At 34.4% G+C, this 44,625-nt stretch carries 34 protein-coding genes and 1 rRNA gene; 10 read left to right on the top strand and 25 right to left on the bottom strand.

Annotated elements, in window-relative coordinates:
* From ACP5O9_RS04030 to ACP5O9_RS04020, 3 genes are all read left to right on the top strand, one after another.
* Nucleotides 1-390, top strand: a 23S ribosomal RNA gene (locus ACP5O9_RS04030); the annotation flags it as partial.
* A gap of 146 nt (nucleotides 391-536) precedes the next feature.
* Entirely contained in the window at nucleotides 537-1,976 is a 1,440-nt protein-coding gene (locus ACP5O9_RS04025; RefSeq protein ID WP_428723474.1) for a sigma-70 family RNA polymerase sigma factor, read from the top strand.
* Entirely contained in the window at nucleotides 1,973-3,811 is a 1,839-nt protein-coding gene (locus tag ACP5O9_RS04020) for a transketolase (protein ID WP_428723473.1), read from the top strand. Before ACP5O9_RS04025 ends, ACP5O9_RS04020 begins: the two co-directional genes overlap by 4 nt.
* A gap of 19 nt (nucleotides 3,812-3,830) precedes the next feature.
* Here the strand turns inward: ACP5O9_RS04020 and ACP5O9_RS04015 are convergent, their stop codons facing one another.
* From ACP5O9_RS04015 to mfd, 7 genes are read right to left on the bottom strand one after another with little or no spacing between them, the layout of a single operon-like run.
* Nucleotides 3,831-5,174: a sigma-54-dependent transcriptional regulator gene (locus ACP5O9_RS04015; RefSeq protein ID WP_428723472.1), complete on the bottom strand. Its 1,344-nt coding sequence runs from the start codon at nucleotides 5,172-5,174 to the stop codon at nucleotides 3,831-3,833.
* 3 nt (nucleotides 5,175-5,177) lie between these two features.
* Nucleotides 5,178-6,785: an ATP-binding protein gene (locus ACP5O9_RS04010; RefSeq protein WP_428723471.1), complete on the bottom strand. Its 1,608-nt coding sequence runs from the start codon at nucleotides 6,783-6,785 to the stop codon at nucleotides 5,178-5,180.
* The gene (phnD, locus tag ACP5O9_RS04005; RefSeq protein WP_353685390.1) at nucleotides 6,745-8,379 is read right to left on the bottom strand and encodes a phosphate/phosphite/phosphonate ABC transporter substrate-binding protein; all 1,635 of its coding nucleotides are present in this window, start codon (nucleotides 8,377-8,379) and stop codon (nucleotides 6,745-6,747) included. Before phnD ends, ACP5O9_RS04010 begins: the two co-directional genes overlap by 41 nt.
* The gene (locus tag ACP5O9_RS04000) at nucleotides 8,366-8,995 is read right to left on the bottom strand and encodes an MBL fold metallo-hydrolase (protein ID WP_353685389.1); all 630 of its coding nucleotides are present in this window, start codon (nucleotides 8,993-8,995) and stop codon (nucleotides 8,366-8,368) included. Before ACP5O9_RS04000 ends, phnD begins: the two co-directional genes overlap by 14 nt.
* On the bottom strand, nucleotides 8,992-10,548 hold the full coding sequence (gene murJ, locus ACP5O9_RS03995; protein ID WP_428723470.1) for a murein biosynthesis integral membrane protein MurJ: 1,557 nt from the start codon (nucleotides 10,546-10,548) through the stop codon (nucleotides 8,992-8,994). Before murJ ends, ACP5O9_RS04000 begins: the two co-directional genes overlap by 4 nt.
* A 1-nt stretch (nucleotide 10,549) precedes the next feature.
* Nucleotides 10,550-11,257 carry a tetratricopeptide repeat protein gene (locus ACP5O9_RS03990; protein WP_428723469.1) on the bottom strand — a complete coding sequence of 236 codons (708 nt, stop codon included), beginning with the start codon at nucleotides 11,255-11,257 and terminating at the stop codon, nucleotides 10,550-10,552.
* A 14-nt stretch (nucleotides 11,258-11,271) separates the two neighbouring features.
* On the bottom strand, nucleotides 11,272-14,391 hold the full coding sequence (gene mfd / locus ACP5O9_RS03985; RefSeq protein WP_428723468.1) for a transcription-repair coupling factor: 3,120 nt from the start codon (nucleotides 14,389-14,391) through the stop codon (nucleotides 11,272-11,274).
* Between the two features lie 414 nt (nucleotides 14,392-14,805).
* Here mfd and ACP5O9_RS03980 point away from each other — a divergent pair, with 414 nt between their 5' ends.
* Nucleotides 14,806-15,720 carry a branched-chain amino acid transaminase gene (locus ACP5O9_RS03980; protein WP_428723467.1) on the top strand — a complete coding sequence of 305 codons (915 nt, stop codon included), beginning with the start codon at nucleotides 14,806-14,808 and terminating at the stop codon, nucleotides 15,718-15,720.
* A gap of 2 nt (nucleotides 15,721-15,722) precedes the next feature.
* Here the strand turns inward: ACP5O9_RS03980 and ACP5O9_RS03975 are convergent, their stop codons facing one another.
* The 9 genes from ACP5O9_RS03975 to tpiA are packed head-to-tail and all read right to left on the bottom strand — an operon-like array spanning nucleotide 15,723 to nucleotide 24,278.
* On the bottom strand, nucleotides 15,723-15,923 hold the full coding sequence (locus ACP5O9_RS03975; RefSeq protein ID WP_353685384.1) for a hypothetical protein: 201 nt from the start codon (nucleotides 15,921-15,923) through the stop codon (nucleotides 15,723-15,725).
* A 40-nt stretch (nucleotides 15,924-15,963) separates the two neighbouring features.
* Nucleotides 15,964-17,394 (bottom strand): Asp-tRNA(Asn)/Glu-tRNA(Gln) amidotransferase subunit GatB, encoded by a 1,431-nt coding sequence (gene gatB / locus ACP5O9_RS03970; RefSeq protein ID WP_353685383.1) that lies wholly within the window; start codon nucleotides 17,392-17,394, stop codon nucleotides 15,964-15,966.
* A 10-nt stretch (nucleotides 17,395-17,404) separates the two neighbouring features.
* Nucleotides 17,405-18,859: an Asp-tRNA(Asn)/Glu-tRNA(Gln) amidotransferase subunit GatA gene (gene gatA / locus ACP5O9_RS03965; protein ID WP_353685382.1), complete on the bottom strand. Its 1,455-nt coding sequence runs from the start codon at nucleotides 18,857-18,859 to the stop codon at nucleotides 17,405-17,407.
* Between the two features lie 47 nt (nucleotides 18,860-18,906).
* Entirely contained in the window at nucleotides 18,907-20,007 is a 1,101-nt protein-coding gene (locus ACP5O9_RS03960; RefSeq protein WP_353685381.1) for an NADH:flavin oxidoreductase, read from the bottom strand.
* Complete coding sequence (gene pdxA / locus ACP5O9_RS03955) at nucleotides 20,004-20,957, bottom strand: 4-hydroxythreonine-4-phosphate dehydrogenase PdxA (RefSeq protein ID WP_424905189.1); 954 nt, start codon at nucleotides 20,955-20,957, stop codon at nucleotides 20,004-20,006. Before pdxA ends, ACP5O9_RS03960 begins: the two co-directional genes overlap by 4 nt.
* A gap of 27 nt (nucleotides 20,958-20,984) precedes the next feature.
* Nucleotides 20,985-21,611 carry a LolA family protein gene (locus ACP5O9_RS03950; protein ID WP_353685379.1) on the bottom strand — a complete coding sequence of 209 codons (627 nt, stop codon included), beginning with the start codon at nucleotides 21,609-21,611 and terminating at the stop codon, nucleotides 20,985-20,987.
* A gap of 4 nt (nucleotides 21,612-21,615) precedes the next feature.
* Nucleotides 21,616-23,205, bottom strand: coding sequence for a peptide-binding protein (locus ACP5O9_RS03945; protein WP_428723466.1), 1,590 nt, complete (start codon nucleotides 23,203-23,205; stop codon nucleotides 21,616-21,618).
* The gene (gene secG, locus ACP5O9_RS03940) at nucleotides 23,206-23,520 is read right to left on the bottom strand and encodes a preprotein translocase subunit SecG (protein ID WP_353685377.1); all 315 of its coding nucleotides are present in this window, start codon (nucleotides 23,518-23,520) and stop codon (nucleotides 23,206-23,208) included.
* Nucleotides 23,517-24,278: a triose-phosphate isomerase gene (gene tpiA, locus ACP5O9_RS03935; RefSeq protein ID WP_353685376.1), complete on the bottom strand. Its 762-nt coding sequence runs from the start codon at nucleotides 24,276-24,278 to the stop codon at nucleotides 23,517-23,519. The genes secG and tpiA overlap by 4 nt, the downstream gene beginning before the upstream one ends.
* A gap of 375 nt (nucleotides 24,279-24,653) precedes the next feature.
* On the opposite strand from tpiA, the gene aspS reads away from it, so the two are divergent.
* From aspS to ACP5O9_RS03915, 4 genes are read left to right on the top strand one after another with little or no spacing between them, the layout of a single operon-like run.
* Nucleotides 24,654-26,438 (top strand): aspartate--tRNA ligase, encoded by a 1,785-nt coding sequence (gene aspS, locus ACP5O9_RS03930; protein WP_353685375.1) that lies wholly within the window; start codon nucleotides 24,654-24,656, stop codon nucleotides 26,436-26,438.
* Between the two features lie 16 nt (nucleotides 26,439-26,454).
* The gene (locus ACP5O9_RS03925) at nucleotides 26,455-26,745 is read left to right on the top strand and encodes a hypothetical protein (RefSeq protein ID WP_353685374.1); all 291 of its coding nucleotides are present in this window, start codon (nucleotides 26,455-26,457) and stop codon (nucleotides 26,743-26,745) included.
* Complete coding sequence (locus ACP5O9_RS03920) at nucleotides 26,742-27,578, top strand: HDOD domain-containing protein (protein WP_424905192.1); 837 nt, start codon at nucleotides 26,742-26,744, stop codon at nucleotides 27,576-27,578. The genes ACP5O9_RS03925 and ACP5O9_RS03920 overlap by 4 nt, the downstream gene beginning before the upstream one ends.
* Nucleotides 27,571-28,497 (top strand): diguanylate cyclase, encoded by a 927-nt coding sequence (locus tag ACP5O9_RS03915; protein ID WP_428723465.1) that lies wholly within the window; start codon nucleotides 27,571-27,573, stop codon nucleotides 28,495-28,497. Before ACP5O9_RS03920 ends, ACP5O9_RS03915 begins: the two co-directional genes overlap by 8 nt.
* On the opposite strand, the gene ACP5O9_RS03910 is transcribed toward ACP5O9_RS03915, so the two are convergent.
* Genes ACP5O9_RS03910 through aroC form a run of 4 tightly spaced genes read right to left on the bottom strand, consistent with a single transcriptional unit; the run spans nucleotide 28,494 to nucleotide 32,044 of the window.
* Complete coding sequence (locus tag ACP5O9_RS03910) at nucleotides 28,494-28,769, bottom strand: cell division protein ZapA (protein WP_353685371.1); 276 nt, start codon at nucleotides 28,767-28,769, stop codon at nucleotides 28,494-28,496. The genes ACP5O9_RS03915 and ACP5O9_RS03910 overlap by 4 nt on opposite strands.
* Nucleotides 28,762-28,968: a cell division protein ZapB gene (gene zapB, locus ACP5O9_RS03905; RefSeq protein ID WP_353685370.1), complete on the bottom strand. Its 207-nt coding sequence runs from the start codon at nucleotides 28,966-28,968 to the stop codon at nucleotides 28,762-28,764. The genes ACP5O9_RS03910 and zapB overlap by 8 nt, the downstream gene beginning before the upstream one ends.
* Nucleotides 28,965-30,872, bottom strand: a complete 1,908-nt coding sequence (locus tag ACP5O9_RS03900; RefSeq protein WP_353685369.1) for a transglycosylase SLT domain-containing protein — start codon at nucleotides 30,870-30,872, stop codon at nucleotides 28,965-28,967. The genes zapB and ACP5O9_RS03900 overlap by 4 nt, the downstream gene beginning before the upstream one ends.
* Nucleotides 30,869-32,044 carry a chorismate synthase gene (aroC, locus tag ACP5O9_RS03895; RefSeq protein ID WP_353685368.1) on the bottom strand — a complete coding sequence of 392 codons (1,176 nt, stop codon included), beginning with the start codon at nucleotides 32,042-32,044 and terminating at the stop codon, nucleotides 30,869-30,871. Before aroC ends, ACP5O9_RS03900 begins: the two co-directional genes overlap by 4 nt.
* Nucleotides 32,045-32,136: 92 nt before the next feature.
* On the opposite strand from aroC, the gene ftsH reads away from it, so the two are divergent.
* Nucleotides 32,137-33,951 (top strand): ATP-dependent zinc metalloprotease FtsH, encoded by a 1,815-nt coding sequence (gene ftsH / locus ACP5O9_RS03890; RefSeq protein ID WP_353685367.1) that lies wholly within the window; start codon nucleotides 32,137-32,139, stop codon nucleotides 33,949-33,951.
* Nucleotides 33,932-34,768 carry a dihydropteroate synthase gene (gene folP / locus ACP5O9_RS03885; protein WP_353685366.1) on the top strand — a complete coding sequence of 279 codons (837 nt, stop codon included), beginning with the start codon at nucleotides 33,932-33,934 and terminating at the stop codon, nucleotides 34,766-34,768. The genes ftsH and folP overlap by 20 nt, the downstream gene beginning before the upstream one ends.
* 2 nt (nucleotides 34,769-34,770) lie before the next feature.
* On the opposite strand, the gene argS is transcribed toward folP, so the two are convergent.
* From argS to ppsA, 5 genes are all read right to left on the bottom strand, one after another.
* Nucleotides 34,771-36,411: an arginine--tRNA ligase gene (argS, locus tag ACP5O9_RS03880; RefSeq protein WP_428723464.1), complete on the bottom strand. Its 1,641-nt coding sequence runs from the start codon at nucleotides 36,409-36,411 to the stop codon at nucleotides 34,771-34,773.
* A complete protein-coding gene (gene purL / locus ACP5O9_RS03875) occupies nucleotides 36,380-40,309 on the bottom strand; it encodes a phosphoribosylformylglycinamidine synthase (RefSeq protein ID WP_428723463.1) in 3,930 nt (1,309 codons plus the stop codon). The genes argS and purL overlap by 32 nt, the downstream gene beginning before the upstream one ends.
* A complete protein-coding gene (locus ACP5O9_RS03870; protein WP_353685363.1) occupies nucleotides 40,306-40,704 on the bottom strand; it encodes a PaaI family thioesterase in 399 nt (132 codons plus the stop codon). Before ACP5O9_RS03870 ends, purL begins: the two co-directional genes overlap by 4 nt.
* Nucleotides 40,701-41,951, bottom strand: a complete 1,251-nt coding sequence (gene rho, locus ACP5O9_RS03865; RefSeq protein ID WP_428723475.1) for a transcription termination factor Rho — start codon at nucleotides 41,949-41,951, stop codon at nucleotides 40,701-40,703. Before rho ends, ACP5O9_RS03870 begins: the two co-directional genes overlap by 4 nt.
* Nucleotides 41,952-42,084: 133 nt before the next feature.
* Nucleotides 42,085-44,502, bottom strand: a complete 2,418-nt coding sequence (gene ppsA / locus ACP5O9_RS03860) for a phosphoenolpyruvate synthase (RefSeq protein ID WP_428723462.1) — start codon at nucleotides 44,500-44,502, stop codon at nucleotides 42,085-42,087.
* Nucleotides 44,503-44,625: the final 123 nt, after the last annotated feature.

The following is a 44,625-nucleotide window of genomic DNA, read 5'->3' as shown; positions in this document are numbered from 1 at the left end:
CCTGGGGCTGAAGTAGGTCCCAAGGGTTGGGCTGTTCGCCCATTAAAGCGGTACGTGAGTTGGGTTCAGAACGTCGTGAGACAGTTCGGTCCCTATCTGCTGTGGGCGTAGGAGACTTGAGGGAGGCTGCCCCTAGTACGAGAGGACCGGGGTGGGCGGACCTCTGGTGTTCCAGTTGTCGCACCAGCGGCAATGCTGGGTAGCTATGTCCGCAAGGGATAACCGCTGAAGGCATCTAAGCGGGAAGCCCGTCCCAAGATTAGGTCTCCCGTTCCTGGGGAAACTCAGGACCTAAAGACCCCTGGTAGACTACCAGGTTGATAGGCTGGAGGTGTAAGCACCGTGAGGTGTTTAGCCTACCAGTACTAATAGGTCGTGCGTCTTGACTTACTCTTTTATTTCTTCTTGTCAAAAAATATTTTTATAAAAAAGAGGAAGGGTTAATCCCTTTCTCTTTTTTATTTTATTTTTTAAGAGTTGAAAATTTTTTAAAAATTGATAAGATTTAAATATAAACTACTTTGTAGAGGATTAATATGAAGGAAAGAGATATTTTTGAAGAAATTGTAAATCTCGGGAAAAAAAGAGGAAAACTTACATATGATGAAATCAATGAAGCTCTTCCATCAGAATATTATTCTCCGGAAGAACTAGAGGATCTTATTGATGTTTTGAGTGATATGGGAGTGAGAGTTGTTGATGAAGATGAGGAGGAAGTATTTTTAGAAGAAGAGGAAGAACTTGAAGAAGAGGAGCATGTAGAGGACCTCGTTCAGGCTTATTTTAATTCAATGGGTGATATTCCAATACTTACCAAGGAAGAGGAAGTTGAACTTGCTAAAAAACTTCAGGAAGGAAAGAGCATAATTAAAGAGACAGTAATGGGATTAACTCTTTATCAAAAAATTTTAGATGAGATAAATAAAGAAGAAGATGTTGAAACTTTAACTGAAGAAGACAAAGCAGAAGAGGCACTAAGTAGAACTATTATTCGCATGGAAAATTTAATTAATGACATTGAAAAAATTGAAGAAAAAATTAAAGAATATGGTTCTATCAAAGAATTACGGAAACTTATAAATGAAAAAAAGAAATCCGGTGAAAATACAAAACAATTGGAGAATCTTTATAAAGAAGTTCATACAGAAATTAAAAAGATTGAAAACGAATCAGGGCTTAAGATAGATGAATTGAAAAATATCTGGCAAAAGATATATAAAGCAAAATGTCTTGTTGAAGAAACAAAAAATGAATTAATTACCAGAAATTTAAGACTTGTGGTTAACATTGCAAAAAACTATGTAGGCAGAGGGCTTCCTCTTCTTGATTTAATAGAAGAAGGCAATATTGGTTTAATGAAAGCCGTTGATAAATTTAAATATGAAAAAGGATTCAAATTTTCAACTTATGCAACATGGTGGATCAGGCAGGCGATCACAAGGGCTTTAATTGATCAAACAAAAACAATAAGAGTCCCGGTTCATATGATGGAGTTTTATAATAGGGTTACAAAAGCATCTCGTGAACTTACACAGCAACTTGGAAGAGAACCAAGTAATGAAGAAATTGCTGAAAAACTCGGCGTTCCTGTAAGGAAAGTTGAGGAAGTTTTCAGAGCTATACAGGATCCAATAGGACTCCAAACGCCAATTGGAGATGAAGATACAGAGCTTGAAGACTTTATTGGAGATAAGACTTCTCCTTCTCCTGTTGCAGAAGCTGAAAGAACAGAACTGAGTGAACATATTCAGAGAATTTTAAAAACTCTTACACCAAAGGAAGAAAAAGTTATCAAAATGAGATTCGGAATAGGGGAAGATAGAGACCATACCCTGGAAGAAGTTGGAAGATATCTTTCGATCACAAGGGAAAGAGTGCGTCAGATTGAGACTAAAGCTTTAAGAAAGCTTAAACATCCAAGCAGGATGAAACTTTTAAAAATGCTTATAAGTGAAACTCCAGAAAATAAAAAGTGAAGGAATTAGCAGAATTATCAAAGCTTTTAAGATATTACATTCTTCTTTCAACAACTAATGCAGGATCAGGTCATCCTACATCATGCCTTTCTTCAGTGGAATTAATGGCAAGCCTCCTTTTTGGAGGCTTTTTTCATTTTGATGCAGATAATCCTGATAATCCAAACAACGATAGATTAATATTTTCAAAAGGTCATGCAGCTCCACTTCTTTATTCCTTATGGACAGTAGCAGGAAAATTAACAGAACAAGAGCTTTTAACATTAAGAAAATTTGGTTCTCTACTTGAAGGTCATCCTGTAAGAGCATTTCCATATGCTGAGGCAGCAACAGGTTCTCTTGGTCAGGGTCTTTCAATAGGAGCTGGAATAGCAATAAATGGAAAATATATTGATAGACTCCCTTATCGTGTTTTTGTTTTGCTTGGCGACAGTGAAATGGCTGAAGGCTCAGTATGGGAAGCTATACAACTTGCTTCATATTACAAACTTGACAATCTCATCGGAATACTTGATGTTAATAGACTTGGTCAACGTGGTGAGACAATGTATGGATGGGATTTGTCTGCCTATGAAAAAAGAATTTCTTCTTTTGGATGGAAAACTATATGCATTGATGGTCACAACTTTGATGAGATTTTTAAAGCTTATGATGAAGCTTTAAAAAGCAAGTTACCAACAATGATAATTGCAAAAACAGTGAAAGGTAAAGGAGTCTCTTTTCTTGAAGACAGAGAAGGTAGACATGGAGTAGCTCTCTCAGAGGCTGAATTTAAAGAGGCTTTGAAAGAACTTGGAGAGATAAAAAGACTTACGATTTCAATAAAAAAGCCTGATAGTCTTAAGCCTAAACAGCAAGCTTTGGAGATAAAAGAGTTTACAAACAGATATAACATTGGTGAGATGGTTGCCACAAGGCGTGCCTATGGTGAGGCATTGGTAAAAATATTTCCAGAATTTCCAGATATTGTTGTGCTTGACGCAGAGGTTTCTAACTCTACATACGCAGAGATATTTAAAAAGCATTATCCAGAAAGATTTTTTGAATGCTTTGTTGCAGAACAAAATATGGTTGGAATGGCTGTAGGACTTTCACTTAGAGGAAAGATTCCTTTTGTATCAACCTTTGCAGCTTTTTTAACACGTGCTTTTGACCATATAAGAATGGCTCAATACAGTGAAGTAAACATAAAATTGGTTGGCTCTCATGCTGGGGTTTCTATTGGGCAGGATGGTCCAAGTCAGATGGGACTTGAAGACATTGCAATGATGCGAAGTATTTTAAACAGTGTGATACTTTATCCCAGTGATGCGGTCTCTACAGAAAAGCTTGTAAGAGAGGCAGCAAAATACAAAGGAATTGTTTATATAAGAACAACTCGCTCTACTACCCCTGTTATTTATAGCTATGATGAGGAGTTTCCGATTGGTGGTTTAAAGGTAATCAGAAAGTCTGATAAAGATTTATTCACAGTTATTGGAGCAGGAATAACTCTCCATGAAGCACTGAAAGCATATGAAGAACTTAAAAACAGAGGAATCTTTATCAGAGTTATAGATTTATACAGTTTAAAGCCCCTTGATGTAGAAACTCTAAAGGAGGCTCTTTCAGAGACAGAAGCAATTATTACAGTTGAAGACCATTATCCGGCTGGAGGCATTGCAGAGGCAGTGAAATCTGAAGTGGGGGCTGAAAGAGTTTATAGTCTTGCCTGCAGAAAAACTCCAAAAAGTGGTGCACCTGAAGAACTTTTAGATTATGAGGAGATTTCTGCAAAAGCAATAGTTGACTGTGTTAATAAATTAAATAAGTTATTCAGGAAATATAAGATTTAATGTTGACTATGACAATTTTTTATTCTTCTTCGGAGTCTGGTAAAAGACCGTGATTTTTCATTTTAGTGCGAAGTTGTTTCCTTGAAATCCCTAAAATCTGGGCAGTTTTTGTTTGATTCCATCCAGTTGAGTTTAACGCTTTAAGAATTAATGATTTTTCAACTTCTAAGAGATTTAAACTGTTTTCTTTTAAAGATGTCCATCCTGATTGTTCCTGAATTCTTCTGGGTAAATGTTTCATTGAAATTATTCCGGAAGGTGAAAGTACAACAGCTCTTTCTATGACATTTGCAAGCTCTCGAACATTTCCGTGCCAGTCATAGTTCATCAGGGCATTCATAATTTCAGGATCAAGCTGAGGAATGGGCTTATTGTTTTCTCTTGAGTACTTATTTAAAAAATGATTAACAAGCAGGGGTATGTCTTCTTTTCGTTCCCTCAATGGAGGAAGGTTAATTCTTACAACATTGAGCCTCCAATAAAGGTCTTCTCTAAATGTGCCTTCTTTTACCAGTTTTTCAAGATTCCGATTTGTAGCAGATATTATTCTTACATCAACTTTTATTCTTGTGTTACTGCCGATTCTTTGAATTTCCTTTTCCTGTAAAAACCTTAAAAGTTTTTTCTGTAAAGACATGGATAATTCTCCAATTTCATCAAGAAATACTGTGCCTTCATTGGCAATTTCAAATAGTCCGATTTTTCTATCTAAAGCACCTGTGAATGCTCCTTTTTCGTGTCCAAAAAGCTCACTTTCAAGAAGAGCCTCAGGTATTGTTGTGCAATCTATGATAATAAAAGGTTTTGTATTTCTTGGTGATTTTTTATGAATTGCTCTTGCCACAAGCTCTTTACCTGTGCCTGATTCGCCTGTAATCAATACATTTGCATTGCTTTCCGATACCATTTGCATTATATAGAAAACTTCCTGCATTGCTTTGCTTTTTCCTATAATTTCAGGGAAGGGACTGACTGATTTTTCAGTTTCTTTAAAATACATAGATGTTTTTTCAACTGCTTCCTTCAGGATATTTATTAAAAGTTCTGTATCAACAGGTTTAATTAAATAATGATAGGCACCCAATTTCATGGCTTCAACTGCCTTTTCTATGGTACCATAGGCAGTAAGCATTACTGTTGGTATATTGATTCCATTCAGTTTAAGCCATTTAAGCAGTTCTATTCCGTCCATCTGAGGAAGACGATAGTCAAGTAAAAGGCAGTCAACAGGATTTTCTTTAAGTATGGCAATTCCTTCTTCAGCTGTAGTTGCGGTAAGAACATTGAAATCTGCTTTTTTTAAGATAGCTGATATTGCTTTTAAGGCACTGATTTCATCGTCTATATAAAGTATCTTTGCCATTTTTTATAATTTTAATGGTAATTCTATTATAAATTCTGTTCCACCATTTTTTTTACTGTTAACAGTTATACTTCCATCATGATTCTTTATAATTCTTTCAACGCAAGCAAGTCCAAGTCCTGAACCTGTTGTTTTTGTAGTAAAAAAAGGTTCAAATATTTTATTTAAAAGCTCTTCAGGGATTCCCATACCAGTGTCAGATATTGTTATTAATACTTTGCTGTCTTTTTTTAATGTTTTCACTGTAATACTGTCTCCCTTCTTTGTTGCATCCATAGCATTAACCAGCAGATTCAGTATTGCCTGTTTTAACTGGTGATTGTCAAAGTAAAATTCAGGTATGGAATTGTCAAATTCTATATTTAATATTTTACCTTCTTCTTTAACTTCTGTTTCAATAAGTTTTATCACATCTGCAATTGCTTTGTTTAGATCAGCTTTTTCATATTTTAAAGGAAGTGGTCTGGCATAGGAAAGAAAACCTGTTATTAATTCATTGAGTCTTTCTGTCTCTCTATCAATTATAGATAGAAACTCTCTTAATACTTCGCCTTCAAAGTTAGATTTTATATAAGAGGTGGATGCTTTTATAGCATTTAAAGGATTTTTAATCTCATGGGCAACTGTCATTGCCATTTCTGCCATTGCAGATGATTTTTCAAGCTTTAATTTTTCTTTTGTAGCTTTGTCAAGCTCTTCAAAGGAGTGTTTGAGTTTTATTATCATTTCATTAAATGTTTCAATCAAATATCCAATTTCATCACCGCAGGAGACTTTATAAACATAACAGTCCTGACAATCAATATTGTGGCAGACTTTACAGTTTTCCTTTGCCTCTTTAATTAACCAGCATCTTTCTTTCCCATAGGCTGGGCAGTCAGTTTTTGTGCATGAAAGTATGTCTTTGCAAAGGACAATATATGGATTTTGACAGAGTTCAAGCTTGTCTGCCTGGATATGGAACATTTTTTCTTTAAGCCTTTGAAGGGGTTTTATAAGAGTTTTTGATAGCATAAAGGACATAAGAATAGTCACTCCAAGGGCTAAAAAGTTGAGAATAAAAATATAGTTTTTCAAGTCTTTTGTACCATCACTGACATATTGATTTATTTTATTTTCTGAAATTCCCGCCCTTAAAATTCCAATAAATGTGTCTCCAGCCATAATTGGAATATTTAAATGTCTTATTTCTTCATTGTCAACATACTGCCATTTTTTTAAAGTTTCTTTCTCAATATCTATAAAATTTCCAAGTTCCTTTTTGTTGCTATGACCGATAATTCTACCATTTTTATCGGCAATCATTATGTAATCAATGCCTGGAGTATTCATAATAAGTGTGATTTTTTCATCAATTGCCAGGGGATCAAAAAAAACAATATGGTCTATAGCATCCTTTGACAGATTTTCCAGCAGTAGTGTGATGTTTTTATTAATCTGGCTTTTGAGAGAATTCTTTTGGTAATTAAGAATAAGCAGATTAACAGCAAGGATGAGTATTATAAAAAGAATTAAAAATGAGACAAAAATTTTTTTGACAATACTCATTCTTTGAAATTTATCTAAAACTTTATTTATTGCTAAGTTTTTCAAGTGTTGCGATATCTGCATCAGTAGCCTCTTTAAAACCTTTAATTCTGGCTTTTTTTAATATTGTAGAATCTAAATTCAGAAGAGAGTTTTTAACTTTTTCTATTAGTTCGTGGTTTTTGTTTTTAACCACTGCAAAGGGCCAGTTTGGAAGGTATTCTCCGTAATCAAGAATTTTTATTTTAGAAATATCCACTTCCTCTGCCCATACACTTAATGCTGCCTCTCTTATAAAGCCTCCATCTGCCTCACCTTTATAAACGCCTATGATAACTTTTTCTTGCCTTTTAGCATCAATAAGTTTAAAATCTCTTGTTAGATTAAATCCCTTTTTCTCAAGATACAGCTTTTGCGATAAAAATCCTCCTGCAGAAGTTGGAGAAACAATCATTATTCTTTTACCTTTGAGGTCTTCTATTTTATTTATATTGCTATCTTTTTTGGTAATAATTATTCCCCTAAACCGTTCGTCTCCGCAAATACCATCATCCTGGGTACAGTCTTCTCCGATTGTGATAGCAAGAGCTTTAACTGGATATTTTTTTGATACAATGGAAAAAACATAGGGATTTTGATAAGAAAAATCCACTTTCCCTTCGCTGACAAGTTGAATAAATTCTTCAAAATTTTTAGGAATTACAAGCTTAAATTCATAACCTGTTTTTTCAGATAAATATCTCATTAAAGGGTCATATCTTTTATAAATAGTTAAAGGGCTATAAAGAGGCAGAATTGCAACTTTTATTGTTTTAGGAGTATATTCAATATAATTTTTCCCTTTTATGTTTCTTATTAATACTCTTATATAATCAAAATCTCTGTCTTCAGCATGAGAGAATTTTTCAATGCTCAGGGATCTAAGTATTTCTATATTTGATTGAGTAAGGATAGAGTTTTTAATTTTTTTCAGCTCTTCAGGTGGGAAATTGTTAACATAGGCAATTAAAAATCTTGGAGTTGATTCAGAGTATCTCACAATTTTAAGTCCATCATGCAAATATTTTTTAGCAGTCAGTTCACTCATCGCTCCAATATCATGATCGCCAATAAGAACTGAAAGTGCAATTCTTTGTTCCTTTTGTAGCATATCCACTGATTTAAAATCCTTGAGTGAAATATCAACATCCTTTAACATTGAAAGCGGTATTAAGTAGCTGAATGATGATTTTTCATCTCCAAGAGCAAGTTTTTTACCAAGAGAATCAAAAATTTTATCTATGTTTTTCCCATATTTTGTTACAAAAACACTTCTTGTTTCAGCAGTTCCTCCTTCAGGTTTTACAAGAGGATAGATTTTATTTTTCATGGACCATTTAAGCTCACAATATATGGTAGGGTCAACTATGAGAAGGTTAAGTTTATTCTGTTTTATTTTATTTTCAAGATCTGCGTAGTCTTTTGCAATGTCGATTGATGCAGGTTTTTTTAGGATGGTTTCTATGAATTTTTTAAGAGAATAAAACTTTTCATATATGGTTTTAGGGGACTCTTCAGAGAGAATTCCAATAGTGATTGGTTGCCCTTGAAGTTTTTCCTGCTCAGTTTTTTCTTTATTCGTGTTGCTGCAGGAAATGATTAGAATAAGTAGTAAAATTAATAGTTTAAACAATTTCATGATAAAAGGGATTTGTTTTTATTTCGTAGCCAATTTTTGTTTTCGGACCATGACCAGGCATTACAACAGTTTCTTCAGGCAGAGAAGCTAATTTTTTAAGAGAATTTAATAAATCCTTCATACTTCCTCCAGCCAGGTCTGTTCTTCCAACTGAACCTGCAAAGAGAGTGTCTCCAGTAAAAATATAACCATCAATGTATATGGACATACTTCCAGGTGAATGTCCTGGAGTGTGAATAAATTTTAATTGACTTTTGCCTATTGTTATAGTTTTTCCATCCTCAATCAGTTCATCAGGTTCAGGCTGAGGTTCTATTTCTATACCAAAAAATTGCTCTGCCACCTGAGGTGAATTTCTATAAATTTCGGTATCTTTTTCATGGAGAAGCACTTTTGCACCTGTGTCATCTTTGATTTCTTTTACTGCTCCAATGTGATCAAAATGTCCATGAGTACAGATAATGTATTTTACAGTTAATCCTTCTTCTTTAATGAAATCAAGAATTAAATCTGGTTCATCTCCAGGGTCTATAATAACTGCCTCTTTTGTATCTTCATCGTATAAAATATAGCAATTTACAAAAAGTGGGCCAATCTCAAATTTTTTTATTTTCATTGCTGCCTCCTAAGCTTTTTTAAAATATAACTTAGTTCTTCATGTTTCATCAAATAGCAAAAGACAAAATATAGAACTATGGCTACAGCAATTGCAGACCCAAGCCAGAGGAATTTTAAAAGCATTTTTCCACTATAAAGCCAGAAGTGGGGATTAATGTCACAAATTAATTTAGCAATTCCTATGCTAAGGAAAGAAGCAATAGTGCTTTTTATAAAAGATGTAACAATAGATGAAAAGGCAATCTCCGGTATTTTTCTTTTTATGAAGCTTGCAAGCATTAAAAATTGCACAATTGCAGCCACAGAATAAGCAAGAGCTAATCCATTGTGTTTCATGGATTTCATCAGGATAAGAGAAATGCCAATATTTGTTAACATTCCTGTGATTGCACATATCACAGGAGTCTTTGTATCCTGAAGAGAATAAAATGTAGCTGTTATTGTTCTTGAACCAACTGTTCCAAGAATTCCAAGACTGTAAAAGAATAAGGCACTGGCAGTATTAATTGTGGCATTTAAATCAAAGGCACCTCTTTGAAAGAGAGTGTTTACAATAGGTTTTTTAAGTATAATAAGTCCGATTGTTGACGGTATAGTTAGAAAAAAAAGAAATTTTAAAGCAAAAATAAAATCCTTCGTAAGTAGATCTCTTCTGCCCTCTGCAATATGTCCTGAAAGTGTTGGTAAAACTGCCATACCTACAGCAACTCCAAAAATTCCAATAGGTAGCTGTATAAGTCTCATGGAGTAATAAAGATATGTAACGCTTCCTTCTGGAAGAAAACTTGCTATTATGGTGCTTACAAAGATATTTATTTGATTTACTGTCATTGATAAGGTGGTAGGAATTACAAGAATAGCGATTTTTTTTAAAGCAGGATGATAGGGAGCTATACCAAATCTAAAGCCATTTTTGTAAAAAGAAGGAATCTGAATGAGCCACTGGACAATTCCTCCAAGAGTAACGCCTACTGCAACAGAGATTATTGGATTAAAGAAAAATGAGCTAAAGCCTACTACAACTATGATAATCATGATATTTAAAAAACAAGGAGCAAGGGCTGGAATAAAAAATACATTATTCGTATTAAGAGTTCCCATTGTGAGTGCGGCAAGACTTATAAAAAGTAAAAAGGGAAACATTATTCTTGTAAGTAAAACAGTTAAGTTGAATTTTTCCGGATTGGTGGTAAATCCTGGAGCAATGATTTTTACAATAAATGGACTAAATACAATGCCTGTAAGGACTATTATGCCTACAACAATGAGTATAAAAGTAAAAAGACTCTTTACAATTTTTTTTGTTTCTTCTTCTCCATTTTTTATCTGAGATTCTTTTAAAACAGGAATTACTGCAGATGACATGGAGCCTTCAGCAAAGAGTTCTCTAAGTAAATTAGGTATTCTAAAGGCTACAAAAAAAACATCGCTCAGTCCTGTTGCACCAAAATACTTAGCAAGAATCATGTCTTTTATGTATCCAAGAACTCTACTAAAGGAAGTTGCTAAGGAAATAGCTCCTGCTGCTTTAACTATTTTACCTTTTGCCATTTTAGTATTTTAATATTTCAAGAAGATCAAGGATGTCTTCTTTTGACATAGTTGAATGGCCTGTTTTTAATTCCTCTTCAAGAGTTTTGGCAAACTTATCTACATCACCCTTAAAAGACGAATCTAATCTTATAGCATTTTTTAAAGTTTTAACTGCTTCTGAGTACTGATTAAGTTTTTGATAGGTAAGCGCCATGTAAAAATGTGCTGGAATAAGAAGAAAATTTCTTTTTATTGCTTTATCGAAAGCATCCCTGGCTTCTTTATACTGTCCAGTTCTATAATAGGATAGTCCCTGTCCAAAAAAGGCTTTATCCTGAGTTATAAATAAAGGATTATCTAAGGCTTTCTGGAAAGCTTCTATTGCCTGCTTATGCATGTTTAATCTTTGATAACAAATTCCAAAATTAAACCAAGCATCGGCATAATCAGGAGCCATTGAGAGAATTTTTAGAAATAAGTCCTTTGCTGTTTCATATTCCTGAAATTCCATATGAACAAGGGCTAATCCATGAAGTGCGTTTTTATTATTAGGGTCAATTTCCAGAGCCTTATGAAATTCCACAAAGGCAAGTTGATAATTTTTTTCAATATAATAGACATATCCCATTGCAGTATAAAAATATGACTCATTTGTTTGCCTTATTCTTTCTTCTGATGCGCAAGCAATAATAAGAAGAAAAATCAATAAGCTTAAAATTATCCTCATAGTTTTATAGTATATCATTTTTTCACAACAAGCTTTCCAATTAATCGTTTAAGAAAGAAAATCAGCTCATCCAGTCCTTTCATTTGTGCTTCAAAACCATCCGGAAAAAATTTTAAATGTTTTACTATGCCCTTATTTTTAAATCCTGTTAATACATCTATAAGTTTCGTTACAAAATCTGTTTCAAGATTTTCTTCCATTGTAAATCTAAATTTATCTTTATTTTGTTTCATCTGAGAAATTTTAATTTTTGATGCAATAATTCTTATTTGTGCTGTTTTAAAAAGATTTTCTACCTCTTGAGGCAGTTTTCCAAATCTGTCGTAAAGTTCATTTTTGAGTTTCTGTATTTCATCTTCTTCCAGAATTTGGCTCAGTTTTCTATAAATTCTTATTCTCATAGAAGTTTCTTTTATGTATTCCTCCGGGATAAAGGCAGGTAAAGACAATTTAATTTCAGGTAACTTTAAACTTGGTAAAACTTCACCTTTTAATTCTTTCACTGCATCATTAAGCATTTCTATATATAAATCAAATCCCAATCTATTTATACCTGATTGCTCAACTCCAAGAAGCTCTCCAGCACCTCTTATTTCAAGATCTTTCAGGGCAACGTGAAAGCCTGCTCCAAGATAACTCATTTCCTGAATAGCCTTTATTCTTTTTTTAGCATTTTCACTGAGACCGTCTGAAGGAACTATTAAATAAGCACTGGCTTGCATGGATGCTCTACCAACTCTTCCCCTTATTTGATAAAGATCACTTAATCCAAAGGTGTGAGCCTGGTCAATTATTATTGTGTTTACATTTGGGATATCAAGTCCTGAGGCTATAATGGAAGTACAGAGTAAAATATCTATTTTTCCATCAAGAAAATCAATCATGACTTTATCAAGCATTTTTTCTTTCATTCTTCCATGAGCAACTGCTATTTTTGCAAAAGGAACAAGTGTTTGAAGCTTTGATTTAACCAGTTCAATATCATGAATTCTATTATGAAGAAAATAAATTTGTCCCCCTCTCTGAATTTCTTTTTCAATTGCTTCTTTAATTATTGAATCATTTTCATGGATAACAAATGTTTTAACTGCAAGTCTTTCCTTTGGAGGAGTTTGTATTATAAATATATCCCACAATCCGCTCAGTCCTATCTGTAAAGTTCGGGGTATGGGAGTAGCTGTTATAGTGAGAAGGTCAACTTTTGGATATTTTTCCTTTATTTTCTCTTTATGAATTACACCAAATTTTTGCTCTTCGTCAATGATCAAAAGACCGAGATCAAAAAATTCTACTTCTTTCAAAATAAGCATATGAGTTCCGATTAAAATATCAACCTTTCCGGATTTTACATTTTCAATAACTTCTTTAATTTCTTTTGCTGAACGAAATCTACTTAGATATTCAATGGTTACAGGAAAGGCTTCAAATCTTTTTCTGAAAGTTCTATAATGTTGTTCACAAAGAAGAGTTGTTGGAACAAGAACTGCAACCTGTTTACCATCATAAACTGCCCTGAAAGCTGCTCTCATTGCTACTTCTGTTTTTCCATATCCTGCATCTCCACATAGAAGGACTTCCATTGGCAGAGTTTCTCTCATTTTTCTTAAAATAGCATCTATGGCTGCTTGCTGGTCTTCGGTTTCTTCATAAGGAAAAAATTCATCAAAATTTTTATGAATTTCTGTATCCTCAGAGTAAATAAAGCCTCGCGGAGTTTTTCTTTGAGCATAAAGTTTTAAAAGTTTATCGGCAATCTCCTGTATTTTTTTTCTCTCTATTTCTTTTGCTTTCTGCCAGCGATTACTTCCAAGTTTATCAAGAGGTGGAATAAAGCCCTCTCGAGCAGAATATCTATAAATTTTTCCTATGTTCCATGTGGGCACATAAAGAATGTCTCCGTCTTTGTATTCAATTACAAGCACATCTTCTTCAGTACCTTCATATTTTTGCCTTTTTATACCACGAAATATTCCAATTCCATGATCTTTATGAACTACATAGTCACCTTCATTTATTTCCTCTCCATCAACAGGAATTTTCTGTAAACTCAGCTTTTTCTTTTTGATTGCTTTTTCTCTAAACAGTTCAAAATCTGTAATAATCATCAAGTTTTCTCTATAAAATCCTTCCTGAAGATCAGAGATGGTAATGGCAAATTTACCAGAATAATTCCCAATCTCAGCTTTGTTAATCAATGGTGCAATAATACCATGATTAAAGAGAATTTCTTTTACTGTTTCAGCTTTTCCGCGAGAGCTTAAAGAAAAAATTATAGGAATTCCAAGTTGCTTTAGATTTTTCGGAAAATCAAAAAGAGATTTTCTATCATTTGGTAAAATACCAAGTCCATAAAATGTTTTGTCTTCTCCATCAATTGACTGAGAAGAAAATTTAAAAGGTAAATGGGAGATTTTAATTATTCTATCCTCAGCCTCAATGTTTAAATCTTCAACTTTGTTAAAAACTGTAAAAATCTTATCAAATTCAAATAAATCAAGTAATTCCGTTGTAACATTATTCTCTGTTGCTGGTATTATCCATATTTCGTTTTTATCTTTAAATGTGAGTTGTGTATCAGGATTAAAAATTTTTATTTCCTCTATTTCATCACCAAAAAATTCAACTCTAACTGGATATTCTTCTCCAATTCCCCATATATCAAAAACCCATCCATGTTGTGAGAATTCTCCCTCTTGCGTCACTAATTCAGCTTGAGTATATCCTGATGCAATAAGATTTTGTCTTAACACTTCTCTTTCAATACTGATTCCTTTTTTCAGGTGAATAGTTTCAATCTGAGATGGAATTTTTCCAGATTCAACTGTTGTGATTATTTTTTTATTTTTTTCGTAGAGAATTTTAAATATTGCTACCAATCTTTCACTGCCCTGAGATGGCAAGAAAACAACTTCATTATGATTATTAAAAAATTCAGAGAAAGTTTTTATAGTTGAATAAAGTTTATAAGCCTGCTCTTCATTTTCTTCAAAAACTATGTAGTTTTCATAAAAACAAAGAAAAAGTGCAAAAGAGGTTATTGAAAGATTGTAAATTTCATTGTTTTTTTGAATTATCGAAGATATTTGTTCTATCTCTTTTGTTAAAGCTTTGTGAATGGATTCAGTATGGTTCATTAATTATTTTATCATATACTTTTTAAAGGAGGGGGCACCCCTTAGGGGGCAGGCTAAGGGGTGCGGGGCATGTATGGGAGCCTAAAAAAGAAAAGCCATGAAGTTCAAAGGGTTCATCCCTTTACCTTCATGGCTTTAATTTTGTGAATCCAACTTCTGTTGGATATATAAATTTTATCTAAAAAAATTTTTTATGTCAAGACCACGAATTGCCTCATTAAAAATCTATACGAAATTCTATTCGTTGCCTCATATAAAAATCTACTCAAAATGGGATATCTTTACAATAGCTCATATGCTTGCTTTCTTCTAAGAAAAAAGCTTCTGAAATTACCTCTCTTTAAAAAATTTTCCTCTAAACTCCTTTTTAAAGCTACTTGACTTAGAAATTATAAATAGTGTTTAATATATGTCATGGTTCCTAAGACAGAAAAGATATGGATGGATGGTAAATTTGTAGATTGGGATGATGCGAAGGTTCATGTTCTCACTCATTCCCTTCATTATGGCTTAGCAGTATTTGAAGGAATAAGGTGTTACAATACTGAGAAAGGACCGGCAGTATTTAGATTAAAAGATCATGTGGAAAGACTTTTTAAGTCTGCTCATATATTTACTTTAAGAATTCCCTTTACAGAAGAACAAATTTTTGAAGCAATAAAAGAAACTATAAGAGTTAATAAAATTAGTTCTTGCTACATAAGACCAATAGTTTTTGTAGGTTATAGCAATATGGGTGTTTATCCTAAAAACAATCCAATTCAGGTTGCAATTGCAGTTTGGAGTTGGGGTGCCTATCTTGGAGAAGAAGGACTTCATAAAGGGATAAGAGTTAAAACATCATCTTTTATTAGAAATCATGTTAATTCCAATATGTCAAGAGGAAAAGTTGCCGGATACTATGTTAACAGTCAACTGGCAAAAATTGAAGCAATTTCCTGCGGATATGATGAAGCTGTTTTGCTTGATACAGAAGGATATGTTTCTGAAGGAAGCGGAGAAAATATTTTTATAGTCCGCAAAGGAGTTCTTAAAACAACACCTTTGACTTCAATTCTTGAAGGAATAACAAGAGATACTGTTATCACCATTGCAAAGGATCTGGGGATTGAGGTAAAAGAAGAGAGATTTACCCGTGATGAGCTTTATATTTCTGATGAGGCTTTCTTTACAGGCACAGCAGCTGAGATAACTCCCATAAGAGAAGTTGATGGCAGAACAATTGGCACAGGTAGTCGTGGTCCGGTTACTGAGAAGATACAGGAACTGTTTTTTGATATAGTTAATGGAAGAGTTCCAAAATATCAACACTGGCTTGACTTTGTTTGATTTTATCTTAATTTCATCTGCTCTGCTGCTTCATTAATATCTTTGTCAGTTAAATGTTGATGCAATTTTGCTTTTTGTCCTTTTCTTAATTTGTCAAAGAGTTCCTGTTTAGTTTTTACTTGTCGTTCTTGAAATATTTTATTAAGAGATTTATCATCTTTATGGCATTTATCACATTTTAATGCAAAGACATTACCAGACATAATGAAAAAAGATATTAAAATTACAGTTATGATACGCATATTATTCTTCTTTCAAGATTTTTAAAATAAGTTCATTTACTAACTTTGGATTAGCTTTGCCTTTGGTAAGCTTCATTACCTGACCCACGAAGAATCCAATAAGTTTTTCTTCTCCAGCACGAAATCTTTCCACTTCTTTTGGATTTTTTGCCATAACTTCACGAATTGTTTCAATTATAACAGAACTGTCAGAAATCTGTGTAAGTCCCTTTTCCTTAACTATTGTTTCTGCTGATTTTCCAGTTTTATAAATTTCTTCAAATACATCTTTGGCTGTGTTTCTGTTTATTATTCCTTTTTCAATTAATGCGAGAAGTTCTACCAGTTTAGAAGGAGTTAAACTGCATTCTGTAATATCTTTCCCGTCTTCATTTAACAATCTTAAAAGTTCTACCATAATCCAGTTTGCTACTTCCTTTGGGTTTCCTCCTGAGTTTACAGCTTCTTCAAACCATTCTGCCAGAGCTTTCTCTTCTGTTAAGATTTCTGCATCATACTGAGGTAAACCATATTCTTTTACAAATCTTTCAAATTTTTGATCTGGTAGTTCAGGCATCTGTTTTTTAATAGCTTCAATCCATTCTTCTGAAACAATTAAAGGAACAAGGTCTGGCTCAGGAAAATATCTGTAGTCATGGGCTTCTTCTTTTGAACGCATTGACTGGGTTGTCCCGGTTTGTGCATCCCAGAGTCTTGTCTCTTGAATAATTTTTTCACCCATTGACAGCAGTTTTATCTGTCTTTTTATTTCATACTCAAGAGCTTTTTCAACAAATTTAAATGAATTTATATTTTTTATCTCTGTCTTCACTCCAAATTCAGAAGAGCCTGAGGGTCTTACAGAAACATTGGCATCACAGCGAAGTGAGCCCTGTTCAAGGTTGCCATCGCAGACACCAAGATATCTTAGAATTGCTCTTAATTTTTTCATATACAAAGCAGCCTCTTTTGGTGATCTTATGTCAGGTTCTGAAACAATCTCCATAAGAGGAACTCCAGTTCTATTAAAGTCAACAAAGCTGTATCCTGAAGGGTCATGGATGTTTTTACCTGCATCTTCTTCAAGATGAATTCTTTTTATTCGGATTTTTCTTTTTTCACCATCAACTATTATCTCAAGATATCCATCTTCACATAAAGGAAGCTCATATTGACTTATTTGATATCCCTTTGGAAGGTCTGGATAGAAGTAATTTTTTCTTGCAAATCTACTGTATGAAGCAATCCTGCAGTTCATGGCAAGCCCTGTTTTAATTGTATATTCAACAGCTTTTTTATTAAGTACAGGAAGCACACCAGGCATTCCAAGACAAACAGGACAGACTTGTGTATTAGGTTCTGCTCCAAACTTAGTGGAGCAACCACAGAATATTTTACTTTCAGTTAAAAGCTGAGCATGAACTTCTAACCCTATTACTGCTTCGTATTGCATTTTCACTCCTTTATAAAATTGGTTTCATTTTATGCCATGGAGTTGATTGTTCATATGCATAGGCAAGTTGAAGTATTCCTGCTTCATCAAAAGGTTTACCAATAATCTGAAGTCCTACAGGAAGTCCGTTTATGCTGAATCCACAGGGTATTGAAATTGCAGGAAGTCCTGCAAGATTAACAGAAATTGTAAAAATATCAGACAGATACATCTGAAGAGGATCATCTATTTTCTCTCCGATTTTAAACGCAGGCGTTGGTGCAGTGGGTGTGATAATAAAATCAACTTTTTCAAAGGCTTTTTCAAAGTCTTGTTTTATAAGGGTTCTTACCTGCAAGGCTTTTTTATAATATGCTTCATAGTATCCAGCTGAAAGAGAGTATGTTCCAAGCATTATTCTTCTTTTTACTTCAGAACCAAATCCTCTTGATCTTGTCTTCATGTACATGTCAAGTAAATCACTGCCTTCCACTCTCAAGCCGTATTTTACACCATCATATCTTGCAAGATTTGAAGAAGCCTCTGAAGTAGCAATCAAATAATAGGTGGCAACAGTGTATTCAGTATTGGGAAGAGAAATCTCAACAGGAATACAACCAAGAGATTCAAGATGTTTTATTGCATCCATTACTCTTTCTTCAACTTCTTTGTCCATTCCTTCTATGAAATATTCCTTAGGAATGCCTATTTTAAATCCTTTAATGTCCTTATTGAGGTATTCTGTGAAATTTGGTGTTTCAATTGGAACAGAGGTGGAATCCATAGCATCATATCCTGATATAACATTCATAAGTATTGCAGCATCGGCAACACATTTTGTAATGGGACCTATTTGATCTAATGAAGAAGCAAAGGCAACGAGTCCAAAACGAGACACTCTTCCATAAGTAGGTTTTAATCCAACAACTCCGCAGAATGAGGCTGGTTGTCTGATACTTCCACCTGTGTCAGAACCCAGTGCTGCAATACATTCATCAGCAGCAACTGCTGCAGCACTTCCACCAGAGCTTCCACCAGGAACTCTTTCCAGATCCCATGGATTTTTTGTTATGTGAAAGCCTGAGTTTTCAGTAGATGAGCCCATTGCAAACTCATCCATATTAGTTTTACCAACAAGTATATATCTTTGCTGAAGAAGTCTTGAGGTTACTGTACTTTCATAGGGTGGATGAAAGTTATAAAGAATTTTTGAAGCACAGGTTGTAAGAATTCCCTTTGTGCAGATGTTGTCTTTGACTGCTATGGGAATGCCTGTTAAAATGTTCCTTTTTCCTGAAAATATAGCATCTTCAGCATCTTTTGCCATGTTATAGGCTTTCTCAACAGTTAATGTAATAAATGCCTTAACTTTTCCTTCAACCTCCTGAATTCGTTTAAAAACATCTATTAAAATCTCGTGGGGCCTTACTTCTCCGCGATTAATCATTTCTGCAAGCTCAGCAACTGTTAATTTATGAAGCTCCAAACCAAACCTCCTTTTAAAAAAATTTTTATCAATTAAATTAAAGCAAATTACCTCTTTTTTTCAAGTTGAGTGCATTTAACATAATCAAGTTTTATAAATCTCATGCATCCGTTACAGGAGATACAATCAGATGTTTCTTTTCCTTCCATCCATTTTTTAGGTAGATCAGGCTCTCGGATCAAAGGCCTTGAAAGACTGATAAGGTCTGCTTCTTTTTTCTGTAAAATTTCTTCTGCTACTGAGCGAGAGCGAATTCCGCCCACAAGCATTATTGGAACTTTGAGCTCTTTTTTGAATTCTCTTGAGAATTCTCTGAAATAGGCTTCTTTCTGAGGGGAGTCAATTCCTGTTCTAACAGGTCTTTCCTCGGGTTTTGACTGTACAATTCCACCACTAATTTCTATTGCATCAATTCCAATATTTTCAAGTTTTTTTGCTACTCTGAGACTTTCCTCTACAGTTAGTCCTCCTTCTACAAAATCGCAGGCATTGAGTTTTATCAGCACTGGCCAATCATATCCTACATTGTCTCTTATACTCAGGTAAACTTCTTCAAGAAAATGAAATCTTCTTTCTTCATCTCCACCCCAGTAGTCAGTTCTTCTATTTGTATAGGGAGAGAGGAACTGATTTACAAGATATCCATGAGCACCATGAATCTGCACACCATCAAATCCTGCTTCCTTGGCTCTGCAAGCTGCTTTACCAAAGGAGTCTATTATTTCCCATATTTCTTCCTGAGTAAGCTGTCTTGGCATTACTTTATAAACTGGCTCATAAACTTCTGATGGTGCTACTGGCTGAGCTCCTCCAAGAAAAAGCGGAGCACACTGCCTTCCTCCATGATTAAGTTGAATTACAACTCTTCCGCCTGCTTCATGAACAGCTGTGGTTAACTTTTTTAATCCGTCAATGTAAAAGTCATTGTGAATACAAAGCATTTTCGGAGCACTTCTTCCAGAGAAATGGACCAGAGCATTTCCAGTAATTATTAGCCCAGCACCACCTTTAGCAAGCGTTACGTATAAATTTATCAATTGTTCTGTAACAAACCCGTCCTCATCTGCCATTTTTTCATATGTTGCAGAACGAACAATCCTGTTGGGCATTTTAATTGTTTTAATTTCAAATGGACTGAAGAGTTTCACTTTATCACCATCCTTGTAGCCAATTTAATAGCCTCAATGAGGCTTGTAGGCGTAGCTTTTCCCTGCCATGCTATATCATAGGCTGTTCCATGGTCAGGAGAGGTTCTTATAAATGGAAGCCCTACTGTAAAGTTCACTCCTTTGTCAAAAGCAATGAGTTTAAATGGTGCTAATGCCTGATCATGATACATGGCAACAACTATGTCAAATTCGCCATTGTATGCCCGCCAGAAAACAGAGTCTGCTGGATAAGGACCAAAAACATTTATTTCCAGAGCTTTTGCTTCTTTTATTGCAGGAGTAATTTCATCAATTTCTTCTCTTCCCATAATTCCTTCTTCTCCTGCATGAGGATTAAGTCCACATACTGCAATACGAGGATTCTCTATTTGAAGCATATCGCAGGCTTTTTTTGCAAAAAATATTGTTTTTATTACTCTTTCTTTTTTTATTAAGTGTGGAACATCTTTCAGCGGAACATGTATTGTTGTAAGGATTACTTTCAGGGATTCACTGTAAAAAGCCATTGCATAATCTTCTGTTTCAGTAAGCTCTGCAAGCATGTCTGTGTGTCCAAGCCATGGCAGCCCAGCCATTCGCAGGGCTATCTTTGTAATCGGGCATGTAACAATTGCATCAATTATTCCGAGCCTGTAAAGCTCAACAGCTTTCCGTATGTAAGAGAATGAGGCTCTGCCAGATTCCTGAGAAGGTGCTCCTTTTATAAGTTTTTTTGGATTTTGTATTTCATTGAGATTTAATATTTCTATATTGTCAGGATCGAAATCCATTCCAATGACTTTGATTACCTCTTTTATAATGCTTCTGTCTCCTATAACAAGAGGATTACAAATTTTATAAATGTCTTCTTGAGCAAATGCTTTTACAATAATCTCTGGACCCACTCCAGCTGGATCTCCCATTGTTATAGCAACTCTTTTTTTTGCCATTTTATGCCTCCTGATGAATAGGACTTTTTAATATTTTAAAACTGTATCATCTTTATTTGGTCTAAATTTGAATAGAGAGTTTTTGAGAGAGGTATTTATTTTAACATCGCTGAAATCAATTTTTACTGTATTAGACAGCATATCTATTAGTTTCATTGATTTTATCGGAAAATCGCCCTCTGCAATTGTTATCTCAATGCTTTTTATGTTGCCCATTTTGCTTTTTGGGATGAGTATCACAGTGGTTTCTGATTTTTCGTTAACTTCAAAATCTTTCTTTAAGTTTGCCATTCTGCTAAGAAGTGCCAGTGGAAGTTGACCATATTTTTCTTCGCTAAACTCACTCATTATTGCCTGTTTTCTTTTTTTGTCATAGATAATGAGAGTTTTGTTATTGAGATAGATAGTTTGTGAGAAATCTCCAGTATATTGCCATCTTACTTTATCTCCCTTTATAAAAAATTTGCCTCTGAATTGCTGGGTTTTATTCAGTTCTTTGATATGGCTTGTTTGAGTGAAATTTCCTCTTGCATCATTTATATTTTTATAGGCATTTTCAAGCTTTGTTAGAGCATTTTGAGCATTTGATATATAGGGAATTAAGAGTAAAGCTAAAAAAATTATAACTGAAACTGTCATTTTAAAAAGTTTCATAATTTTAATTATACCAATCCATGCGATTTTTTGGCACATACCAGAAAATATAATTATGCCATATTCCTGCAGGAGCTGGCTCAATTCCTTTTATTCTTTTGTTTACTGCAATTATCGTATCAGGTACATAGAGAAATGTATAAGGTTGATCATCTGTGATTAATTCATGAATTCTCCAGTAAAGTTTTTTTCTTTCTTGTCTGTCCAGAGTTTCTCTTGCTTTCTCAATAAGGTGATCTACTTCTTTATTGCTATAACTTACGAAATTAAATTCTCCTGGTTTTGTTTTGGAGGAGTGAAAAATATCATATAAATCAGGGTCTCGGGAAAGAGACCAGCCAAGCAGAACTGCCTGAAACTGTCTTTTTGTAACAAGTTCAAGAAAACTCTGCCATTCAAGCACTCTTATGTTTAGCTCAATTCCTATTTTTTTAAGTTGTTCCTTTAGTATTTGAGCAGTCTTAAGCCTGGCTTCATTGCCCTGATTTACGAGTAAAACAAAGGAGAACCTTTTTCCATCTTTTATTAAAATTCCATCACTGCCTGTTCGCCAGCCAATTTCATAAAGAATTTTTCTTGCTTTTTCAGGATTGTATTCAAAATCCTTTACATTTGGATTGAATGCCCAGGATGAGGGTGGAAAAGGTCCTGTACAAGGCGTGCCAAATCCCAGCAGAACTCCTTCAATTATTTCTTTTTTATTTATTGCATAGGCAATTGCCTGTCGCACTCCTTTATTTGAAAATAAAGGATCTTTTAGATTGTAGCCTATGTAAGTATACCCAAAAGATGGATATCTGTATACATTGAAATATTTTTTAAAATAGGAGGTTTCTCCATAATATTTATACTGAGCAGGATTAAGTCCCATAAAATCTATGCCACCAAATCTTAATTCAAGAAACATTGTGGAAGGATCTGGGATTATTCTTGTGATAAATTTTTCAAAGAAAGGTTTGCCTTCATAATAACTGTTGTTTCTTTCAAGAACTACTATTTGTCCTGTTATCCATTCTTTCATTTTGTATGGTCCTGTTCCAATAGGCATTCTGTTTAATGGTGAATTAAATAAGTTTTTGCCTTCAAGTAAATGTTTTGGCAGTATTCCCATTCCCCAGGATTCCAGTGCAGGTGCAAATGGTTTTTCATAAACTACTTTTACAGTATATTTATCAAGAGCTTTAACTTCTTTTACAGGACCGTAAGTGCTGCTGTAAGGTGTAGGATTTTTGGGGTCAGTGATAGCTTTGTATGTAAAAACAACATCATCTGCTGAAAATTCTACTCCATCATGCCATTTAATTCCTTTTCGTAAATGGAAAATTATTTCTTTACCATCCTTTGATATTGTCCAGCTTTCAGCAAGGTCTCCAACTATGTTTAAATTTTTATCATACTTTGTAAGTCCATTAAAAATCTTTCCACTTATGTCAGCGCTTGCAGAATCTGAGGCAAAAAGAGGAAGAAGTCTTTTTGCATCTGCTGATGAAGCAGAGGTTAATGAAAAGGGTTCTTTTATATTAGGAGCTTTTTCACAAGAAAAAATAAAAAGCAATATTATAAAGACAACAACGTTACAATATTTTTTTATCATTTATTTTTGTTGAGGTTGTTCTCCTGAAGGCGGTTGTGCTGGCTGAGTTTGAACTGGAACCTTTACATCCGACACAATAGACTTTGATTTTGTAGTAATATAAGTCAGAAAGAATGATGAAAGCATAAACAACACAGCTACAATTGTTGCTATTTTATTGAGAAATGTAGTTGCACCTCTTGGTCCAAAAAGCGTTTGAGATGAACCTCCTCCAAAAGCAGGTCCTAGTTCTGCCCCTTTGCCTCTGTGAAGCAATACAACAGCAATCATAACAATACACAATATTATATGAAAAGTTAAAAGTAGTGTTTTCATTCATTCCTCCTTTGTTCTTCATATCTTACAATTCTGGCAAATTTTACAGGATCAAGGCTTGCTCCACCAACTAAAACACCATCAACATTTTCTGTATTCATTATAGAGTAAATATTCTCAGGAGTCACACTTCCACCATAAAGTATTCTAATCATATCAGCCTTTTCATAATAAAGTTCCTTTAATTGAGAGCGAATAAATGCATGGGCTTCTTCAATCTGAGCCTGAGAAGCTACCATACCTGTGCCAATTGCCCATACAGGCTCATAGGCTAAAACCAGAGCATCAGGATTGTTAATATTTTCAAGACCTTTTTCTATCTGTCTTTTTAAAACATCAAAGGTTTTATTTGATTGTCTTTCTTCAATTGTTTCACCAATACAGAAAATTACATTTAATTTTTCATCAATGCAAGCTTTAATTTTACGATTTATTATTTCATCTGTTTCATAAAAATACTTTCTTCTTTCAGAGTGACCAATAATAACATATTCAACATTTAAATCCTTAAGCATAATTGGAGAAATCTCGCCTGTATAAGCTCCTTTTTTTTCATAAAAGACATTTTGTGCACAGAGCTTTATATTTGTATCTTTTAATGCATTTCCAATACTTTCAAGGCATACAAATGTAGGAGCAATGCCGATTTCTCTATCATTTATTTCATCAACTAATGGAATAAAATCTTGAAGAAATGCCAATGCTTCCTTAACAGTTTTATGCATTTTCCAGTTGGCAACGCAAAATTTCGTTCGCATAATTTAAAAGTATAATTAAATTAGTTCATTTTAGTCAAATACTCGAATTGCCTCATATAAAAATCTATTCAAAATGGGATATCTTAGTAACCGCTCATATGCGTGCTTTCTCCTAAACAGATTCCTTTTCGCACCCACAAGGGATGCAAGGACAACACGGTGTCAAGAAAAAGGTAAAAACTCCTTTTGAGAGAGTTCTTGAACGAAAGGCGGATGTGCACACTTAGCTTCGTTAAGAACTGTTACTAAAAAACGCTGCAGTCGCTCAAGACAGTAATTTTCAAATGGCAATTTTAAATAGCAGTATCCGATTTTTATTGGATATATTTGTTTTGCTATAATAAAAATTTATGAAATCAATTCCGAGGAGGAGAAATGTTTCGCGATAAATACTGTGCTGAAGTTAAAGAAGAAGAAATTGGCAGTGAATTGAGACTATGCGGATGGGTTTTTCGGAGAAGAGATCACGGTGGATTAATTTTTATTGATCTTCGTGATAGAACAGGAATCATCCAAGTAGTGTTCAGTCCTGAAATTTCCCCGCAAACACATAAAAAAGCTCATAATTTAAGAACTGAGTATGTTATCTCTGTAAAAGGTATTCTGAGAAGAAGACCAGAAGGAACTGAAAATCCAGATCTTATTACAGGCAATGTGGAGCTCTGGGCTTCAGAGTTTGAGATTTTATCTACTTCAAAGCCTTTACCATTTCAGCTTGATGAGGCATCGGAGACAACAGAACTTCTAAGATTAAAATATCGTTATCTTGACCTTCGCAGAGCAGAAATGCAGAGAAACTTTTTTATAAGACACAAAGTAACAATGTCAATAAGAAATTTTCTTGATGCTCAGGGATTTCTTGAGATAGAAACACCAATGCTTACAAAGTCTACACCAGAGGGGGCAAGAGATTTTCTTGTTCCAAGCAGACTTAATCCAGGAACATTTTATGCTCTTCCTCAATCACCTCAGCTTTTTAAACAGATTCTTATGATGTCAGGATTTGACAGATACTTTCAAATTGTCCGTTGCTTTAGAGATGAAGACTTGAGAGCAGACCGTCAGCCAGAATTTACTCAGATTGACCTTGAGATGTCTTTTGTTGAGATCGAGGATATTTTAAATATCGTTGAAGAAATGCTTTTTAAATGTTTTAAAGAAGTTCTATCTGTTGAAATTGAAATACCTTTCAGAAGACTTACTTATGAAGAAGCAATGAATAGATATGGCACAGATAAACCGGACTTAAGATTTGGTATGGAAATTTACGATGTAAAGGAGCTTGTAAAAGACTGTCAATTTAAAGTCTTTCTTGATGCAGCTTTAAAAGGTGGAGCTGTAAAGGCGATATGTGCAAAGGGATTTGCGTCAGCCTCTCGTAGTGAAATAGATAAACTCGTAGCTTTGGCTCAGTCTTTTGGTGCAAAAGGACTTGCATGGATTAAGGTTAAACAGGGATTTGAATCTCCAATTGTCAAATTTTTCTCCGAGGAAACTCTTAAAGAAATTGCTAAAAAAGTAGGTGCAGACCAGGGAGACCTGATGCTTTTTGTCGCTGATACAAATTCAGTAGCTAATGAGGTCTTAGGAAGACTCAGGCTTGAAATTGCTGATAAAGCTCAAATAAAAAGAGAAGGATTTTGCTTTGCGTGGATAGTTGATTTTCCTTTGTTTGAATGGAGTGAGGAGGAAAAAAGATTTGTAAGCATGCATCATCCCTTTACATCTCCTAAGGATGAAGATATTGAAAAACTTTTAAAAATGTCTTATGAGGCTTTTTGTGACCCCCGGAGTTCTGTAAAAGATATAAAAGCAAAAGCCTATGATATTGTTCTTAATGGCTATGAGCTTGGTGGTGGAAGTATTAGAATTCATAAATCAGAGCTTCAGCAGCACATATTCAAGATACTTGGTATCTCAGATGAAGAAGTTAAAAAGAGATTTGGATTTTTTGTAGAAGCTTTACGATATGGAGCACCTCCACACGGAGGAATAGCTTTAGGGCTTGATAGACTTGTTATGCTTATGACAGGAGCGAGTTCTTTGAGAGATGTTATAGCTTTTCCAAAAACTCAGAAAGCTTTCTGTCCACTGAGTGAAGCACCTTCAGAGGTTGATATAAGGCAATTGAAGGAATTACACATAAAGCTGGATATTTAAGTTATAATTAAACACAATGATAAAAATTTCTATTAATAAAGCAAAGCCAGGGATGAAAATTTTAAAAGACATAGTTAATGAAGCAGGTATGGTTGTAGTGCCTGCTGGTAAAGAGTTAACTGAGGCTCTCATAGATAGGCTCTTTATGATGAATATAGATTTTTTATATGTTGAAGGCAAAAAAGAAATGCCACCTAAAGAAGAAGTTTTTAAAGAAATTGAAGAAAGATTTAAAAAGGCGACTGATTCGTATACTCTGTTGATAAAAACAATTCTGAAGAGTCACATTGAGGAACTTTATAAATGAATACTCAAGATGTAATTGCAAAAATTGAAAAAATAGAAAGCCTTCCCACAATCCCTCCAATTTTGAAAAAGATTTTATCAGTTATAGAAGACCCAAGAGTATCACTGCAAAAAATAACTGATTTTGTTTCTTCTGATCCAACTCTAACTGCAAGAGTTCTTAAGATGGTTAATTCTCCAGTTTATGGGTTTCCTGGAAGAATATCTTCCGTAAGTCATGCAATGGTAATTCTTGGATTGAATGCTGTAAAAGGGCTTCTTCTTGGAGTTTCAGTCTTTGAGATAATGCAAAAAAACATGATAGGACTATGGGAACACTCCCTTTCAACAGCCATATTTGCAAGAATTATCGCAATGAAAAGACAATTACAAGCTCCAGAGGAAATCTCAATAGGAGCACTTTTGCACGACATTGGCAAGGTTATATTTATAATGGCATTTAAAGATGAATACATGAAAATAATTAATTCTGCTCAGGAAAAAGCGAGTTTTTTATACGAAATTGAAAGACAATACTTTGGCTTAACTCATGCAGAAGTTGGAGGAATTATTGCTAAAAAATGGAAATTTCCCCAAAAATTGATAGAACCAATAATGTATCATCACAGACCTCAACTGGCTGAAAAGTTTCAGATGGAAACTGCTATTGTTCATATATCAAACATACTTGCTCTGGCAAGAGGAGTGGGATATTCAGGAGAAATTTTTGTGCCTTCTGTTCATCCTTTTGCATGGGAAATTTTAAATTTTAAATCAGATGAAATTTTAGAAATATTTAAAGAAGCTGAGGAGCCTATTACTACTTCAGGAGAAATTTTCCTTTCTGATGAGTAGAAAAATCATTGTTATTTTAAAAAATAAGGAAATCAAAAAAGTTGTAGAAAAAATCCTTTTTCCTTTACCAGATGAAATTTATTACTTTCAAGATATAAACGAGGCTCTTCAGATAATATATGATGAAATTCCTGATCTGGTTGTTATAGAAGCAGTTAATGACCCAAAAATAGAAATTTCAATAATAAATAATTTAAAGGATGATCCTATTTTTGTATCAATGAATGTGATAGCAATAGTTCCACCTGATTTTTACATTGAAGACTGGCAAAATTTTCTTGTAGATGACTATATAAGAGTTGACAACCTAAAAATAGATTTAATCATGAGAATTAAACTTTGTTTTGAAAGAATAGAAAAAGTTATAGCTACAAATCCTCTGACAAAGCTTCCAGGTAATCTTGTTATACAAAAGGAGATTCAAAAGAGGCTTAATAGAGGAGATGTTTTTGCTCTCGCCTATGCAGATTTAGACAATTTCAAGCCTTTCAATGATAAATACGGTTTCTCAAGGGGTGATGAAGTAATAAAACTTCTTGGAAGACTTATTCTTAATATTGTTAGAGCTGAACAACCAAATGGAAGTTTTGTTGGACATATAGGAGGTGATGATTTTATTTATATAATGGATCCTGAAAAAATTGAAGAAACAACACAAAAAATAATAGAAATCTTTGACAGCGTTGTTAAAAACTTTTATGATGAAGAAGACCTTAAAAAAGGTTATATTGAATCAGTTGACAGAGAAGGGAAAACACGATTTTATCCTATTATGACAATTTCTGTTGGGATAACTTCTAATAAATACAGAAACTTCAGGCATTTCAGTGAGATGGCTGAAGTTGCCTCCACAATGAAATCTATTGCAAAAAAACAAAAAGAAAAAAGATATGCAATTGATCGAAGAAGAAGCATTTAGCCAAGAAGAAGAAGTAATTCATTGGTTTTTTCCTCAAGTTTTTTTAGCTGTTGTTTTGTTTCCTCACATTGTTTTTTTGTTTCATAAAGTTCATCAGCAATATAAAGACAGGCAAGGATGGCTGCCCTCAAAGGAGGCATGTTAGAGTTTTGCTCATAAACTTTTCTCAATTTTTCATCAACATACTTAGCCAGTGTTTGAATATATTCAGGCGGTTTTTCTCCTTTTATTGTATATTTCTGTCCCAGTATATAAACTTCTGTTTTATGCATCTGCTTCTAAGTCAAGCTCTTTAAGAAGCTCTTCTATTTGTTTTTTTATTGCTTCTCTTTCTGAAAGTAAATTTTCAATTTCCTGATTTTTTGTTTTTAAAACTTCTTCCAATGTGTTTACTTTTTTCTGCAAATCTTCTTTTTCCTGTTTAAGAATTCTAATTTTTTCAAGGGCTGATACAATCTTTTCTTCAATCATGGAGTGCCTCCTTTTATTTTTATTATTTTTAAAACACTTTCTTGTGTCAAAGCCTTGTTAATTCTAAGATATTCAAAATATGAAACAACAACTCTCTGAACATAAGCTTTTGTTTCAGCATATGGGATATCTTCTAAGAATTCATCAATATCCTTATAAGAGTTATCTTTTAGCCATGCCTGCACAGCATTCTCTCCTGCATTGTATGCAGCAATAGCCAGCACTGGATTTTTAAATTCTTCAATTAGATTTTTAAAATAAAAGCTACCGATTAATATGTTTTTTTCAGGTTCAAATAGTTCAGAATCTTTTTTTAGCATGATACCTATTTTTTTACCATGTTTTTTTGCAGTCTCTGGCATAAGTTGCATCAATCCAAGAGCTCCAGCAGGCGAGTGAGCAAAACTGTCAAAACGTGATTCTTCTCTCATTATTGCAAATATCAAATAAGGATTAATATCCAATCTCTCTGTAACTTTTAAAACAATATCTTTGTAAGCCTGCGGATATAAAAGTTCAGGAAAATTAAATTTGTCTGAAATCTTTGAGATAAGCCTTACTGATGTGGAATAATCTCCTAATTCATAAAGAATTTTACAGAACAAAGGAATGTTTTCAATATCTCTGTTGTTCTTTAATAGCGCTTTAACTTCTTTTAAGGCTTCATCTTTAAATCCTGCTTTAAGCAATAGGTCAACTCTTTTTGGAAGGATTAATTGATAATTAACTGATTTAGATTCAGAGATGGAGGATACTTTCCCTTTCATATAAAAAAAATATGAATAAATATCTCCAGGCTGAAAGGGCACAACATAATGTTTTACAGGTACAGTCCCATTTATTTCATTTATTTTTTCAAGCCAGTAAATATACTTGAGCTTACCATAAGAAGAGCAAAGTTGCTGAAGAATTTTTTTTGCTTTATCATATTCTTCCATAAGATAGTAATTCCAGGCTAAAAACCACATGGCATTTTCTTTTTGAGCAGGATATTTGTTAATAGCCATATTGAGAATTTTTATTGCTTTATCATATTCACCAGCTCTTCTTTTAATGTTTGCATAATTTATAAGAACATCTACAAATCTCTGATCTGCTGATTTTATGTAATTTGCCAGCTCTCTTTCAAAAGTATTATAATCTCTTGCTCTGAGCAGTGCTCTTGCTCTCCAGTAAAGCTCGCCAGAGTTTTTAAAGATATCTGCCGCTTCAGAATATCTTTTCTGCATAAAAAGACAGTATCCAAACAATGAAAGAATCTCTGATTTTTGATAATTTGCTTTAAAAAGAGCTTTTTTAAGATATTTTTCTGCATTTTTAAATTGATATGCGTTATTTAAAGCCTTAGCTTTCTTTATCAAATCATCTACAGTTATATCTTCATCAGAAAGCTCTCTCTCTGCCTGATCAGCAAAAGCTGAAGCAGTTGTGAAAATTTCTTTAAATATCCTTTTTGCCTGTTCAACTTTTTTATGATTTTTAAGATAAATTCCATATTCAAATTTAATTTTTATTTCCTCAGGATATTCATTGATAAAGGACTGATAGAGTTTTTCAAGTTCTGGTAAATTAAGAATTTTTGCAATTTCAATCTCCTCTTTCATCGTTTCTTTAATAAGAGGTGATTGGGGATAATTTTTCTTTAATTCTTCCAGATCTTTCAATGCTTCTTCATATTTATTCATATTTTTATAAGCCTTTGCACGCCACAGCAATATATAATCGCCTATTTCTTTAAATTCAGGAATGGCTTTTGTCAGATACTGCTCTGCTTTTTGAAACTGTCCTGAATTAAGAGATTTCTTACCTTCAATGAGATACTCTAAGGAGGAAAGCTGAGAGAGACTGTCACTTGGAAGAAAAATAAATAATATCAAACCTATTAATAACCCTATCAGCTTCATCTTTTAATTTCCTTTATTTGTTTTTGATAGTAATAAAAATTGCTTTCTATTTCCTGAAGACTGTCACCACCAAATTTTTCCAGGAAAGCTTCTGCAATGTGCCATGCTAAAACAGCCTCTCCAATAACAGCTGCAGCAGGCACAGCACATATGTCACTTCTTTCATATGATGCTAAAGAAACCTCCTTAGTAAAGACATCAACAGATTTTAAAGGTTTTCTTAAAGTAGGGATCGGTTTCATAGTAGCCTTTACAATTACAGGCATTCCATTTGAAACTCCTCCTTCAATCCCACCCATGTGATTTGTTTTTCTGTAAAAAAAATCATCAAAAAAAATTTCGTCCATAACTTCTGAGCCAAATTTTTTACCCACTATTACTCCATCGCCAATCTCAACTGCTTTTATAGCCTGAATACTCATAATTCCCATAGCTATTCTTGAGTCAAGTTTCCTATCCCAGTGCACATAACTTCCAAGTCCTACTGGAACACCTGTAGCAAATACAACAAAACAACCACCAACACTGTCTCCATTTTTTATTGCCTGATCAATGACATTTATAAATTTTTCTTCTGTGTCTTTCCAGGGACATCTAACTGGAGAGTCCTCTGATAAGACTGAAAGCTCTAACAATTGCTTTTCATTTAAATAAGCTGTTTGTAGTTCTTGACAAACTGGTCCAATTCCTGTAACAAAACTACCTATTTTTATATCGAAAATTTTCAGAAACTGTTTTGCTAACGCGCCAACAGCAACTCTCATAGCAGTTTCTCTTGCAGAGGAGCGTTCCAGAACATTTCTGATATCACTATGTTGATACTTAATAAAACCTGCCAGATCAGCATGACCTGGTCTTGGTTTTGTAACACAAGGATGAGAGTTTTCAAAAGCTTTATCAGGATTCATTGCTTCTTTCCAGTTTTCCCAATCACGATTTTTAATGAAAAATGCAATTGGTGAACCAAGTGTTTTCCCCCATCTTATTCCAGACAAGATTTCAACTTCATCAGATTCTATTTTCATTCTTCCACCTCTACCGTAGCCCATTTGTCTTCGCTTAAGTTCCATATCAATTTCTTCTTTTGAAATGTATACTCCTGCAGGCATTCCCTCAACAATGCCTATAAGTCCTTTACCGTGTGATTCTCCAGCTGTGAGAAATCTAAGCATAAGCATATTTTAAAAAATATCAGCCTATTTTTTCATCTTCATTTTTAACTTAAGTTTTTACTTTTGTATTTATTTTAAGTTAAAATTAATTTATGAATGGACAGACAAAGGGATCACTAAAAACTTTTCTGATTTGGTTGATAATAGGTATTTCTATTATTGCGCTTTTTAATTTTTTCAATGTCCCTCAAAAAAATGAAAAAGAAATAATATTTTCTGAGTTTCTTATGAAACTGCAGAATTCTGAAGTAGATGAAGTTTTAATCAAGGACAATACTATAACAGGAAAACTTAAAGATGGCTCTCAGTTTAAAACTTATTACATAAATTATCCTGATCTTATAAAAGAACTTTCTTCTCACAGTGTAAAAATTTCTGTAAAGCCACCAGAACAAACCCCCTGGTATATTAATTTTTTGCTTTCATGGGGTCCTGTAATTTTCCTCGTATTTTTATGGATTATGTTTATGAAGCAGATGCAGGCTGGAAGCTCTCGTGCCATGTCCTTTGGTAAGGCAAGAGCAAAAATGATCTCCAATAAATCAGTTAAGGTGACCTTTTCAGATGTTGCAGGAATTGAAGAAGTAAAAGAAGAGGTAAAAGAAATTGTTGATTTTCTTACCAATCCTCAAAAATATATTAAACTTGGAGCAAAAATTCCCAAGGGTATTCTTCTTGTTGGTTCTCCAGGAACAGGAAAAACTCTTCTTGCAAAGGCAATTGCAGGAGAAGCTGGAGTTCCCTTTTTCTCAATTTCAGGCTCAGATTTTGTAGAGATGTTTGTTGGAGTTGGAGCAAGTAGAGTTCGTGATCTTTTTGATCAGGCAAAGAAAAATTCTCCATGCATTGTATTTATTGATGAAATTGATGCAGTTGGAAGACAGAGAGGAGCAGGTCTTGGCGGTGGGCATGACGAAAGAGAACAAACACTCAATCAACTTCTTGTAGAGATGGATGGATTTGAGAGCAATGAAGGAATAATTGTGCTTGCAGCAACAAACAGACCTGATGTTTTAGATCCAGCACTTTTGCGGCCAGGAAGATTTGACCGTCAAATTGTTGTGCCTCTTCCAGATGTAAAGGGAAGGCTTGAGATACTGAAAGTTCACACAAAAAAAATTCCACTTGCACAGGATGTGGATCTTGAAAAAATTGCAAGAGGAACTCCAGGATTCTCTGGTGCAGACCTTGCAAATTTAGTGAATGAAGCGGCTTTATTAGCAGCAAGAAAAAATAGTGACGCTGTCAGCATGAATGATTTTGAGTCAGCTAAGGACAAAGTTTTAATGGGTGTGGAAAGAAAGAGTATGGTTTTAAGTGAACAGGAGCGAAAAATTACAGCCTATCATGAAGCAGGACATGCTCTTGTAGCAAAACTTACTCCTCAGACTGATCCAATTCATAAGGTTAGTATAATTCCAAGAGGAAGAGCACTGGGAGTCACTCAACAGCTTCCACTTGATGACCGCTATACCTATTCAAAAGAATATCTTTATGGCACGCTTAAGGTTCTTCTTGGAGGAAGAGTTGCAGAAGAGATAGCTCTTCAAACAATGACAACAGGAGCTGGGAATGACCTTGAAAGAGCTACAGAACTTGCTCGAAAGATGGTTACAGAGTGGGGAATGAGTGATAGAATGGGACCTCTTACCTTTGGTAAAAGAGAAGAACATGTATTTCTTGGAAGAGAAATTGCAAAACACAGAGACTACTCTGACAAAACTGCTGAGGAGATAGATGAGGAAACCAAAAGAATTGTAACAGAGGCTTATAGTGAAACCAAACAATTAATTGAAAAAAACAGAAAACTTCTTGATGCAATTGCTCAAGCTTTGCTTGAAAGAGAAACTCTGGAAGCTTCAGAAATAGACGAAATTATAAAGCTCAATGAAGCTCAAGTTTCATAATTTTGAGTTTGATTTCCTCAAAAAAACCTACATAATGGGAATTCTCAATGTTACTCCTGATTCTTTTTTTGATGGGGGTAGATATCTGAGCTTTCAAAATGCTATTGATCATGCTCTAAGAATGGTTGAAGAAGGTGCTGATATAATTGATATTGGCGGAGAATCAACCCGTCCTGGAGCAGAACCTGTAAGTATTGATGAAGAATTAAAAAGAGTTATTCCAATAATAGAGGCTCTTTCAAAGAAAATCTCTATCCCTATTTCAATTGATACATACAAAGCTAAGGTTGCAGAGAAAGCAATCGAGGCAGGAGCAACAATTGTGAATGATATAAGTGGTTTAAGATTTGATCCAGAAATGGCAAAAGTTGTCAGCAGATACAAAGTTCCAGTGGTCATTATGCATATAAAAGGAACTCCAAGAGATATGCAAAAGAATCCTCATTATGAGGCTTTAATACCAGAAATTATAGAATATCTGAGAAACTCCATAGTAATCGCAAAACAGGCAGGAGTTGATGAAAATATGATAATTATTGATCCTGGTATTGGATTTGGCAAATTACCTCAGCACAATCTTCAAATATTAAAAAATCTCAAAGAATTTTCTAAATTAGGCAAACCAATACTTATAGGAGTATCAAGAAAAAGTTTTATTGGGTATGTTTTAAATGAAAGCTCCCCTGAAAAAAGACTTGAAGGAACAGCCTCAGCTGTGGCAGTATCAGTTATAAATGGAGCGAATATTGTGAGAGTTCACGATGTTGGATTTATGGCTAAGATTGTAAAACTGGCTGATGCTATTAAATTCAGCTAATTTTACATCTTCTGAGGAGCTTTCACTCCAAGCATTCTCAATCCGTGTTTTAAAACAAGCATTACAGCTTTACAAAGACTAAGCCTTGTTTCTGTTAGTTTTGCATCTTCAGAAATAACTCTGTATTTATGATAATAACTGTGAAACAGTGCAGCAAGCTCCTGTAAATAAAAGGTTATTCTATGAGGCTCTCTCATTTGAACAGATAGTTCAAAAATCATCGGATAAAGAAGCAATTTTTTTATGATTCTAAGCTCATCTTCATTGAACAATTCTGGATAAAACTTTTGAGGGTTGAGTTGAGCTTTTTCAAAAATGCTGTTAATTCTTGCATGAGCATATTGAACATAGTAAACAGGATTTTCCTGTGATTGTTTTTTTGCAACTTCTATATCAAACTCCAGGTGACTGTCAGATTTACGTGTAAGAAATATGAAGCGTGTGGTATCAGCTCCAATTTCATCCATAACTTCTCTTAAAGTAACAAATGTTCCTGCTCTTTTTGACATCTGAACAGGCTTTCCTTGCCTGAGCAAGTTTACCATCTGAACAAGAAGTATTTTAATTTGAGAGGCACTCATTCCCAATGCCTGCACAGCAGCCTTTACTCTTGATATATATCCATGATGGTCAGCACCCCAGATGTTTATAAGCTCATCAAATCCTCTTTCAATTTTGTTTTTATGATAGGCAATGTCAGAGGCAAAATATGTATATGTTCCATCACTTTTTACAACAACTCTGTCTTTGTCATCACCAAAAGCTGTTGAGCGAAACCACAGAGCTCCATCTTTTTCATAAATAAATCCAAGTTCTTTAAGCTTGAGGATTGCTCTTTGAACCTCACCTGTATGATAAAGTTTTCTTTCACTAACCCAGTTGTTAAAATTTATTCCAAAGTCTTCAAGGTCTTTTTTGATTTCATTGAGTATTTTTTTATAGGAAAAATCAATTAAAAAATCACCAACTTCTTCAAAGCTTTTATTTTTTAAGCTATTACCGTAAAGTTCGTAGATTTCTTTTGCAATCTCATTTATGTAATCGCCTTTATAACATTCTTCAGGCATGGGCATTTGTTTTCCAAAAAATTTTTGCAAAGCAACATAAACACTCAAACCAAGAAGTTCTACCTGTCTGCCAGCGTCATTAATGTAGTATTCAGTGGAAACATTATATCCAGCTTCTCTGAGAATATTTGCCAGAGCACTGCCCAGTGCTGCTCCTCTTCCATGTCCAAGATGAAGAGGTCCTGTGGGATTTGCGCTGACAAATTCTATTTGAACTTTTTTCCCTTTTCCTATATCCTGAGTTAAAAATCTTTCACCTTCATTCAAGAGACTTTCAAGCTCAGAAAAAATAAAATCCTTTTTAAATCTGAAATTTATAAATCCAGCTCCTGCAATTTCAATGTTTTCAAATAAAGCTTTATCTATTAAAGAGATTAATTTTTCAGCAATTTCTTTTGGAGGTCTTTTCAACTGTTTTGCAAGCTCCATCGCTACAGGACTGCTTAAATCACCAAATTCTTCATTTTTAGGAATTTCTATTTCAGGATCAATTTCTGACAAGCCAAGTTTTTTAATTGCTTCAGTAATTTTGTTTTTTAACAATTTATGCATTCCCATCACACCACCTTCTTGCATTCTGGAAAATTTTTAACCACGGAGATGCTTTTATAGATTTTTTCCATTTCTCCGGTATCCATGGCCATTGCCACAGTAAAAAAGCTCTCTCTGGATGAGGCATCATCGCAAGATGCCTACCATCTTCAGTGCATAATGCGGTTATTCCTAAAGGGGAACCATTTGGATTAAATGGATAGGTTTCTGTAATATTTCCATCATCATCAACATAACGAAGAGGGGCAAGATTTTTCTCAATTACTTTATTCAGAATTTTTTCATCAGGGAAATAGGCTCTTCCTTCTCCATGAGCTATCCATACTCCAAGCACTGAGTCTTCCATGCCACTGAGCATAATTGATGGAGAAGGCAGGATTTTAATGCTCACCCATCTGGATTCAAATCTTCCAGATTTATTCCATATAAAACGGGGTTGTTGATTTTGTTCAATTCCATACCATGGAACCCATCCAAGAAGTGCCATAAGCTGACATCCATTGCAAACTCCCAGGCTAAATGTATCAGGACGCATATAAAATTCTTCAAACTCTTTTCTAAGATGAGAGAACTTGATACAGCCTGCCCATCCTTTAGCAGAGTCAAGAACATCAGCAAAGCTAAATCCTCCAACAAAGGCAACTCCCTTAAATTGCCTAAGTGAAATCTTTCTATCTATCAAATCCTGCATACACACATCCCATGGTTCAAATCCTGCCATATAAAAAGCTGCTGCCATTTCTCTGTCTCCATTGCTTCCTTCTTCACGAATTATAGCAACAGGAGGCTTTACCTTTTTTTTAAGCAGCAGTACTGGAGTGCTTTCTGGTTTGAAGCTTATTGTATATCTTGGTGCAGTTCTTGAATAAATTACTCTTTTTTCTTCTTTTACACATTCAGGATTTGCCTGGAGCATATCAATTCTATGACTTGTTTCTTCCCAGAGATCTCTTAGTTTGGTCATGGGCTCATCAAAGACAATTTTGTTTTCTTGCTTGATAATGATTCTGTCTTCTTTTATGGTTTTTGCAATCTCGTAATGGGGAAGATTTTGTTTAGCAAGTATTTCTTTTACTTTTTTGAGTTTTTTAAGATCAACTTCTATAGCAACCCCTGGTTCTTCATTGAAAAGTTCTGAAATAAGAAACAGATTTTTTTCAATTTCAAGCTCAGAAGAATTTACTTCTATTAATAAACCTGCACTGCCTGAAAAAGCCATCTCAAGCAAAGTTACAATCAGACCTCCATCTGAGCGGTCGTGGCCTGAAAGTATCAGGTTTTTATCAATTAAATTCTGGACTACTTGAAAAGCTCTTTTTAAAAGCGCAGGATCTTCAAGATCAGGACATTCACTGCCAATCTGGTTAAAACATTGAGCTAAAGCACTACCACCCAGTCTTTTTTTGCCAGGACTCAGGTCAATAAAAAGAATTACGCTTTCCCCTGGATGTTTTATATCAGGAGTTATTACCTTGTTTATATCAGGACAGGGAGCATATGCTGAAATTACAAGAGTTCCAGGAGATTTGACGACTTCAACTGTCTCATTTGTTTTTATCTTTGCAGCCATTGAAAGAGAATCTTTGCCTCCATCAATAGCAATGCCGAGTTTTATCATTAGTTCTGCCATTGCCTGAGCAGCTCTGTAGAGACGCACCCCTTCACCAGGAAGTTTTGCTGCCCACATCCAGTTAGCTGAACATTTTATGTCTTCAAGGCTTGTAATTTTTGCCCATACAATATTTGTAAGTGCCTCAGTTACTGAAAGTCTTGCCATTGACTCTGGATTTATAAGTCCTTTTATAGGTTGCTCTCCAATTGCATGGGCTATCCCTGTTTTATCAAAATAACTTTGAGCAACTACGCATACATCAGAAACAGTGAGCTGAACAGGACCAGCACACTGCTGTCTCACAATAAGGCCTGTAACTGAGCGGTCCACTTTATTTGTTAAAAATCTTTTTGAACCAACAGAAAGAACTCTCAAAACCCTATCCAGAGCTTCATGAATTGTTAAATTTTCAGGGAGTCTTAAGGGTTCAAGTTTTCTTTCAACTCGGGTAAGTTTAAATTCTTTTTTTGGAATTTCTCCAAGAACATCTTTAAGGTCAAAGTTTACAGCAATCTGACCATCCTTGCTGTCATAAACAATAAGTTTCCCATCTCCTGTTACTTCTCCAATAATTGACCAGGGAAGCCTTTCCCTTTCACAAAGAGTTTTAAAAAGGTTAGCATTTTCTTTTTTTATTAACAATGCATCATTTTCCTGATATTCAGCTCCCCATATTTCAAGAACTGAAAGAGTTTCATCTCCAAGAATAACTTTTCTTATATCAATCTTTGCTCCTTCAGGATAAACGAGTTCCTTTACAACATTACAGTTTCCACCAGCACCCTGATCATGAATGCTTACAATAGGATTTTTGCTCCCAAGTTCAACACAGGCACGGACAACTCTGTTGAGTTTATTTTCCATTTCAGCATCCCCACGCTGAACAGCATTGAAGTCAAGATCTTCACTAAGTTGTCCTGATAAAACAGAAGAAGCAGCTCCACCACCTATCCCAATTCTGTATGCAGGACCACCAATTTTTACAACATACATTCCCTTTTGAGGTGGGTCCTTTTCTTTATGTATATCCATTATCTGACCAATTCCACCAGTGAACATTATTGGTTTTACCCATTCAATTCTTTCTCCATGAGGCATTCTCATCCCAAAAGAACGAGTAAATCCAGCAATCACAGGTTCACCAAATTTATTCCCGTAGTCAGAAGCACCATTACTTGCTTCAATTTCAATCTGAAGAGGTTTTGCAAGATTTACGGGATACTGAAAAGTTTTATCCTCCCAGGGAAGCTCATATCCTGGAATTTGAAGATTTCCTACACAATAAGCAGCAGTTCCTGCAATCGGCAAAGCACCTTTACCAGTTGCATGAACATCACGGATTCTGCCACCAGTTCCTGTTTCAGCACCTGGAAATGGAGCCACTCCAGTTGGAAAATTGTGGGTTTCTGCAGTAAAAATTAAATGATAAAGATTTTTTTCTATTTTGAATTTTGAAGGTTTTATAGGTTTTTCAGGCTTTAGATAACTTATTTTTGCTCCATATATAGCGCTTGAGTTGTCTTTAAAGGCTATTACAGAATTTTTTGGATTTCTCTGTAAGGGCTCTTTAACTATATCAAAAAGTGAGCGTTCTACGGGTTTACCATCAATAATTAAAATTCCTCTAAAAAACCAGTGTCTTGAATGTTCACTATTTGATTGGGCAAGATCAAAACATTCTACATCAGTTGGATTTCTTTTTAATTTATCTCTAAAAAGTTTTAAATAAAACTCTATATCCCATTCATCCCAGCCAAAACCAAGTTCGTTATTTATTTCTTCAAGTGCTTTTCTTCCCTTTTCTAAGACAGGCACTTCTCTTACAGGTTTTGTAGTTATTCCGTGACAGAAGTCTTTCAAGGGTTCTGGATATGGACATTCAACCATTCTATCATGAATCATGTTTAAAAAAGCCTCTTCAGAAAAATTCGGAACTGTAGGAGTAAGTTTATATCTTCGTGAACGCTCTATTCTCTGAATTTTTTTTATTCCGATGCTGTGACACACAGAAACAGCACATGTTGACCAGGCAGTTGAAAAATTAAGTCTGGGTCCTACTTCAAATATCATCCCATTGTCTGGACTGAGGAAGCTTTTTTCTGAAAAATTCTCTGGCTCAAAGGTCTCAGATAAAAGCCATCTAAGGATAGCTAATTCATCCTTAGAAAGCTCTTCAGTTATCAGAAGATTATAACAAAATTCTGTTTCAATATTTTTAATCTCAGTAGAGATTTCTGAGTGTATACGATTAAGAAGTTGGATTGTTTGATAGGTTGATAAAGCACTTTTTCTGTAAAATCTTATAATCACTTTGTCTTTTCCTTTATTATTAACTTTCCTTCTGCTTCTGCTATAATTTTATTTTGCTTATCTTTTATCCATGCTTTTGCTTCAATTAGTTTTGATTTTACATGATTTGCCTCTGCCTGTACAATCAATTTTTCTTTTGGTGCTGCAGGATTTTTAAATCTTATTTTTAACTCTGCTGTAACTGTATTAAATCCTAAAGAATTTGCAGCATAAACACAGGCTTCATCAAGAAGCGCTGCAATAATCCCACCATGAATTATTCCACTGTAACCCTGATACTCTTGTTCAAGAATAATTTCTGTGTAAGATTTTCCATTAACATGGTTAAAAACCGCTTTCAAACCTTTCGGATTTTGCTTTCCACAGACAAAACAGTAGTTTTCTGTTTTCATCATTTGTTCATCATCTCAAGAAATTCTTTATTGGATTTTGTTCCTTTGAGTTTACTCAGTAAAAACTCCATTGCTTCAATAGGACTTAACGTACTTAATACCTTTCTTAAAATCCACACTTTATTTAAAACATCAGGAGGCACAAGAAGTTCTTCCTTTCTTGTACCAGAAGCACCAATATCAATGCTCGGGAAAATTCTTTTATCAGCAAGTTTTCTGTCAAGGTGAACTTCCATATTGCCAGTGCCTTTAAATTCTTCGAAAATAACATCATCCATTCTGCTTCCGGTTTCAACAAGTGCTGTGGCAATTACTGTTAAAGAACCGCCTTCTTCAATATTTCTTGCTGTACCAAAAAATCTTTTTGGCTTCTGAAGAGCGGTTGCCTCCAGCCCTCCAGAGAGAACTTTTCCAGAAGCTGGGGTAATAGCATTGTATGCCCTTGCAAGTCTTGTCAAACTATCAAGTAATATTACAACATCAATCCCTTCTTCTACAAGTCTTTTTGCTCTTTCTATAACCATTTCTGAAACCTGACAGTGTCTCTGAGCAGGCTCATCAAAAGTAGAGCTTATTATTTCTGCGCCTGTAACCTGTCTGCGCCAGTCAGTAACTTCTTCTGGTCTTTCATCAATAAGCAAGATAATTAAATATATCTCAGGATGATTCTTCTTTATTGCCTTTGCAATTGACTGAAGTAGCATTGTTTTACCTGTTCTTGGAGCAGCAACAATTAATCCGCGCTGACCTTTTCCAACAGGGGTGAGTAAATCCATAACTCTTGTAGAATAATCCGCTGGATCATATTCAAGATTAATTTTTTTAGTGGGATAATATGGAGTTAGGTTATCAAAAAGAGGTCTGTTAATGATTTCTTCAACCTGCTTACCATTAATTGTTTCAACCTTAAGGAGAGCAAAGTATCTTTCATTTTCCTTTGGAGGTCTTATCTGGCCTGTAATGAGGTCTCCTGTTCTTAAGCCAAATTTTCTAATCTGTGATGGAGATACATAAATGTCATCAGGACTTGGCAGATAACTGTAATCAGGACTTCTTAAAAAACCAAATCCATCAGGAAGAATTTCAAGCACCCCTGAACCATAAACAGTTCCAATTTTTTCAATCTGACTCTGAAGTATTGCGAAAATAAGGTCCTGTTTTTTCATAGAGGTGGCATTTTCAATGTGAAGAGCAGTTGCCATCTCCATAAGTTCAGGAATTTTTTTCTGTTTTAGTTCAGAAATAGAAATCGGAATATTATTGTTTTCCATTACATTACCTCAATTATGGATTTTTTAAGGATTTTTTCACTTTTATAAAATACTCAACCCTTCAGGAGGGTAACTATTGATAAATTAAGCATACAAAATCTGAAAAATTTTGTCAATATTTATTTTTTAACTGTTTTTCTTTTTCTGCTACAAGAAGCTTTGTTTTAAGAACCGTGTCTGGAATTAGACTTATAGAGTCTATTCCACATTCAACTAAAAACTCGGCAAACTCTGGAAAATCGCTTGGTGCCTGTCCACATATTCCAATTTTTCTACCGTATTTTTTCGCTGTTTCAATTACCTGTTTTACAAGTCTTTTTACAGCTTCATTTCTTTCATCATAAATATGAGAAACTAATGCACTGTCTCTGTCAAGTCCAAGTGTGAGCTGGGTCAAATCATTTGAACCAATTGAAAATCCATCAAATATTTTTGCAAACTCCTCTGCAAGAATTACATTACTTGGAATCTCACACATTACATATACTTCCAGCCCCTCTTGTCCCTGAGTAAGTCCGTGTTTTCTCATTACTTCAATAACTTTTTTGCCTTCCTCAACAGTTCTACAAAAAGGAATCATTACCTTTACATTTTTTAATCCCATTTCCTCTCTAACTTTTTTGATTGCAAGGCATTCAAGAGCAAAGGCAGGTTCAAATTTTGGATCATAGTATCTACTTGCTCCGCGCCATCCAATCATAGGATTTGATTCAACAGGTTCATAAAGCCAACCACCAATAAGACCAGCGTATTCATTTGTTTTAAAATCTGAAAATCTAACAATAACGTCCTTTGGATAAAATGCTGCGCCAATCATTGCAATTCCCTGGGCAAGTTTGTCAACATAAAAATCTGGCTTGTTTTCATACATTGGTGTTCTTTTTTCTATTTCTTTAACAACTTTTAAAATTTTAGCATCTGTGGATTCTTTTAGTTTTGGATACTCAATTAATGCCAAGGGATGGACTCCTATATGAGAGCTTATTATAAATTCAATTCTTGCGAGTCCTACACCATCACAGGGAATTTGACCTTGAGTAAAAGCCTGCTCAGGAATTCCTACATTCATCATGATCTTCGTTTTAGTGTTTGGTAAAATTGTAAGGTCAATTCTTTTTACTTTATAGGGAATAATCCCCTGAAGGACCTTTCCTTCCTCGCCCTTGGAACAATCAATGGTTATTGGTTCATTATTCTTTATCACTTCTGTAGCATTTCCTGCACCTACAACGCATGGAATACCAAGTTCACGGGATACTATGGCAGCATGACATGTTCTTCCTCCACGATTTGTAACAATTGCTCCAGCAGCCTTCATTATTGGTTCCCAGTCCGGATCTGTCATATCTGTAACAAGAACCTGACCTTGTTTAAAGAGATGAATCTGGGAAGGTTCTTTTATTATACAGGCGTTACCCTGACCTATCTTGTTTCCTATAGCGAGTCCTGTGCAAAGCACAGTTCCTTGTCCTTTAAGTTCATAAACTTCGTAAAAGTTTTCTCTCTTTAAAGAATGAACTGTTTCTGGTCTTGCCTGAACAATAAAAAGCTGTCCAGTTCCCGCTGAGATTCCATCTCCGTCTTTTGCCCATTCTATATCCATTGGTTTTCCATAGTGTTCTTCTATCATTACTGCCCATTTAGCAAGGGTTAAAATTTCATCATCGTTTAATACAAAATTTTGTCTTTCTTCAAGAGTTGTTTTTACACCTTTTGTAGGTTTTTTAGAATTTTCTCCATATATTAGTTTTTGCTGCTTTGCTCCAATTTTTTTCGATATTATTGCTCTGTATCCTTCTTTTAATGTGGGTTTAAAAACATAAAATTCATCTGGGTTTACTATACCCTGAACAACGTACTCACCTAATCCCCATGAGCCTGTAATATATACCACATCCTTAAATCCTGTTTCTGTATCAAGAGTAAACATTACTCCAGAGGAGGCTTTGTCAGAACGAACCATTTTTTGAACAGCTGCTGAAAGGTATACTGAAAAATGATCAAAACCTTTGTCAATTCTGTATGAAATTGCTCTGTCTGTAAAAAGTGAAGCGAAACATTTTTGCACTGCTTCTACCACATTTTGAGCACCTCTAATGTTTAAATAGGTCTCCTGTTGTCCTGCAAAGGATGCATCAGGAAGGTCTTCAGCTGTTGCGCTTGAACGAACTGCCACATCAACATCTTTTCCATATTTTTCCTCCATTTCCTTGTAAGCTTTAATAATTGCCTGCTTCAAATCTTCAGGCATTTTACCCTGAAGAATGAGTTTTCTTATTTTTTTACCTTTATTTTTAAGTTCTTCAAGATTTGATTTGTCCAAAGTAGAAAGAATTTCTTTCAAAGGTTCTTCAAGATTATTTGATTTTATAAAGTATTTATAGGCTTCTGCAGTGACTGCGAATCCATCTGGAATATTAATGCCTTTTGGTGTAAGATTTCTTAACATTTCTCCTAAAGATGCATTTTTACCGCCTACAATTGGAATATCCTTTATTCCTATCTGGTTGAACCATAAAATTAATGACATTTTTTTACCTCCTTTTGTTTTGAAATTTTTTAATAAGTATATCAAAATTTTTTATTTATGACAATAGCTCGAATTGCCTCATTTAAAATCTACTTGAAATACCATTCGTTGCAGATTCCTTTT

Source organism: Thermodesulfovibrio sp. (genome assembly GCF_049969575.1).
In the GTDB taxonomy this organism is placed as follows: domain Bacteria; phylum Nitrospirota; class Thermodesulfovibrionia; order Thermodesulfovibrionales; family Thermodesulfovibrionaceae; genus Thermodesulfovibrio; species Thermodesulfovibrio obliviosus.
Note: the sequence above shows the minus strand (reverse complement) of the source record. Positions and strands in the feature narration are given on the sequence as shown.

Bases quoted from the DNA above. Each gene is read 5' to 3' on its own strand.
- ACP5O9_RS03980 (WP_428723467.1), top strand. From the start codon at position 14,806: ATGGTTCCTAAGACAGAAAAGATATGGATGGATGGTAAATTTGTAGAT.
- ACP5O9_RS03950 (WP_353685379.1), bottom strand. From the start codon at position 21,611: ATGAAACTTTTTAAAATGACAGTTTCAGTTATAATTTTTTTAGCTTTA.
- ACP5O9_RS03945 (WP_428723466.1), bottom strand. From the start codon at position 23,205: ATGATAAAAAAATATTGTAACGTTGTTGTCTTTATAATATTGCTTTTT.
- tpiA (WP_353685376.1), bottom strand. From the start codon at position 24,278: ATGCGAACGAAATTTTGCGTTGCCAACTGGAAAATGCATAAAACTGTT.
- ACP5O9_RS04025 (WP_428723474.1), top strand. From the start codon at position 537: ATGAAGGAAAGAGATATTTTTGAAGAAATTGTAAATCTCGGGAAAAAA.
- pdxA (WP_424905189.1), bottom strand. From the start codon at position 20,957: ATGGCAAAAAAAAGAGTTGCTATAACAATGGGAGATCCAGCTGGAGTG.
- ACP5O9_RS03910 (WP_353685371.1), bottom strand. From the start codon at position 28,769: ATGCATAAAACAGAAGTTTATATACTGGGACAGAAATATACAATAAAA.
- secG (WP_353685377.1), bottom strand. From the start codon at position 23,520: ATGAAAACACTACTTTTAACTTTTCATATAATATTGTGTATTGTTATG.
- argS (WP_428723464.1), bottom strand. From the start codon at position 36,411: ATGCAAGAAGGTGGTGTGATGGGAATGCATAAATTGTTAAAAAACAAA.
- murJ (WP_428723470.1), bottom strand. From the start codon at position 10,548: ATGGCAAAAGGTAAAATAGTTAAAGCAGCAGGAGCTATTTCCTTAGCA.
- ACP5O9_RS04010 (WP_428723471.1), bottom strand. From the start codon at position 6,785: ATGCAGATATCGCAACACTTGAAAAACTTAGCAATAAATAAAGTTTTA.
- folP (WP_353685366.1), top strand. From the start codon at position 33,932: ATGAAGCTCAAGTTTCATAATTTTGAGTTTGATTTCCTCAAAAAAACC.
- ftsH (WP_353685367.1), top strand. From the start codon at position 32,137: ATGAATGGACAGACAAAGGGATCACTAAAAACTTTTCTGATTTGGTTG.
- aroC (WP_353685368.1), bottom strand. From the start codon at position 32,044: ATGCTTAGATTTCTCACAGCTGGAGAATCACACGGTAAAGGACTTATA.
- ACP5O9_RS03975 (WP_353685384.1), bottom strand. From the start codon at position 15,923: ATGTCTGGTAATGTCTTTGCATTAAAATGTGATAAATGCCATAAAGAT.
- ACP5O9_RS03920 (WP_424905192.1), top strand. From the start codon at position 26,742: ATGAATACTCAAGATGTAATTGCAAAAATTGAAAAAATAGAAAGCCTT.
- mfd (WP_428723468.1), bottom strand. From the start codon at position 14,391: ATGAACCATACTGAATCCATTCACAAAGCTTTAACAAAAGAGATAGAA.
- ppsA (WP_428723462.1), bottom strand. From the start codon at position 44,502: ATGTCATTAATTTTATGGTTCAACCAGATAGGAATAAAGGATATTCCA.
- zapB (WP_353685370.1), bottom strand. From the start codon at position 28,968: ATGATTGAAGAAAAGATTGTATCAGCCCTTGAAAAAATTAGAATTCTT.
- ACP5O9_RS03915 (WP_428723465.1), top strand. From the start codon at position 27,571: ATGAGTAGAAAAATCATTGTTATTTTAAAAAATAAGGAAATCAAAAAA.
- ACP5O9_RS03870 (WP_353685363.1), bottom strand. From the start codon at position 40,704: ATGATGAAAACAGAAAACTACTGTTTTGTCTGTGGAAAGCAAAATCCG.
- ACP5O9_RS04000 (WP_353685389.1), bottom strand. From the start codon at position 8,995: ATGAAAATAAAAAAATTTGAGATTGGCCCACTTTTTGTAAATTGCTAT.
- phnD (WP_353685390.1), bottom strand. From the start codon at position 8,379: ATGAAATTGTTTAAACTATTAATTTTACTACTTATTCTAATCATTTCC.
- ACP5O9_RS03900 (WP_353685369.1), bottom strand. From the start codon at position 30,872: ATGAAGCTGATAGGGTTATTAATAGGTTTGATATTATTTATTTTTCTT.
- ACP5O9_RS04015 (WP_428723472.1), bottom strand. From the start codon at position 5,174: ATGGCAAAGATACTTTATATAGACGATGAAATCAGTGCCTTAAAAGCA.
- ACP5O9_RS03925 (WP_353685374.1), top strand. From the start codon at position 26,455: ATGATAAAAATTTCTATTAATAAAGCAAAGCCAGGGATGAAAATTTTA.
- aspS (WP_353685375.1), top strand. From the start codon at position 24,654: ATGTTTCGCGATAAATACTGTGCTGAAGTTAAAGAAGAAGAAATTGGC.
- ACP5O9_RS03990 (WP_428723469.1), bottom strand. From the start codon at position 11,257: ATGAGGATAATTTTAAGCTTATTGATTTTTCTTCTTATTATTGCTTGC.
- gatB (WP_353685383.1), bottom strand. From the start codon at position 17,394: ATGCAATACGAAGCAGTAATAGGGTTAGAAGTTCATGCTCAGCTTTTA.